Raw genomic sequence first — 55,244 nt, forward strand, 5'->3', positions numbered from 1 at the left:
CTGGCCGCGTTTTTGCGCCCTGTGTGCCGCCATCAGGGCAGAGCGCGCGCCGTGGATCAGCAGGGTGCGCAGGTACACATCGCCGCGCTTGCTGATGCGCCCGAGCTTTCGACTGCCGCCGCTGGAATACTCGCGCGGGGTCAGGCCCAGCGCGCTGGCGAAGTGGCGACCGGAAGGAAAGCGGGCGAAGTCGCCGATGCCCGCGCTCATCGCCGTGGCGGTGATCAGGCCGACGCCGCTGGCGGTCATCAGCCGCTGGCTGCGGGTATCGCCTTGGACGATCTCGGCCAGTTGCTTCTCAATGCCGGCCATGGCGTCCTGGCAGGCAGTGATGCGATCAAGCATGCCGGCCAGCGCGTGACGCAGGGCCATCGGAATATCGTTGTCGGCATCCTCCAGTGCCGCCAGCACGGCCGGGCGTACCTTGTCCGCCCCGGCGGGAATGGCGAAGCCGAACTCGCGCAGCAGGCCACGCACGGTGTTGATCGCGGCGGTGCGCTCGGCCTTGTGGTGTTCGCGGACACGATGCAGCCCTTGCGTGCCCTGCTGCTCGGGCGTCTTCACCGGCACCGGACGGATATCGCCGCAGCGCGCCGCTTCCAGCAAGCCGGCGGCGTCGGCGCGATCGGTCTTGTTGCGACGCACATACGGGCGCACATGCTGCGCCGGCAGCAACCGGACATCATGGCCCTGGCGGGCAAAGCGCCGCGCCCATGCATGGGCAGAGCCGCAGGCTTCCATCACGATGCGCAACGGTGTGCGGTTCTCCAGGCACTGCGCAAACGCCCCGCGCCTGAGCCGCTTGCGCGCGACGATGCGACCGGACCCATCGGCAAAGGCCAGCTCGAACACGTCATTGGCCAGGTCGACCGCCAGCATGACGGCGGAAGATTCAACAGCGGGGGATTTGCTGGTAGCGTGCATGGCGGACTCCTCTCGTGATCCTGTGTCCGGAGACTATGCTCCTGTCTGGCTCTTCGAAGCCGTGTGGCGACGCGGGGGGAGTCCATTCGATCATTCAAGCCGACGCCGCTTCGTTACGCAAAGCACATGGCAGGAAAAGCTTGCCATGTGCTTTGCTCCACTACGCGTCTCGGCTTAACTTAGGCGTTAGATGCCGGAAGATTTTCTTTTCTTGGGTTGAAGAGCCTGTTCAGTATGCTATCGGCACTAAGGACTCATCTCACTTCTTGCCAGATGCTCAGCTTACGGACACCATGCCGGCCGGGCCTGCTCAGCCCCTCGCTCGACCTGTGAAGGCGTGCGGTGGAACGGCATGGGCGCCCGGCCAACGCGGGTGCGCCCTCCGATGATTTCCATCACCAGCACCGACTTCCCGTGCGCTGTCCAACGCTTGGTTTCGCCGTCCATACTTGGCTCACCGGTGTCTCCTTTGGCAAGTCACACCTGAGCAGGAAACCAGTGGGTGATTACAGACCACCCCATATGAACCGCGCGCCCATCGACGGTCCACCGCGGAAACTTCATGTCCATGGCTGTCAACGCCATCAGGTCCTGCGGTACCATCGGCAAAGGGCACCGTGAGATCGACTGGATCGACAGGCAGGGCGTCGCGGTGATGGGGAAGCGGGGTGAGTACGTGACGCGGGCCATTGCGTTCAGGCAATCGGTTGACGATCTGCGCGCATCGGCGAGCGGGGTGCAGGGCATCGGCAAGGTTGCGGCAATGGCGAACGACCTGGTCGCCGGTCCGGCCGTCACCAGGCAGATCTTTCGCGCCATGGTCGCCGCCTTCATCGAGGCCACCCGCCGACCGGACTGTCGGCCCACCCTCCACCGGCCCTGGTGCCCTCGTCGGACCGGGCATCGGGGGACGGCGGCAATGAATCATTCTTCAGCATCGGATCCGGGAAGGTTGGCACAATGAATTCCGCAACAGCGTCATCTCGATTGGAAAGACCGGCCCTCGCCGTGGTGTGGGCCGGGGCCGGCCTCGGCCTGGCCGCGTGGGTGGCGATGAGCGGCTGGCGGCTGCGTGCGCTGCTGGTTCTACAAGGGGTCGACTGGCTCGCGCTGGCCGCACTGGTAGGGACCCTGTCAGTCGGCGCGCTGGCGCTGTCGGCGGCGCTGGCCAGCCAATGGCGGCATGTGTCTACGCTCGCGCAGATCGTGACCTGGCCCTTTACCGCATTTTCCGCGTGGGCACTGGTCTGGTTCGGCCTCGCATTCATGTCCACGCCCGGCGGTCCGTCGCTGGTGCCGGTGTCCATCGCTGTCGCGGGCCTCTACGTCGCCCACCGGACACGGCGGATATCCGGCGCGATATCGATGCGTGGTCGCTCCCGGACCGAAGCGGAAACAGGGTGACCGCCTCAGGTCATCGTTTTCCTGGCGCCAGTCCGGACGCGCCGGTTTCCGGGACTCTCCCGTCGACGATCACGAAGCGATGGGGCTGACCTGGAGAATCAGGCCTCAATCCAGGCGTTAGACGAATCACAAACCGGACCAGCGTCCCCTGATAGTCTGCAAATGCGTTACATGAAAGGGTTTCATGTGGCGCATTCAAAACAAACATGGGGACATTCGAGTATGGTCAAGTCACTGCTTGCTTCGACGCTGCTGACCCTGGCGGTCGCGACAGTCGCTGTTTTTCCGGCCTCCACGCACGCTGCGCCACGCATCAACATCGTGACCGAATGCGTGCCATTCCAGCCGTATCCCGGTACAACGCACCAGATGTGTACGCAGTACATCTACGACGACAACGGTGTACTGGTGAACACGATGGTGTACTACATCGACGAATCGGGGATGTGGTACCTGCTGCCCTGACGGTCCGTCTGTCTTCCCGCTGTTGAACACAGGCCAGGCCGGTAGCCTTCCGGGGCACGGCCTGGCTCGCTGGTCGAGACACGATCCGGGGTACCCTGTCGACCACGCAGCCGGTGTCAGATTGCGCGCTTCCCACGCACCGTCGGGCGCACGGGTCCTACGCCCCGACGAGTGGACGGGGCACGACTGCAGGCAATCCACGGTCAGTCCCGATGCGCTGAGGGTGGCTTGTTCGGTTCAAAGTCGACTTCCCCGGCAGTCGTGCTGGAGGAAGCGCATGAAGCAGTCACTTGGTCTGGTCTCGCTGGTCGTTCGCGACTATGACGAAGCCATCGACTTTTCGTCGGCACTCTCGGTTTCACACTCGCCGAGGACGCCGAAGTGCCGGAGCAATCCAAACGCTGGGTAGTCGTGGCGCCTCCGGGCTCGTCGGAAGCGCGGCTTTTGCTGGCGCGTTCCGACTCGCCGCAACAGTTGCCGCACATCGGCAATCAGGCCGGTGGCCCTGTGTTCCTGTTCCTTTACACCGACGATTTCTGGCGCGACTACGCGGCCTACCGTTCCAGGGGTGTGCGCTTCGCGCGGGCGCCGCGGGAAGAGCCCTACGGGACCGTCGCCGTGTTTGTCGATCTCTACGGCAACCTGTGGGACCTGCTGCAGCCGGTAAAGTGACCCATGCACGAGCAGGCCAGCCGTTTTCTGTTCCAACCGGCGCTTTCAGGACCGTGCCCGTGCGACTGCCCGTTTCCTCCGGAATCCAGCGACTGACCCTGACAGCTTGGCCCCACCGACATCGGGCGTGCGACGCCTCGCGGCGTCCCTATCCGGCCAGCCATCCGCAATCCGAACCGGAGGTATCCGTCAATGCGAAAGCAGTACCACTTCCGCCGGGGCGAAGCCGGCCTGATGGCCTGGGATGTACATCGGCTCATCGAACTTTGCAGAGGCCTGCCGAAGGAAGACGTGCCCCTGTCCGCCATCCGGGAGCTGGACGAGCCTTATTGGTTCGGCATGGGACAGGCCGGGCCGACTTGCCGGGAGCTGGTGGAACACATGCGCCTGGTCGAAGCAGCAGACCTGGCCTATCCGGTCATTCTTTCACCCGATGGCCAGGTCATGGACGGAATGCATCGAATCGCCAGGGCGCTGCTGCTCGGACACAGCCATGTCCGCGCCTTCCGTCTCAAGGCGATGCCGGAGCCGGACCACGTTGGGATCGATCCGGACGAGCTGCCGTATGACCGCTGAGGCGGCGACCGCCCGTCCTTGCCGTGGGCGTCGTTGATGCCGGGCTGGTTCCCGGTACAACGCGGACAGGCCCTGCCGTCCGGCTCTGGCTGGCCGTGGCCTCACGGCGACACACGGCAAGGGCAGGCGCCGATCGCTGTCCCCAGTTTGACTGGCCATTCCGGTCGCTTCCGTGGCAAGGTGAAGGCGGTCGGAAAAGGAGTTCACCGTGAACATGTGGGTTGCGCTGCTGGCCGCGGTCTCGAGCTTCGTCATCGGTGGGCTGTGGTACTCGCCGATGCTGTTCGGCAAGGCGTGGAATGCCGAAAACGGAAGTCCGGCCGCACCGGGTCACCCGGGAAAGGTTTTCGGCGTCAGTTTCGTATTCTCGCTGGCCGCCGCCGCTTGCTTCGGATACCTCGCCGGTCCTGCACCTGGCCTGGCGCGGGCTATGGAGCTGGGGGTGATCGCCGGCCTCGGTCTGGTCGCCACCAGTTTCGGAATCAATTACCAGTTTGCCCAGCGTACCTTCAGGCTCTGGATGATCGATGGCGGCTACCACGTCGCGCAGTTCCTGCTGTTCGGACTGATCTTCGGCCTCTGGGGCTGACCGTGCGATGCGGGTGCCGACGGCATTGGCGGGCGGCTGCATGGCGGCCTTTGGCTTGCCACGACGCTGACGCCCCCTGTGGGTGATCCTGGCGAATTGCAGCGCGTCGTCGTGGTCGGTACGAGTTGCGCGGGCAAGAGCACCTTTTCCAGCAAGCTGGCGATTCTCCTGGAATGCCCACGTATCGAACTGGACGCGCTGTACTGGGGGCCCGACTGGCGGGCGAAGCCCGCCGCCGAGTTCCGCGGGCTGGCTCTCGAGGCGACGTCCGGCGGGCGTTGGATTGCCGACGGCAACTACGGATCCATCCGCGATCTGCTGTGGCCGCGTGCGACCGCGGTGATCTGGCTCGACTATTCGTTCCCACGCGTCTTCTGGCGCGCGCTCAAGAGGACGATAACCCGCTGCCTGTCCGGCCAGCCGCTATGGCACGGCAACCGCGAGAGCTTCCGTAAAGCCTTCCTGTCCCGCGATTCCATACTGCTCTGGGTGATCTCCACCCATCGCCGGCGGCGGCGCGAGCTTGCGGCACTGCGCCAGAATGGCGCCTATCCGCAGCTGCGCTGGATCGAGTTCCGGCATCCGCGCGAGGCCGAGCGATGGCTTGGGGACGTCCACACCGGTGGTCCAGCGGCAGGACCGGTAAGCGGCGCAAGCGCCCGACGACAGGGGCGTCGAGGTGGGTGCGCTGGTCAGGCCGGCCCGTGACGGCGAACATGCGCCCGGGCCCGGCAAGTCCTTTCCGGAAAGGGTGCAACGGGCGCCTTGCATCGCACAGGCGGATGGAACTCGAGCCGAAGCGCGGACATTCCCCCCCGCGAGTTCATGCGCAATTCGGGCCCGGCAATTCCCGCGGGCCGGACGACACCGTGCTCAACCCGTCATGCGCAAGCAGGTGTGTCATGTCTGCCCGGTGCTGTCACCGGGCCTGGATGCGGGCGCCGGACTGCGGGAGGCGCGCGGACTTCACGCCCCCACCGCCGCCCGCGGGCTACGGTCGGCAAGCGGGTGATGGAGGCGACACAGGAGTGGTATGGGCGGCCGTGCATCGGCGAACAAACCGTTTAGCTGCCGGTGCGACAATGAAGTCCACGAAACCTGCGTGGAGCTGGCCATGGCGAAATACCTGATTTCCTTCCCGTCGGCGGCAATGAGGATCGATGCCGAGGACATGGACGCAGTCGTCGCCGACTCCCATGCAGTAATCCGTGAAGCCAAATGGGCGGGCGTCTATGTCTTCGCCGGCGGCCTTGACGACGCCGTGGCGCCTGTGACCATCCATCCCGATGGCCACCACAGCCCGGACACGCATCCGCACTCCCGTCATCTGAACGGCGGCTTCTGCATCCTCGAGCTGCCGACGCGGGACGCGGCCCTCGAGTGGGCGGCGAAGCTTGCCAAAGCCTGCCGTTGCCCGCAGGAACTTCGGGTCTTCATGTACGACGAGGAAAGCTGACGGCGGTCTCTGACCCGCATCGGCCGCCGGCATACGCGCCAGGGCCGGCGATCGCGTCGAATCCATTGCCGCGACGAGAGCCGCAGGAGGTCAGGGCGGAACTGGCCGCCGACCGCGTGCCGTATCCGCTTAGGCCAGTGGGTGCCGATGCACCACGGTTGCGGCCCTGCCGCGCGCGGCCGCGTACGCGCATGCCGCGCCTTTGTTGTGGTCCTCCGCGGGCCGCGGCCAGCATCTCCCTTGCAGCGGGGCGTGCGTCGGGCGCATGCTGCCGGCAATACGACCCGGCATGGCACCGCGCTGACGGGCGAGCGGCAGCACACGCCAGCAGCCCGTCTGGATTTTCGGAGACCGTCATGACGCCAGCGAAATCGCCGACCCTGGAGGAAGTGCTCTCTCGCCTTGAGGCCGAGCGTGATGAACGCGGCATGGCCAGGTGGGGCGACGGCGGGATCCGGACTGGCGGGCTGCGCAGCTTCGGCATCGGCCTGACGCGGCTGCGCGCCATCGGCAAATCGATCGGCCGCGACCGCGCGCTGGCCCAGGCGCTCTGGCACACGGACCTGCACGAAGCACGCGTGCTGTCGTTGCTGATCGACGATCCGGCGCAGATCACGCGCGAACAGGCGGAGCAGCAGGTCGAACAGGTCGATGCCGGCCAGCTGGCGCACGTCTTCGTCTCCTGCGACGCCACGCTGGCGCGTACGCCCTTCGTCGTCGAGCTGGCCGATGCCTGGACACGCAGCAACGATCCGGTGCGGCGCGACTGTGGCTATGGCCTGCTTTACGAGGTATCCAAGTCCAGCGGTCGCAAGGCCCCGGCCGACGACTGGTTCCTTGGTCACATCGATCGGATTGCCGCCAGCATCGACGACGAGCCGGAACGTGTCCGGCTGGCGATGGCCACCGCACTGATGGGTATCGGCAAGCGCAACGCGGCGCTGAACCGACGCGCGTTGGCGGTCGCGCGCGCAGCCGGACCCATCGAGTTCACCTCGGCCAGCGGCAAGTGCGAGCCTTTCGATGTCAGCAAGCACCTGGACAACGAGCGCCTGCGCGCCAAACTGGGCATTGTCGACCGCTGACGCAACCGGCCATGGCAGATCAGGAACAGATCCGGTTCGAGGCATTGCTGTGCCGTGCCTTGGCGGCGGAGAAAGGCGCCGCCTTCGCTTTCGCGGTCCTTCCCATGGAAGCCAGTGCGCTTCTTCCGCGCCGTGGACGAATGACTGTCGATGTCACGCTGGCGGCACATGCATTCCGCGTGACCCTAGAACCGGATGGCCGTGGCAGCCACTGGTTGCGCCTTCCCGAATCCGTGCTGGAGGCATCGGGCAACCAGGCGGGAGAGACCGCCAGCTTCCGGCTGCAGCCGGTTGATCCCGAACCCGATCCCGAGTTGCCTGCCGATTTCGCGGCGGCGCTTGTCGAGATTCCGGAGGCGCGTGCGACATGGGCGGCGGCGACCCCGATTGCGCGTGTCGACTGGATCCACTGGATCACGACCGCGAAGCTGGAAAAAACGCGGGCGAAGCGTATCCGGGACGCCTGCGGAATGCTGGCCAGCGGCAAGAAGCGCGTCTGCTGCTTCGACGCCTCCGGCATCTACAGCAAGGCCTTTTCGGCGCCCGTCCCTGGGCCGCTGCCGCCGAAAAAGCGGGCGTGACACGCCCGGCGCGGGCCGCACCCGCGTGGCGTGGCGCACACGGGCCCGGGGCAAGCCATGGATTCCCTCGCAGGCCTTGCCGCACCGGTGCATACTCGGCGCCGCGCTGCCGGTGCCACGACATGCCTGGGTCGGCGGTCGGCCGGGAATTTCGCGAGCCGGTTTCGAGCGGTTCGCCTGTTGAAGGGGTGACCCATGCACGCTGTCCTGCTTGTCGGATCCGGAGGCTTTCTCGGCGCTGTCGCGCGCTATGCCCTTGCCGCCTGGATCGTCCAGGTGGCGGGCACTGACCGCTTTCCCTGGGGCACGCTTGTCGTCAATGTTGCGGGCTGCCTGGCCGTCAGTGTGCTGGCCGGTGCCGCCGAGCGTTTCAACGCCCTCGGCCCGGACGCGCGACTGTTCCTGGTCACCGGCGTGCTGGGCGGCTTCACGACCTTCTCCGCCTTTGGCCTGGAGACGGTGCAGATGCTTCGACGAGGCGACGCGGTCAATGCGGCGCTCTACGCCGGGGCCAGTATGGGGCTCGGCGTGTTCGCCGTATGGCTGGGTCTGCGCCTGCTCACGGTGCATCGCTGACGGGACGCGGACGCCACTCGGCTGCACAGTTCAGCTTCCGGTGGCGGAGCGGAACGTAACGTGTCGGCGACGACCGGACCAGGCCGTTGCACGGGTCCGTGGCATGTCGACCTTCCCGAAGGCGCGATGTCTGGTACGGACGGCGGGCGACATCCATCCAGGCACGACCGCGATCGTGCATGACGAGGAGCGAGCGATGACGATGCCAGGCAGGAAACAGATGCTCGGGCTGGCCGGCTGGCTGGCGCTGTGCTTCGCGGCAGCGGCGATAGGAAGCGTCGCTTCGATCCGCGCCAGCACCTTCTACACAACGCTGGCGCGGCCGGACTGGGCGCCGCCGGGCGACGTCTTCGGTCCGGTCTGGACGGTGCTGTATGCATTGATGGCGATCGCCGCCTGGCTGGTCTGGCGCGAACGCGGCTGGCGCGACGCATCGACGGCGCTGACGCTGTTCCTGGTCCAGCTGGCCGTGAACGCACTGTGGAGCTGGCTGTTCTTCGCCTGGCGGTTGGGTGGCGCCGCCTTTGCGGACATCGTCGTCCTCATCGTGCTGGTGGTGCTCACGATCATCGCGTTCTGGCGGCTCCGGCCGCTGGCGGCGGCGCTGCTGCTGCCCTACCTGGCATGGATCAGCTTTGCCTCCGCCCTGAACTGGACGGTGTGGCGGATGAACCCGCAGCTGCTGTAACAGGCACCATCCGGCAGCGCCGACGCCTTGCCTGTCGTTGGCGCTTTCACGATCCAGCTCATTGCACCGGCGGTTGCTCGAAGCCATCGGCGAAGAGCACGTCGTTGATCGCGGCATAGGCGACGATCACGCCGCTGCCCCATTCCACCTGGTTGTCGCCCTCCGGATGCAGGCCGGCAACCGCGACAACATCGCCGTGGTCGTTGATGGCCGGCGCGCCGCCAAACACCGGTGAGGCGTCATGCTGCCCGACCTGGGCGCTGCCCAGGTCCGTCGGTACGACGTCGCCCTTTCCGATCGCGCGCACGAGCCCGCTGCCGTCGCCGACATAGACGGCCTGGCCGACTGCATCGGTGGCGCGGAAGGCCACCAGACCGGCATTGTTGATGGCTGGCGCGAACGATTCGATGCTGACGATGCCATCGGCGCCAACGCGGGCGATCTCCGTGGCGCCGTTTTCGTCGAAGCGGTACACGGCGCGGACATTGCCGGCCGCGAGACGTGCTGTGACAGCCACCGCGCCGGCGTCGTTGACCGCGAGGCTGTTGTCGAAGCCGCTGAACGGCGACGAAGGGTCCAGGCCCACGTCGGCGACGACACGCTCGCTGCTGCCGTCCGGCGCAAACAGGCGGATTTCCGCTTTCGTGAAGTCCGAGCCGGTGCCGACATTCACCTTACCCGCGATCAGGCGATGGTTGTTCATCGACGGCGAATAAAGGTAGTTGTACGGGCTGGTGGGATCGACGGTGCTGTCGTAGACGTGGGCAACCGAGTCGCCCGGCACCGCCTGTGCGCGTGTCGAGGCGAAGCCGCGGCCACCGCCGAACATGCCCTGGTAACCGAACACGTCGTCGTCGCCGAGCGAGACATTGCTCAGCGTGGAGGGCGTCAGCGGCAGCAGCCCGACCTGTGTCGAGATCCCGGAGGCCGGGTCGTACAGCCACATGCCGTAGCCGGTGCCGCCCTGGTGGATGACATAGCCGACCTTGCCCGCCTCGTTGAGGCCGATGCGATCACTGATCCAGTCGTTCGGCGGATCGTGGCGACGGACGATGCCGCCGGCGCCATCCCGGCCCAGCCAGATGCCGGCGCCGATGTCGGCGGGATTGCCGGGCGCGGTGACCACCTGGACCGGAAACGCCACCCAGCCGTCGTTGTTGATCGAAGCGGTAATGCTGTTGAACGACGAGCCCGGAGGCAGGTTGAAACCGTTGTCGTTCACCAGCAGGTTCGTGCGCGCCTGCAACTGGAACGCCTTGTAAGCCGGCAGTTCCGCCAATGCAGGCATCGAGGCCGCCAGCGCCAGGCCAACGGCCAGTGATGTGCATCTGACCCTGATCCTGTTCATCAATGTTTCCCCGCTGTGCTGAGACTGCCCGAGTGTAGCGACCGGCATGTTGTCATTTCGTTCACGCGATGATGCGCCGCAACGGCGGGTGTGCTCCAAGTGTGAGCCGCAGCACGTTGCCGTGTCTTGGGTGTCCGAACTGGTGCAGGTTGCCTATACTGGCGTTGGATACAAAATGAGTCTGCCCATGCGCGGCTGGATCCTCACCCTCGCGCTGCTCGCGGTTTTTCCGGCCAGCGCGGATGTCTATCGCGTGGCGAAGCTCGCGACGGTCGATGTCGATGCAGCCGGCAGCGTTACTTGGGTGGAGCTGCTGGACGAGCTGCCACCCCACATCGCCGCGGCGATGCGGAAGGAAATCGCGGGCTGGCAATTCGAGCCCGCGCGCAGGGCAGGTGAAGCCGTGACCAGCCGCACCCATGTCGGTGACAGGTTGAATGCGCGGGAAGCCGAAGATGGCAGCTTCGTGCTCGAACTCGCCAATGTCAGCAACGGCCCCCGCCTTGTTACGTGGAAGGCCCTGCATTCCGCGGCATGCCGTGTCGCGTGGCATTGAAGGCGTGGTCCACATGTGCCTGTGGATCGCTCCGGATGGCAGCGTGTCCCGCGCGGAACCGGCCGAATCGAGCCAGGCGCACAGGTCGCTGGTGAACGCCGCCACCAGATCGGTGCTCGAATGGAAGTTCGAGCCCGAGCAGGTGGACGGACAGCCGGTGGAAGGCAGTACCCTGACGTCGGTGGGCTTCTGCATCCTGCCGCGTTCCAGTGCCTGTTTTCCGACGGAAACAGCCGCCAGCGATGTCCTGGCCGCGGATGGCGATTCCATCGTCATGCAGACCGCCATGGTCGTCCGGCTGCTGACCGAGGTCAACGGTCGCGTACTTCGCGGCGACTGAACCCGGTCAGGACGGTGGCCTGGCCTCGTGCAGGGCCGCCGCCGCTTCGCGGACGTCGTAGCCGGCGGGCGCCTGGAACGGACGCAGTCCGAACTCCGGCAGGATCGCGATCAGGTGGTCGAAGATGTCGGCCTGGACATTTTCATAAGCGGCCCAGGCCGTGCTCGCGGTGAAACAGTAGAGTTCCAGCGGTAGGCCTTCCGGCCCCGGGTCGAGTTGGCGCACGATCAGCGTCAGGTCGTGGTTGATGCCCGGGTGTGCCTTCAGGTAGGCGAACACGTAGGCCCGCAGCGTTCCCAGGTTGGTCAGCCGCCTGGCATTGACCGGCAATCCGCTGTCATCGCCGAGCCTGCGGTTGTGCTCGGCCAGTTCGGCGGCCTTTTCATCCAGGTAAGGCCGCAGCAGCCGGAATCGGCGAAGGGACTCGACTTCGCCCGATTCCAGGAAGCGCACCGACTGCATGTCGATGCGCAGCGCGCGCTTGATGCGACGCCCGCCGGACTCCTGCATGCCGCGCCAGTTCTTGAACGGTTCGGAGATCAGCTTGCGCGTCGGCAGCGTGGTGATGGTCTTGTCCCAGTTGCGCACCTTGACGGTGTGCAGCGCGATGTCGATGACGTCGCCGTCGGCGTTGAGCTGCGGCATTTCGATCCAGTCGCCGAGGCGGACGATGTCCTGCGACGAAATCTGCACGCTGGCGACCATCGACAGCAGCGTGTCCTGGAAGACCAGCATCAGCACCGCCGCCATGGCGCCCATGCCCGACAGCAGGATCAGCGGCGAGCGGTCGATCAGTACGGCGAGAATCGCGACCGACCCCAGTACGTACAGTGCCAGCTTGAGCAGCTGCACGAAGCCCTTGATGGTGCCCTTGCGCTGCGCGTGCCGGCGCTCATAGGTGGCGTTGACCGCGTTCAGCACGCCGCCACCGGCCAGCATGGCCATCAGCAGCGTAAAGGCGAACGCCACATTGCGGACGACCACCACGACCGCTTCGGGCAGGTCGGGAATCAGCACCACGCCGAACTGGATGATCGCCGAAGGGATGATCTGCGCCAGCCGCTTCGGCACCTGGTATTCGATCAGCGCATCGTCGAACTGCCCGCTCGTGCGTTCGGCGACACGCCTGAAGGCCCGCAGGATGACGCCGCGGCCAAGCTGGCTGGCCAGCCAGGCGACCAGCACCAGTCCAAGCAGGGCCACCGCCGCAGCGGTGGAAGGGTGGTTCTGTACGAGTCCGTTCCAGTAGTCGGTCATGGTCCCAGTCGATTCAAGGCGAAGCGGGCGGGCCGCTGTCTGGCGTTTCGGGCAGGTCGGGCGCAACCTCGAGGTCGCGCGGGCCGGTGTACCCGGCCCACAGTTGCGCCAGCCCCACGCCCTGCAGGGGATGGCGGACATCCGGTGCGATGTCGGCCATCGGTTTCAGCACGAAGGCATGCTGGACGAGATCGGGTCGCGGCAGGCGCAGATGGCCCGGTCCTTCGCGGACTTCGTCGCCGAACAGCACCAGGTCCACGTCCAGCGTGCGCGAGGAAAAGCGCGGTCCGTCGCGGCGACGGCCGTGGCGGTCCTCAAGCGCGTGCAGCCAGCGGTCCAGCTCGACGGCGTCGAGATCACTGTCGAGGCCGACCGCGAGGTTGAGGAAGTCCGGGCCGTCGAAGCCGACGGCGCGCGTGCGGTACACCGGTGAAACCACCAGTTCGCCGAAGCGTTCGCGCAGTTCGCGCAGGGCCGCCGCGAGATGGCATTGCGGCGACTGGTTGCTGCCCAGGCTGAGCCAGGCGCGCGTGGTCGCCTTCGTCTCAGTCATGCGTGGCACGACGCCCGCGCTCGATGCACACGCCGACCGCATCGGCGCCGCGGACGGCGCCGGGTTTGCGCAGGCGCAGGCGCAGCCAGGCGACGCCGAATTCCCTGCGGATGATTTCCGCGCAGCGTTCGGCCAGCGTTTCCACCAGTCCGAAGTCGGAGGCACCGACGAATTCGATCAGCCGCTTCGACACCGCCTTGTAGTCCAGCGTGTCGGCAATGTCGTCGCTGCCGGCCGGCACGGTGTTGTCGAAGGCCATTTCGATGTCGAAACGCAGCGGCTGGCGGATGCGCCGCTCCCAGTCATAGATGCCGATCGTCGTTTCGATCTGCAGGCCTTCGATGAATACCGTGTCCATGCCTCATCCATGTTGCCGATGCCGGCATTGTCCCGCGCCGTCGCCGGCAAGGGAAACCCCGGGGACTCAGGCCGCCGCCGCGGGCGGGCGAAGTTCCGACAGCGGCCAGCGCGGCCGCACCCCAATGTCGACGCCGGCGAGGTCACCGGCCTGGAAGCGACGCAGGCCGGCCAGCGCGATCATGGCGCCGTTGTCGGTGCAGAACGCCGGCCGCGGGAAATAGACGCGCGCGCCGCACGACGCAGCCAGCTCGGCCAGCTGCGCGCGCAGGCGCCGATTGGCGCCGACGCCGCCCGCCACGACCAGTGCCTTGCTGCCGGTGGCATCCAGCGCCCGGCCGCATTTGATCGCCAGCGTCTCGACCACGGCGTCCTCGAAGCCGCGGGCGATGTCGGCGCGCACCTGCCCGTCCTGCTGATCCTGTTTCTGCCAGGCGAGCAGGACCTGTGTCTTCAGGCCGGAGAAGCTGAAATCCAGTCCGGGCCGATCGGTCATCGGCCGCGAGAAGCGGAAGCGTCCGGGCCGGCCGGTTTCGGCCAGCTTCGCCAGGTGCGGGCCGCCCGGGTAGGGCAGGCCGAGCAGCTTGGCGGTCTTGTCGAAGGCTTCGCCGGCTGCATCGTCCAGCGTTTCGCCCAGCAGGTGGTAGTCGCCCAGGGCGCGCACCTCGATCAGCATGCTGTGTCCACCCGACACCAGCAGCGCCACGTACGGCGGTTCCGGATGCTCGGCTTCCAGCGCCGGCGCCAGCAGGTGGCCTTCCATGTGGTGGACACCGATGGCCGGAATGCCCAGGCCGAAGGCGAAGGCACGGGCAGTGGCCGCACCCACCAGCAGCGCCCCGACCAGCCCCGGGCCGGCGGTGTAGGCGACGGCGCTGAGCTGGCCGGCATCGACGCCGGCCTCGTCCAGGACGGCGTGGACCAGTGGCAGCAGCTTGCGAACATGGTCGCGGCTGGCCAGTTCGGGCACCACCCCGCCGTAGTCGGCATGCAGGGCGATCTGGCTGTGCAGGGCGTGCGCCAGCAGGCCGTTGCGGCCATCGATCAGGGCCACGCCGGTCTCGTCGCAGGACGTCTCGATACCCAGCACCAGGGGATTGCCCGGGTCGGGGGTTTTGCGTTCGCTCATCGGTGCCTGTACAATTCTGCGCCCCCGGTCCCGGCCGGGGTTTCGTTGTGGTCACTGTAGCCGATTCCGCCGCCGAAAGGCCGTGGCGCCGCAGTGGGAAACCCGCACTGCCCATTTTCTGGAGTTTTCATGCCTTCCGTAAAAGTTCGCGAGAACGAGCCGTTCGAGTACGCGCTGCGCCGCTTCAAGCGCACCTGTGAAAAGGCCGGCGTCCTGGCCGAAACCCGCAAGCGCGAGTTCTACGAGAAGCCGACTGCCGAGCGCAAGCGCAAGATGGCTGCTGCCGTCAAGCGCAACCTGCGCCGCATGTCGCGCGACGTCACCAAGCGCCAGCGGATGTACTGAGCGCGCCGACGCGCCCGTACCGGCCGGCAGCTTTGCGCCGCCGGTTCACCAGCCCGAGGGCTGGTTGATTCGAGGACGTTGACGACAGACCGCCGCCCGATGCATCGGAGCCGGCGGTTTCGTCGTGTCCGTCGTTTGCTGTTCCTGTCCTGAACTGGAGTTCGCCATGAGCCTGAAATCCCGGATCACAGAAGACATGAAGGCGGCCATGAAGGGCGGCGACAAGTCGCGCCTGGCCACCATCCGCCTCATCCAGGCGGCGATCAAGCAGCGCGAGGTCGATGAGCGCATCGAACTGGACGACAGCCAGGTGCTGGTCGTGCTCGAGCGCATGCTCAAGCAGCGCCGCGATTCGCTGGGCCAGTTCGAAAGCGCCGGCCGCGAGGACCTGGCCGCGCAGGAACGCAGCGAGATCCTGGTGCTGCAGGACTACATGCCGGCGCAGCTCGGCGATGCCGAGATCGATGCGGCCATCGCCGAAGCCATCGCCGAGTCCGGCGCCACCAGCGCCCGCGACATGGGCAAGGTCATGGCGGCACTGAAGGCCAAGGTCGCCGGTCGCGCCGACATGCAGGTGCTGTCGGGCAAGGTCAAGGCGGCGCTCCGCGCCTGAACGCGGCATCGCAGACGGGGCGGGCGCAGGCCTGCCTGTCCTGCCTGCGCCACTCCGCGCCTGCGTGTCACATGACCGTGCGCTGTCCAGCCATGCCGCCGCCGGGGGCGCGGGCATGTGTAGCCGGCTGCTAAGCTTGCCGCCATGAGCGAATACGACAAGGCCAGTACCCACTTCGGCTATCGCGAAGTGCCGGTGGCCGAAAAGCAGCGTCTGGTCGGCAAGGTCTTCTCCTCGGTGGCCGCCGAGTACGACCGCATGAACGACTTGATGTCGGCCGGCCTGCACCGCTGGTGGAAGCGGCATTTCGTCGCCACGAGTGGCGCGCGTCCCGGCCAGCGCGTCCTCGACCTGGCCGGTGGCACGGGCGACATCAGTGCGCTGCTCGGCGAGCGGGTCGGCGATGCCGGCCTGGTCGTGCTCGGCGACATCAATGCTCAGATGATCGGCGTCGGTCGTGACCGGCTGCTCGACCGCGGCGTGTTCGCCAACATCCGTTTCGCGCAGTTGAACGCCGAGGCGCTGCCTTTCCCGGATGGCAGCTTCGACCTGGTGACCATGGCCTTCGGCCTGCGCAACGTCACTGACAAGCCGGCGGCGCTGCGCGAAATGCAGCGCGTGCTCCGGCCCGGCGGCAAGGCGCTGGTGCTGGAGTTCTCGAAGCTGCGCGCCGAGCCGCTGAAGCCGCTCTACGACCTATACTCCTTCAAGGTGCTGCCCTGGCTGGGCCAGCGCGTCGCCGGCGATGCCGACAGCTACCGTTACCTCGCCGAGTCCATCCGCAAGCATCCCGACCAGGAGACGCTGGCGCAGATGATGCGTGACGCCGGCCTGCACCAGGTCGCCTACCGCAACCTGAGCGCGGGCATCGTCGCCATCCACAGCGGCCTGCGCCTGTAACAGGCGACGCTTCCATGCGCGTTCTCGTCACCGGAGCGTATGGATTCATCGGATCGCAGGTGGTCGCGGCCCTGCTCGCCGCGGAACACCGGCCCGTCTGCGCCGTGCGCGGTGGGCGCAGCGACAGTCGCTTCCAGGGCGTCGAAAGCATCGCCTGCGATTTCGCACGCGATGACGATCCTGCGCTGTGGCGCGACCGGCTGGCGGGCATCGATGCCGTCGTGAACTGCGCCGGCATCCTGCGCGAACGGGGGCGCGACACCCACGCGCAGGTCAACGAGCGCACGCCGGTGGCGCTGTTCCGGGCCTGCGAAAGCGCCGGCGTAGGCCGCGTCGTACAGGTTTCCGCACTGGGGGATCCGGCCGACGGCGAGTTCATCGCCGCCAAGCACCGAGCCGATGCCGCGTTGATGGGCATGGACCTCGACTGGGTGGTGTTGCGACCCAGCCTGGTCTATTCCGTCGATGGGTCGTATGGCGGCAGCAGCCTGCTGCGGGCCCTCGCCGCCGCACCGGTCATTCCCCTGCCTGCAGGCGGCGACGCGAAGATCCAGCCGCTGGCCTTGCCGGACCTGGCGGCGGCTGTCGTGGCGGCGGTCGAACGCGACACCGCGGCACGGCAGTGCATCGAGATCGTCGGACCGGAAACGCTTGCGCTGAAAGACTATCTGGCCGCATGGCGGACATGGCTGGATGCCGGTTCCTTCCGCAGCGTGCGCTTGCCGCGTGCGCTGTCGACCGTGGGCGCCCACCTCGGCGAATGGCTCGGCCGCGGCCCGGCCGGCCTGACGATGTGGCGCATGCTCGAGCGCGGCCGCCTCGCCACACCGGATTCGGCCGAGCGCTTGAGGCAGACGCTGGATCTCGCACCGCGAACGCTTGCTTCGGCATTGAACGCACGACCCGCCAGCAGTGCCGACCACTGGCACGCGCGCCTGTATCCGCTCGCACCGGTGCTGCGCTGGGTCCTGGCGCTGACCTGGATAGCATCGGGACTAGTGGGTTTCACACTGGATCGCGAAACCGTCGCGGCCCTGTTCGCGCCGGCCGGTCTGGCGCCTTCGGCGGCGCATGCGATCGGCCTGGCCGCCAGCGTGGTCGACATGGTCCTGGGCCTGCTGCTCGTCCTTGACCGCTGGCGCGGCCCCGTCCTCGCCGCCATGGCGCTGTCGGTGCTGGCCTACACGATCTATATCGGCCTCTGGTTGCCGCAGTGGTGGCTCGATCCTTTCGGCGGGCTGCTGAAGAACTTCGTCATCCTGGCCGCCATTGCGATGGCGGCCGCGACAGGCAGGCGCAGCTGATGGAGCCTTACCACCTCCTCAAACTCGTCCACATCCTCTCGGCCACGCTGCTGTTCGGGACCGGGCTGGGCACCGCCTTCTTCATGTGGATGGCGCATCGGCGTGGCGAGGTGGCCGCCATCGCGGTCACCGCGCGCCATGTGGTGCTCGCGGACTGGCTGTTTACTTCCCCTGCCGTGGTCGCGCAGTTCGTCAGTGGTGCGTTGCTGGTCCGGCTGGTCGGCTGGCCCTGGACGCAGCCATGGCTGCAACTCGCCATCGCCCTGTTCGTCATGGTCGGGCTGTGCTGGCTGCCGGTCGTGGCGATCCAGCTGCGCGTTCGCGCGCTGGCGGAGGCGGCCTGGCGGCGTGGCGAGCCGCTGCCACCGCAGTACCACCGCCTGATGCGCTGGTGGTTCGCGCTCGGCTGGCCCGCGTTCATCGGCGTGGTCGTGATCTTCGTATTGATGGTGTCGCGCCCGCCCTTGTGGGGATCTTGAGACCGCTGTCTGGAGCCGGTAGCGCTGCGCACGCGGGACCGCCCGTCGTGGTTGTGTCCGGGTCAGCGGGCGTGGCGACCCCGCATTCGGGGGATGGTCGGCGAGAACGTGCCTGCCTACCTTGGCGGTATTGCCATATCAAGGAAGAAGGCCATGTTCCGCCGACTGCTGTCCGGCCTGCCGATCCTGCTGCCCGTTGCGGTTGCACAGGCCGAGCCGACGCCGTTCCTCAACGCGCAACTGCGGCCGACGACCAGCGGCACGAATCTGGCCGGACCGTTCCTGCGCGGCACGCAGGCCGTCATCGACAGCGCCATCATAAAGTGCACTGAAAGCGTGCCCGGCTGTCCCATCGCGACCGATCGCAGCAGCCTGTATTACCGCCTCCCGCCGGGAATGACCTATGTCTCGCACTGGGCCGCCACTCCGCTGGCGCCGGCAACCTGCACGACAGCGGCGGCGCCGGATGGCGGCCAGCATGTCGCCTGTACTGGCGGCGGGCTCACCGGCTGGAGCTGGGCGATCAACCACCAGGCGCAGCTGCGCCTGACCGTGGCCGTGGCGGCCGATGCGCCGCTCGGACCGGTGCGCATCGTCATGGCCGTCGATGACAACCTGCCGGCGCAGTCGATCACGCTCGACGAATGCCTCGACGATGCCTTCCCGAACTACTGCGATGTGCTGGACCGGGACATCGAGGTCGCGCCTGCTCCCGGGCTGCGCATCGACCAGATGACGGCGTCACCGGCCGTCTTCGAACCCGATGACGAGAGCGCGCGCATCAACATCGTGTTCCGCAATACCGGCACGGCGCCAACGACCGGCACCCATCTCCAGGTCAGCCTGCCGCCGGGCTTCCAGTGGCAGCTCGCCACGACTGGCTTCACCGGACTGACGATGGGCTGCAGTGCCGCCGGCAACTGGCAGACAGGCCAGGTCGTGACCTGCAGCGGCGGCGCGCTGCCGTTCCCGACCGCCGCCAATCCGAACGTCGTCACGGCGCGCCTGGGCATCCGGCCGCGCGGCTCGATGGAGTTCCCGGGTCCGCTGCCGGTCGTCGCTTCACTCAACGACGGCGCCGCTGCAGATTCCGGCGTGCTGCTGGCCTGCACGCAGGATCCGTCGCCAGCGCATTGCGCGTGGCTGGATGTGCCGACCTGGATTCCGTGTGCCTACGCCCATGCCGACGGCATCTACTGCGACGGATTCGAACTGCCCGAGGCGACCGGCTGGGGTCACCTTCGAAGGCGAGGGTAGGCGGGCCCAGGCCGCATTGCGCTGATCCACTGCGCAGGGCGAAGTCGAGGCGAGCGATGAAGAGGTCCGAATGGCCATCGCTGTGAACAGCGGTGGCCACTTTGCGGCATCGCCGCCGACCACGACGTAGAGGGTGGGCACGCGCGCCTGGTCGTACAGGACTGCGGGCGGGCCACACTGGCATACCGCTTCGACGGTGACGGTGATGCGGTGGCACCGGAAGGATCGATCGCCCAGCGCCGTTTGTTGCCCGCGACCGGAGGCAGCGCAGCCGCAGGCAGCGGTGCGGTGATGGAAGCGGCGCTCACCGGCAACGGGTACGACCCGGCTACGGCCGGACAAGGCGTGGACCCGCACCGCATCTTGGTTGCCGGACATCCGCAGCCGTCCGGCGCCCGGAACACCTTCGACCGCGGACGGACCCAGCGGAGCGCGGCGGACCATTACGTATCCGCACGGAAGCGCGGCCGGTGTCCGCGTACAGCGAGGAGACTTGGCCGCCAATGCGTCCAAGCGCCTCGTCGGCCTGCACTCGAATCAATCGCAGCGGAGGGCTCGCCCGCACAGTGTCGGAGAGCTTGACCACGGTAAACAACGACCCGGGTGACGTCCGTCCCAGGCGTCGCAGGCCCCCGCCATACCGGAGCGCCGTCCCGCAAACCGAAGAAGACAAAGCGAGTGCGGGCGCGGGAGAAAAGCGACAGCGGCTAGAAGCGCAGTCCGACCAGCAGCATGGTTTCGCCGAGGTTGGGGCCCGGGAACACCTTGCCGTTGGAAATGTGGCGCAGCGTATAGACGACGCGGTCGCCTTCCCAGCCGATGCTGCTGAGGAACTGGCCGTGGCTGCTCAGCGCGTCATTGGTGTCGTGGCTGATGCCGAACTGGAAGCTGACGAACGCGCGTCGCCACCAGTCCACGAGGCGCGTGCCTGCGGCAACCACGAAGGCATCGTTTTCCAGGCGCGGACGGTCACGACCGTCTATCCATCCGGCGGACAGCATCGGCTGCCAGGTGAACCGGCCCGCCCGCCGGCGTGCACCATGGCCGTCAACGAACAGCGTGCCCGTCACGTAGTCGTGCGTGCTGGTCGTGCTGGCGCCGGCACTGGCCACGATGTCACGGGCATCGGCAGGTAGCGGCGCGAAGCCTGCGGCCAGGGCGAGCGTGGGAAACAGGAGGAACCTGGAAAGCATCGGCGAGGCGGTTCGCATCGGGCGTCGTCGGGCGGTGCGCCGGCCATCCGCCAGCGAGACGGACAAACATATCCAGCCTTGCCATAACGGCGCTTGTACGGCGCTGGACCGGTCAGCGGCCGGCGTCCAGCACGCTGCCCGGAGCGCGGCCTCTGCAGGCTGTGGTGCCGTCGAGTCGGCAACGCCGTGCACGCCGGTCTCGGTCGCCGCATGCCGGCCGTAGGGGCACGGCGTTACATTGCCTGCGATGCGAGGGCGATGCCCGCTGTCGGCGGCAGCAGTCCATCGCAACAGGCGACGGCCGTAGCCCTCGTCTGACGACGCAGCGCGGGTGCAGGTCGCGCGGCCATGGCCAGCATGCGGCGACTACCAGGGCAGCGTTGCGCCGTCATGCGTGAAGGTGCCGCTCGGCCCCTCGTCATCGAGCAGCGCCATGCGCACGCTGCTGCGTGCACCTTCCGCAATGGACAGCTGGCCTTCACCCCCATTCATGTCAGTGCGCACATAGCCGGGGTGGACGGCATTGACCTTGATCGGCGTATCGCGAAGCAGCCACGCCAGCTGCAGGGTCCAGGCGTTCACCGCCGATTTCGAGCTGTTGTAGGCCGGCACCTTGAAGTCGTAGATCGGCGACGCGGGATCGCTGTGGAGTGCCAGCGAACCGAGGATGCTCGACACGTTGACGATGCGGCCGGCCCGCGAACGTCGCAGCAGCGGCAGGAAGGCCTGCGTCACCGCGACCAGACCGAACACGTTGGTCTCGAACGTGCGTCGCCAGACCTGCAGTGAGGAACCGATCCCGGCTTCTTCGGGGCGGTCGAGCAGGACGCCGGCGTTGTTGACCAGGATGTCGAGGCGGCCGTGGCGTTGTTCCACTTCGCGCGCGGCGGCGGCGATGCCGTCCGCGTCTTCGACATCCAGCGCGATGGCACTGACGTCGAGGCCGTCGGCGGCGAGGGTGCCTGCGACCGCCTCCGCCCGGGCCCGGTCGCGACCGGCCAGCAGCGCCTGCACGCCCGCCTGCGCCAGTTGCCGGACCGTTTCAAGACCGATGCCCCGGGTGGCACCAGTGACCAGGGCGATTTTCGTGCTCATGTCGGGATCCTTGGGGTGGGTACGGAGAGGCATGTTTCGCGCAATCCGGATGGTGGAAATCCGCGGGAATGCCGGCTGCCAGCGCAGACGGCGAACCCGCCCGCGCCTCGTCGATCAACGCGGGCGGCAACAGTCCGGGGCCAGCGTGCGGCCAGCATGCCCGAAAAACAGTACGGCGCTGGTTATCCCGTACAGACGGCGGCCCGGCCCGAACATCCGCGCAGCCCCGCCCAGTCGGATCCGATCGGACCTGGCCACGGGGTCACCTGCGCCCTGCCGTCCCGCGCCCCGCAACGGCTGGGCGGGTGGCGCGACTGCAAGAGCCGGGCGCATCTGGCCGCAGCGGCCACGGCCCGCGCGAGCGGAAGAGGACGCCGACGCCCATGGCGATCGGCACATGGCGACGCCCGGGCGCGTGGCTAAGCTCGTCGCACCATTGATGGAGGAATGGACCATGCGCCGCCTGTCCACGCTGCTCGCCACGTCATTGCTGGCGCTGCCCGTATTCGCCATCGACCTGCAGGACACACGCATGGTCGACCAGCCCACCGCGCACGGCGCGCTGCTGGCTTTCACCTACGACAACGATCTCTGGCTGGCCGCACGCACCGGTGGTGGTGCGCGCAGGCTGACGCACGCGCCCGGCCGCGAGCGTGGTCCGCGGTTCTCACCGGATGGGCGCTGGCTGGCGTTTTCCGCCGACTACGGCGGCAATCTCGATGTCTATGTCATGCCGGCGACCGGAGGCGAGCCGCGTCGCCTGACCTGGCATCCCGGCAACGACATGCTGCGCGGGTTCACGCCTGACGGCACGTCGGTGATCTACGAGTCCGACGAAGGCACGGCCGTGCGCCGGCTGGGATCGCTGTACACGGTACCGGTCGCCGGCGGCGTGCCCACGCGGTTGCCGGTGCCGTCCGGCAGCAAGGCGGCGCTGTCGCCGGATGGCCGCACGCTGGCGTACACGCCGCAGCGCGATGCCTTCGGCCAATGGAAGAACTATCGTGGCGGCACGCAGACGCGCATCTGGCTGCTCGACATGGCCGACCTTTCGGTCCGCGAGATTCCGAAGCCGGCGGGCGGCAGCAACGATACCGATCCGCTGTGGATCGGCGACACGCTGTACTTCAATTCCGACCGCGCCGGCGAGTTCAACCTGTTCCGCCATGACGCCGCCACGGGCGGGGCGACGCAGCTGACGGCGCTGGCGGATTTCCCGGTACGTTCACCGTCGCCCGATCACGCCGGCGGCATCGTCTTCGAACACGGCGGTGCGCTGCATCGCCTGGATACCGGCAGCGGAGAAGTCGAGCGCATCCGCGTCTCGGCGGTGTCCGACCTGCTGGAAACGCGGCCGCGAATGGCCAGCGACGTGAAGTGGATCCGCCAGGCCGCGGCATCGCCTGATCTCAAGCGCATGGTCTTCAACTACCGCGGCGAGATCGTCACCGTGCCGGCGGACAAGGGCGATCCGCGACAGCTCACGCACACGCCGGCCGCCAACGAACATTCACCGGCCTGGTCGCCGGATGGCGCGTCCATCGCCTGGTTCTCGGATGTCTCCGGCGAGTACGAGTTGCTGGTGGGCGCCCAGGACGGACGCGGTGAGCCGCGTCGCTACAGGCTCGAAGGCGCCGGCGCCTATGCGCGTGCGCTGTGGTCGCCCGATGGACGCTACATCGCCTACCAGGACAACAGCCAGTCGCTGTGGGTGATCGAGCTGGCGAATGGCCGCAACCGCAAGATCGCATCCGAACCGGTTTACTCGCCACTGTTCCTGATGAGTGCCAACTGGTCGCCGGATTCGCGCTGGCTGGCCTATACGGTGCAGAACGCCGGCCTGCTGCAGACCGTGCATGCGTGGTCGGTTGAATCCGGCCAGTCGATCCAGATCACCGACGGCATGTCGGAAATGCTGGAGCCGGCGTTCGATCCGGGCGGCGAATTCCTCTACGTGCTCGCGTCCACCGATGCCGGTCCGCTGAAGGACTGGTTTTCGCAGATCAGCATCGACAATGCGATGACGTTCGGACTGTATGCGGTCACGCTGCGTGCGGACGGCCCGGATCCTGTGCCACCGCAGAGCGATGAAGTCGCCGTGGCGACGGCCGCGAATGCTGACGACGGCAAGGGCAAGGATGCACCGGCGACGCCGACCGTGCGCATCGACGCCGAGGGCCTGGGTGACCGCATCGTCTCGCTGCCCGCCGGCACCGGCACCCGCCACAGCCTCCGCGTTGGCGCTTCCGGAGAGATCTTCTTCATCGAGACGAAGGGCAATACCTCGTTCGCCGCCTTCGGCGGGCCGGGCGAGCTCAAGCGCTTCCGCCTCAGCGACCGCGAGGTGAAGACGCTGGCCTCCGCTGTCGAAGCCTTCCATCTGTCGCGTGACGGCAAGCGCATCGCCTGGCAGATCGGGCAGGACTGGTTCGTCAGCGATATCGCCGACGAGCTGCCCGCGGGCAAGGGCAAGCTGGCCCTCGGCCGCATCGGCGTGCGCGTCGATCCGCGCGCCGAATGGGCGCAGATCCTCGACGAGGCCTGGCGCATCAACCGCGACTGGTTCTATGCGGACAACTATCACGGTGCCGACTGGCCGGCGATGCGGGAAAAGTACCGCGCCTTCCTGCCGCACCTGGCAACCCGCAACGACCTCGACCGCGTCATCCAGATGATGCTCAGCGAGCTGGCGGTCGGACACAGCTACCTTTCGCCGGGTGACGAAGCGTTCAAGCCGGAACGCGTGAAGGTCGGCCTGCTCGGCGCCGATTACGAAGTGGTCGGTGACCGCTACCGCTTCAAGCGCGTGCTCGGCGGCCTGAACTGGAATCCGGCCTTGCGCGCGCCGCTGCGCACCCCCGGCGTGAATGTCGGTGAAGGCGAATTCCTGCTCGCGGTCGATGGTGTCGAACTGCGTGCGCCGACCAGCGTCCATGCTGCGTTCGAGCATCGCGCCGGCCGCCAGGTGCGGCTGACGGTCGGTCCGAACGCCGATGGCCGCGGCAGCCGAGAAGTGACCGTGGTGCCGATCGAGGACGAATCGCAGCTGCGCTACCTGGCCTGGGTCGAAGGCAACCAGCGCTATGTCACCGAAAAGAGTGGCGGCCGCCTGGCCTACGTGCATGTGCCGGACACCGCCGCCGGCGGGCACACGGCGTTCAAGCGCTACTTCTATCCGCAGTCCAACCGCGAAGGCCTGGTCATCGACGAGCGCTTCAACGGCGGCGGCCTGATCGCCGACTACTACATCGACATCCTGCGCCGGCCGTTCATCGCGCGCTGGGTGTTGCGCTACGGCGACGAACTGGTCAGCCCGCGCGGTGCCATCCACGGCCCGAAGGTGATGATCACCGACGAGCTGGCCGGCTCGGGTGGCGACCTGCTGCCGTGGATGTTCCGGCGCTTCGAACTGGGACCGATCGTCGGCAAGCGCACCTGGGGCGGACTGGTCGGCATCCTCGGGTTCCCGTCCCTGGTCGATGGTGGCCAGGTCACCGCGCCCAACCTGGCGATCCTGACCGAGGAGGGTTTCAACATCGAGAACGAGGGCGTGGCGCCGGACATCGAGGTCGAGCAGTGGCCGGCCGATGTCGCCGCCGGCCGGGATCCGCAGCTGGACCGCGCCATCGCCGTCGCCCTGGAGCTGCTGGAGCGCACGCCGAGGACGACGCCGCCGCGTCCGCCATTCCCGGTCCGCGCCGCCGGAACCCGCTGAGCATTCCCCGACCGCGGGCGCCTGTCGCCCGCGGTTCTTTTTGCGGCTCAGCAGGCATGCGGTCGCGCTCGTGCATACTCGCCAACCTTGTGACGTGATGCCGGTGTGACCCCGATGCGCCTGTTCTCCTTCTTCGAGCGGCTGGTCGATCCGTATCCGCCGGCCCCGCCGGTGGTGCCGCCGCGCGGTTTCCTGCCGTTCGTGATGCATTACTCGCGGCCGATGCTGCCGCTTCTGGTCGTGATCGCGGTGCTGACCGCGATGGTCTCGGTGGTCGAAATCGCCTTCTTCGATTTCATGGGCAGCCTCGTCGACTGGCTTGGCGCCACGGATCGCGAGTCGATGTGGGACCAGCACGGCCATCGCTTGCTGCTGATGGCGGCGCTGGTGGTGCTCGGCCACCCGCTGCTGGTGTTCACGCATTCGCTGCTGCTGCACCAGGGCCTGTTCGGCAACTACCCGATGCGCATCCGCTGGCTGGCGCACCGGCACCTGCTCGGCCAGAGCCTGGGCTTTTTCCAGGACGAGTTCGCCGGACGCGTCGGTGCCAAGGTGATGCAGAGCGCGCTGGCGATCCGCGAAACCGTCATCAAGCTGCTTGATGTCTTCGTCTACGTCGCCGTCTATTTCATCGGCACCGCGGTGCTCGTCGGTCGCGCCGACGGCTGGATGGTCCTGCCGCTGCTGGGCTGGCTGGCCGGCTACATCACGATCCTGGCCGTGTTCGTGCCGCGCCTGCAGCGCATCGGTGCCGCGCAGGCCGATGCGCGCGCCGAAATGACCGGCCGCATCGTCGACAGTTACACCAACATCCAGACCGTCAAGCTGTTCGCCCACAGCCGCCGCGAGGAAGCCTACGCGCGTGACGCGATGCAGGGATTCATGGACACCGTGCACCGGCAGATGCGCATGGTCACCTGGTTGAACCTGTGCCTGCATTCTCTCAACGGCCTGCTGCTGGGCGGCATCGGTGCACTGGCGATCTTCGCCTGGCAGGCCGGTTCGACGTCGCTGGGCGCCGTCGCGGTGGCGATTGCGCTGGTGCTGCGCATCCGCGGCATGTCGGAGTGGATCCTGTGGGAAGTGGCCGGCCTGTTCGAGAACATCGGCACCGTGCAGGACGGCATGAATACGCTGACCCAGCCGCCGGCCGTCGTCGACGTGCCCGGCGCACCCGCACTCGCCGTCAGCCGCGGCGGCATCCGCTTCGAGGCGGTGAAGTTCCATTACGGCGAGCGCGTGCAGGTTTTCGACGGACTGGACCTGCACATCCAGCCCGGCGAGAAGGTCGGCATCGTCGGCCGCTCCGGTGCCGGCAAGTCGACGCTGGTGAACCTGCTGTTGCGTTTCTACGACGTCAACGGCGGGCGCATCCTGATCGACGGCCAGGACATCGCCACGGTCAGCCAGGAATCGCTGCGGCAGGCGATCGGCATGGTCACGCAGGATACCTCGCTGCTGCACCGCTCGATCCGGGACAACATCGCCTACGGCCGACCCGATGCCGACCAGGCGGCGGTCGAGCGTGCCGCCCGCCAGGCCCATGCCGATGCCTTCATCCCGGATCTGGTCGATGCCAAGGGCCGGCGTGGCCATGACGCCCATGTCGGCGAGCGCGGCGTCAAGCTCAGCGGCGGCCAGCGCCAGCGCATCGCGATTGCGCGCGTACTGCTGAAAGATGCGCCGATCCTCGTGCTCGACGAGGCGACCTCGGCGCTGGATTCGGAAGTGGAGGCGGCGATCCAGGAGCAGCTGTACACGCTGATGGAAGGCAAGACGGTCATCGCCATCGCGCATCGCCTGTCCACCATCGCGGTGCTGGACCGCCTGGTCGTGATGGACGGGGGCCGCATCGTCGAATCCGGCAGCCACGAGGAACTGCTGCGTGCCAATGGCCTGTATGCGGCGCTGTGGCGTCGCCAGTCCGGCGGCTTCCTCGGCGTCGATCCGGAAGCCCCTCCGGCGCAAGCGCAGGACAGCGTGCAGGCGGGACCGGCCGTGCCGTGAAGTCGCCGGTCCTGTCAACGGGTCCATTGCGCCTGCGGGCGCTGGGGAGACGTGACCGGCGCTTCTATGCGCGCATCTACGCCGACCTGGCCTTGATGTCCCGTGTCGGTCCGCCCCTCGACCGGCGTGCCGGCCTGCGCAGCGCCGACGCCCTGCTCGCGTCCATGCACGGGCCCGCGCCGCGCGCGCATTGCTGGACCATCCTGCTGGGTCCGGCGCGACGGCGTATCGGCCTCGTCGGCTGGCGCGTGCAGGCGGCGGACATCGAACTGGGCGCAATGCTGTTGCCCGCGTGGCAGGGACAGGGATGGGCGGTCGCCGCATTGCGTCGCGTCTGCGCCGAGCTCATCGAAAACCAGGGCGCCCCACGCCTTTTGATGCGTTATCGTCCGGGACATGAAGCCGCCGCATCGGTATGCCGGCGATTGCGATTCACGGAGCGGCCGGAGTTGACGGACGAAGCAGGTCGCCGCGTCTGGACTTTGAGTGCGCAGGCATGGAGGGGCGCCACTTCGTCAGCCGATGAAGTATCGTAACGGTCCGGTTGATTGGGAGAGATCATGGCCGCCAACGGCAGACTGGCCTGCGTGGGACTCGGCATGTTGCTGGGTGGCCACCTGAGCCCGCGCGCCGAGGCCGAAATCCGGTCAGCCGACGTCGTGTTCGCCGCCGTGTCGGATCCGCTGGTCGAGCTGTGGGTCGAGGACATGCACGCCGACGTGCGCAGCCTTCAGTCCTGTTATGCCGAAGGCAAATCGCGCCACCGCACCTACGACGAGATGCTTGCCCTGATCATGGCCGAACTGCGTGCCGGCCGACGTGTGTGCGGCGTCTTCTATGGCCATCCCGGCGTGTTCGCACGCATGCCGCACCGCGCTGTCGCGCTGGCCCGCGCGGAAGGCTTCGCCGCCGTGATGGAGCCGGGAATTTCCGCCGAGGACTGCCTGTACGCGGACCTCGGCATCGATCCAGGCGAGGTCGGTTGCGCCCATTTCGAAGCCAGCCAGTTCCTGCTCTACCGCCGCAGGATCGACCCGTCCGCCTACCTGGTGCTGTGGCAGGTCTCGCTTGCGGGCGACCGCAGCCATCGGCGCTATGCCAGCGGCAGGGCGCACCGCGCGTTGCTGGTGGACCGGTTGTCGGAGGATTATCCGCTGGACCACGCGGTCACCCTCTACGAAGCGGCCACGCTGGCCATCCAGCGGCCGCGCGCCGACGTGCTGGCGCTACGTGACCTGCCCGACGCTGAATTGCGCTTGCAATCGACCCTGGTCTTGCCGCCCGTGCATGCACTGCGGCCCGATGCAGGCATGATGTCCCGCATTGCCAGGCTGGATGAAGTCGATCCGGCGCCGGCGGCGGGTTGATGTGTCGTGTCACCCCTATCAAACGAAGGAGTACCAGATGTCGAATGTCATCCGTTTACTTGAGTCGCTGGGTCGCGAAATCGGTGCCGGAGCGGTGGATTCCGCGGAATTCGCGAGCCGGATGGAAACCCTGGACCTGGCCCCCGCGTTGCGCGCGGCGTTGATGGGGGGCGACGTCGCCGCACTGTCGGCGGCCCTCGGCGGACGCACGACCATGATGATGGTGCTCGCTCCCGCCGAGCCCGATGGCGAGCAGCCGCAGGAGGACGAGAAGCCCGACAGCGAGGTGCGCGCTGCCGCCTGAGGGTGGATGTGATACCTGCAATGCCAACGCAACAGCGATGACGGCGCGATGAGGCATCGTGATCTTGCCGGTCGGCTCCTGCTGGAGCCGACGCGTCCTCCCGACGAGGCAGCCGGACCGGCCAGCACACAGGTTTGCCTGCGCTGGCCGGTTCCGCCGCGCGGCCCGTTGCTGACCCGGCTGCTGGCACTGCTGCTGGGTCTTTTCATTCCGGCCGCGCTGTCCGTTGCGGTCGTGCCGGATGAGTTCGATGCACTGCTGCGTCGTGCCGACGACGTCAAGTCGGCAGACCCCCGGGCGTTCCGTTCAATGCTTGAACGGATGGAACAGCTGACGTCCGCGGCTTCGCAGGTCCAGCTGGAGCAGCTGCGTTACCTGCAGATATACCGCATGTCGCTGGACGGACAGTTCCCGCAGGCGATTGCCGCGCTGCGGGAGCTGGCGACGGAAGCGACCGACGTATCGACGCGTTTCCGCGCCACGGCATTCCTCGCCAACAACTACGCGGGGACCCGGGATTTCGCGGCCGGGCTGGATGCATTGAACCAGGCACTGGCGATGCTTCCCGCCATCGAGGACACCAACATCCGGCACCAGGGTTACCTCGCCGCTGCCATCCTCTACAACCAGGCCGGCCAGTACGACCTTGCGCTTCGCTACGTCGATATCACCCTCGGCGAGCCGGCAAGCGGACGCAGCCGCTGCATTGCCGGCATCATGCGGCTGGAAGCCCTGTTCGCCCTGGGCCGGCTGCCCTCGGATGCCCGTGGCCTGGACGGCAGTGTCGAGGAGTGCGAGCGGCATGGCGAACAGCTGCTCTCGGAATTCGTCCGCGGCTTCCAGGCACGCGTCCTGTTCAACGGCGGCGATGCGGCCGCTGCGGCGCGGCTGCTCGAGAGCCGCCTAGACGCCGTCGCAAGCTCCGAATACCCGCGACTCATTGCCGAACACCACGCCTTGCTGGCGGAAGCCCGGCTGGCGCTCGGCGATGCCGCAGCCGCGCGGCGGCACGCCCAGCGCGCGATCGACGCCAGCGAGGGCGTGGAATTTTCGTTGCCGCTGGTGACCGCCTTTCGCGTCCTCTCGCGTGAGGCGGAGATGCGCGGGGATGCCGCCAGTGCGCTGGCGCACCACCGGCGCTGGGCCGCCGTCGATCGCGCCTATATCGACGATATCAAGGCGCGTGAACTGGCCTACCAGCTGGCCCAGCACGACAGCCTGCAGAAGACGCATACCATCGAGCTGCTCAACCAGCGCAACAAGCTGCTGGAGCTTGAAAGCGAGGTCAACAAGCAGGCCGCCAACAACAACCGGCTGGCGATCGCGATGCTGGTCGTGCTGCTGGCGTCCATCGCGCTGTGGGCCTACCTCACCAAGCGCGAGCAGTTGCGGTTCCGTCGCCTCGCGCAGACCGACGCGCTGACCGGCATCAGCAACCGCCTCTACTTCAGCGAGCGCGCACCGCAGATCCTCGAGGAATGCGCGCAACGCGGTCGCCCCGCGGCGCTGGTCATGTTCGACCTGGACGCTTTCAAGTCGATCAACGACCGCCACGGTCACGCCTGCGGCGACTGGGTGCTGGCCGAGGTGGCCCGCCGAGTGAGTGCGCTGTGCGGGGAGGGCGACCTGTTCGCCCGCCTGGGTGGCGAGGAATTCGCGATCCTCCGTGCCGGCGCCGACGTGGAAACCGCACTGGTGCTGGCCAACCGCTGCCGCGAGGCCATTTCATCGATCGATACGTCGCTCGCCGGCCCGCGCTTTTCCGTCAGTGCCAGCTTCGGCGTGGCGATGGCCGCGCCTTCGCCCGGCGGCAGCCTGGATGCGCTGCTGATCCACGCCGACATCGCGCTGTATTGCGCCAAGTCCGAAGGCCGCAACCGCGTCAGCGTGCATGGCGTGGCGGAGTGCCCGCGCTCGCCGGACGGGACGCCGGCGAACAGCCCGTCACCGCCGGCGAAGGCCTGACGGACTGTTGCGACCGGGTGGCGCTCAGGCCAGCACCGGGACGCCGGTCTTGGCCTGGACTTCCTCGAAAGACACGTCCGGTGCCAGCTCGACCAGCTTGAGTCCGTCCGGGGTCACGTCGAGCACGCACAGGTCGGTGATGATGCGGTGGACGCAGCCGACCCCGGTCAGCGGCAACGAGCACTCGGCGACGATCTTGTGCGCATCGCCCTTGGCGACGTGTTCCATCAGCACGACGACGCGCTTCACGCCGGCGACGAGGTCCATCGCGCCGCCCATGCCCTTGACCATCTTGCCGGGGATCATCCAGTTGGCGAGGTCGCCCTTGCCCGACACCTGCATGGCGCCGAGGATGGACAGGTTGATGTGGCCGCCGCGGATCATCGCGAAGGAGTCGGCGCTGGAGAAGAACGCCGCGCCCTTGCGCGCGGTGATGGTCTGCTTGCCGGCATTGATCAGGTCGGCATCGATTTCGTCCTCGTAGGGAAAACGGTCGATGCCGAGCAGTCCGTTCTCGCTCTGCAGCCACACGTCCATGCCTTCCGGGATGTAGTTCGCCACCAGCGTCGGCAGGCCGATGCCCAGGTTGACGTAAAAGCCGTCCTGCAGTTCCTTGGCGGCGCGCTGCGCCATTTCGTCACGATTCCAGGCCATGGTTACTTGCTCACCGTGCGTTGTTCGATGCGCTTCTCGGGCTGCGCGTTCAGGACGATGCGGTCGACGTAGATGCCGGGCAGGTGGACGTGGTCGGGATCGATGTCGCCGACCTCGACGATCTCCTCGACCTCGGCGACGCAGACCCTGCCGGCAGTGGCGGCCATCGGGTTGAAGTTGCGCGCGGTCTTTCGGAACACCAGGTTGCCGGCCTTGTCGGCCTTCCAGGCTTTGACCAGAGCGACGTCGACGCGGATGCCGCGTTCCATGACGTACCACTCGCCGTCGAACTCGCGGGTTTCCTTGCCATCGGCGACGATGGTGCCGAAGCCGGTCTTGGTGAAGAAGGCCGGGATGCCGGCGCCACCGGCGCGCAGGCGCTCGGCCAGCGTGCCCTGCGGCGTGAACTCCAGCTCCAGTTCGCCGGCGAGGAACTGGCGCTCGAACTCCTTGTTCTCGCCGACATAGGACGAAATCATCTTGCGGATCTGCCGCGTCTCCAGCAGCAGGCCGAGGCCGAAGCCGTCGACGCCGGCGTTGTTGGAGACGACCGTCAGTCCCGTCCTGCCGGTGTCACGCAGGGCGGCGATCAGCGCTTCGGGAATGCCGCAGAGGCCGAAGCCGCCAACGGCCAGTGTATGGCCATCCTGGATCAGGCCATCCAGGGCCGCCTGGGCGCTGGGATAGATTTTCTCGCTCATGGAACTCCTCATGCCATGCCGGGGGCGACGCGCGCGCCGGCGCATCAATCCGCGGCATTCTGCCACGAGCGGCGATGGCCCGACCCCGGACCTTGGGGCAATCCCGGCGCTACCCGCGGCCCGCCGCGGCGGCTGTCGCGCCGCCCCGGCTAGACCAGGCGCAGGATCTGGATGCCGGCGATGGCCAGGATCAGGACGCCCACACCCAGCAGCAGCCCCCGCTGCGGGACATGCCGGACCACCCAGGCGGCCAGCGGCGCGGCCAGCCCGCCGCCGAGCAGCAGGCCGAGCGTCACCATGCCGAAGTTGAAACCCATCTCGCTGACGAAGGCGATGGTGATGGCGGTGGTCACGAAAAATTCGGCGGCATTGACGCTGCCGACGGTATGCCGGGGCGGCGTGCCCTGGGCGAGCAGGGTCGAGGTCGCCATCGGGCCCCAGCCGCCGCCACCGATGGCGTCGAGGAAGCCGGCACCCACACCGATGGCGGGGACGAAGCGTGCATCGCGCCGGGCCGCGCGCTGCCGCCAGCCCCGCCAGAGCACGAACAGGCCCATCAGCACCAGATAGCCGAGCACCAGCGGCTTCAGCACGTCCGGCGACAGCCGCGACGCCAGCAGGGCGCCGGCGACGCCGCCGAGGCAGCCGGGCACCACCAGCCGCATGAACAGCTGCCGGTCGACATTGCCGAACCAGGCATGGGCGCCGCCGGAGATGCCGGTGGTGACCATTTCCGCCGCGTGCACGCTGGCGCTGGCCTGTGCCGGCGGCACGCCCAGCGCCAGCAGGACCGAAGTCGAGATCAGGCCATAGGCCATGCCCAGCGCGCCATCGATGATCTGGGCGCCGAACCCCACCGCGACGAACAGCAGCAGCGTCCAGCCGGTTTCCAGTTCCATTCCGATAGGGACTCCGGATAAGTGTCCGGTTCATTTTCCACGGCCGCGTCCCGCGCATGTGAAGCAGTCGTTACGGGACCGTCCCGAAGGTCGGCCCCCTTGTCAGCAGCAGGTTGGGGCGAGTGCTGGCTTGCCTTGCGTCCGGGTCCTGTCGATGCTCGTCCAGGCGACTTGCAATACGGAGTACACGGCCATGCAGATGACCACAGGCACGGCGGCCCAGGTCTGGCAGAGCGAGCTGCAGCAGGCACAGCAACGCCTGCATGTGCGGCTCAGCGAAAGCCAGGAAAGCTATCTGGTCTTCACCCTGATCCGGCACGCACGGGATGCGACGCTGTCCGGACGCATCATGGCCATCGAACTGTTCGATGCGCTCGGCGAACCCGGCCGTTGCGGCAGCGATCGCCTGCGCGATGTCGGCGACCGCTGCCTGCTGATCGCAGGACTGTTCCCTGGGCTGCGCGCGCGTCGCCGGGTCGATGCCGGCTACTACCAGGAAGTGGGACGCACCGCCTACGGCCTGCTCGGCGAGCGCGCGGGCAGCGCCCTGGCCACGCTGTATGCGGAGCTGGCGCGCAGTTATGGCGATCTCGTCCGCGTGCTGCTCGGCCTGCGCGTCGGCAGCGTGGATGGCCGGGGCTGCACCAAGGAAGCTCGGGTGGCCGTGCCCCTGCAGGAGGTCGTGGTCGCCGGCAACGCTTGACCGTCCGGCCGGCAAGGCCGGAAGCTGCCGGACATGCCCGAGTTGCCGGAAGTCGAAACCACGCGTCGCGGAATCGAGTCGCATGTACGCGGCCGGGTAGTCACCGGCGTCCAGTTGCGCGTGCCAGCCCTGCGTTGGCCGATTCCGCCGGAGATCTCCGGGGTACTCCCGGGCAATGCGATCGGCGCCGTGCACCGGCGCGCCAAGTACCTGCTGCTGGAAACCGCGCCCGGCGACGTGCTCGTCCACCTGGGCATGAGCGGCGTGCTGCGGGTCCTGCCGGCGGACACACCGGCGCTCAGGCACGACCATGCCGACCTGCTGCTCGACGACGGCCGCCTGCTGCGCCTGAGCGATCCGCGCCGCTTCGGCAGCCTGCTCTGGCAACCACGCGGCGAGATCCATCCGCTGCTGCAGGGCCTTGGGCCGGAACCGCTGTCCGACGGTTTCGACGGCGACCACCTCTGGCGCCTGTCGCGCGGCCGGCGCGCACCGGTCAAGGTCTTCCTGATGGACCAGGCGGTCGTCGTCGGCGTTGGCAACATCTATGCCGCCGAGGCCCTTTTCCGGGCCGGCATCCACCCGCTGCGCGCGGCTGGCCGGATTTCCCGCGAGCGATTCCATGCCCTCGCCGGTGCGGTGCGCGCGGTCCTCGCCCATGCCATCCGGCGCGGCGGCACGACGCTGCGTGATTTCCTCGACCCGGACGGCGCACCCGGCTACTTCGAGCAGGAGCTGTCCGTCTACGGCCGCGAAGGCGAGCCCTGCCGCCATTGCGGCACGCCGCTGCGTTCGCTGCGGCTGGCCGGCCGGGCCAGTTGCTACTGCCCGCGTTGCCAGCACTGAGAAGCGCGTCACGGCCTGCGGCGCTAACATAGGCCGCAAACGCTCAGGAACCCGACGTGTCCCAGGCCGACGACATTACCGTGCTCCTCGTCCGCGCCCGAGAGGGCGACGGCGACGCACTGGAAAAGCTGCTGCCGCAGGTCTATGACGAGCTGCGGACGCTGGCGCATCGCTACCTGATGCGCGAGAACGCCGGCCATACGCTGTCGACGACGGCGCTGGTGCACGAGGCCTACCTGCGGCTGTCCGCCGGTGCCAGCAACGACTGGCGCGACCGTGCGCATTTCTTCGGCTACGCCGCGACCATCATGCGCAACATCCTGGTCGACTACGCGCGTCGCCGTGGCGCCGCCAAGCGCGGTGGCGACAAGATCCCCGTCGACTGGGACAACTGCGAGGCCAGCGTCGAAGCGGTGGCCGCCGACATGCTGGCGCTGGACGAAGCGCTGACGCGGCTGGAACAGGCCGACCCCGCGCTGGCTCGCGTGGTCGAACTGCGTTTCTTCGCCGGGCTCTCGCTCGAGGAAACCGCCGAGGTCATCGGCCGCTCCACGCGCAGCGTCGATCGCGACTGGAACAAGGCGCGCGCCTTCCTCCACCACGCGATGAGCTGACGCGGTGCGCGACTTCATCCAGCAGCGCTGGGCGGAACTGTCGCCACTGCTCGACGACGCGCTCGACATGCCGGAAAAACTTCGCGATCCGTGGCTGCAGAGCCTCGACCTCGAGCCGGCCATGCGCGAGGCGCTGGCGCAGCTGATCGTCGACTCGACGCGTCCCGGCCTGCTGGACGCCGGCAGCACCCGCATCGCGCGCGTGCTGGTCGACAACGATGACGACGTGGCGGACGAGGACAGGGAGATGCTCGCCGACTGGTGCGGGCGCCTGTTGGGACCGTTCCGGCTGATCCGGATGATCGGCCAGGGTGGCATGGCCAGCGTGTTCCTGGCCGAGCGCGAAGGCGGCGATTTCGCACAGCAGGTCGCCGTGAAGGTCCTGCGCCACGGCATGCTCGACCGCTTCGAGCAGCAGCGCTTCCTGCGCGAACGGCAGATCCTCGCCCGCCTGGAGCATCCGCGCATCGCCCGGCTGATCGACGGCGGTGTCACCCGCGAAGGCGTGCCCTGGTTCGCCATGGAGTACGTCGAAGGCGTGCCGATCACGGAGTACTGCGATCGCGGGCGTCTGCCCGTGGAAGCGCGCCTTGGCTTGTTCCAGCAGGTCTGCGACGCCGTCGCGCACGCGCACCGCGCGCTGGTCGTGCATCGCGACCTGAAGCCGTCGAACATCCTGGTGTCCAGCGACGGCAAGCTGAAGCTGCTGGACTTCGGCATCGCGCGCCTGATCGAACATCCGGACGGGCGCAGCGCGCACACCGTCACGGAGACGTCGCGGCGCAGGCTGACGCCGGCCTATGCCGCACCCGAGCAGTGGCGCGGCGAGGCGACGACGACCGCGACCGATGTCTATGCGCTCGGCGTGCTGCTGCACGAGATGCTGGTCGGCGTGAAACCGGAGCGCCGCGACGACGACACCTTGCGGCTGCCATCGGCGGTGCTGCGCAGTCGCGAACATGCCGAGGCGCTGGCCCAGCGGCGGCGGTTGTCGCTGCCACAGCTGCGCCGACGCCTCAGCGGCGACATCGACATGATCCTGCGCCAGGCGCTGCATGCGCAGCCGCAGCGGCGCTATTCCTCGGTGGCCGCATTCGCCGAGGACATCGACCGCCACCTCGACAACCGCCCGGTGCGTGCGCGACCGGATTCGTTCTGGTACCGCAGCGAGCGCTTCCTGCTGCGCCACCGCATCAGCGTGGTCGCCGCGGTTCTGGTCCTGGCCAGCCTGGCCGCCGGCATCTGGGCGACGTGGCGGCAATCGCAGCAGACCGGCGAGGCGGCGCGACAGGCGCAGACGCAGGCGCTGCGGGCGGAAAGCGTCAAGCTCTTCCTGCTGGACCTGCTGCGCGGCGCCGCGCCCAACCAGGCCCAGGGCCGTGAAGTCACCGCCGTGGAACTCCTGGATCGCGGCGAGCGCCAGCTGCTGGAGGGCCTGGCCGACGAACCGGCCCTGCGCGCCGAACTGCTGCTGACGCTGGCCGGCGTGCAGCGCGAGCTCGGCCGGTACGACCGCGCCACGGTGCTGCTCGAACAGGCCGCTGCGATCGAAGGCGTGGACCCGGTCGTCCATGCCCTGGAAACCGGTCGCGTCGCCCACGCCGAAGGACGCTTCGACGATGCCGAGCAGGTCCTGCGTCCGGCGCTGGCCCGCATCGCCAATGACCGCGATGACGTCGCCGCCGACGTGCGCATCGTGCTCGCGCAGGTGCTGGCCGACCGCAACCGCAAGGACGAAGCCGGTGCACTGGTGCGCGAGGCCGTGGCGATCGCGCAGCAGGCCACCGGCAGCGAGCTGCAGCAGGCCGAAGCACTGGCCGCGCTGGCGCGCATCGAATACGCACGCGGCGAACTGGACAGCGCGGAAACAGCGATGACACAGGCGCTTGCCATCCAGCGCGGACGCCTTGGCGAGCACCACACCGACGTCGCGCGCAATCGCAACGATCTCGGCGTGATCCAGCTGCAGCGCGGCAACCTCGATGCCGCGGCGGAGAACCTCGCCGCCGCGCTCGATACACGGCGGCAGCTGCTTGGACCGCGCCATGTCGACATCGCCTCCAGCCTGACCAACCTGGGTGGCGTGCATCGCCGCCGCGGCCAGGTCGACATCGCGGAGCGCTACCTGGCGGAATCGCACGAGATGCTGTCGGCGCTGTTTCCCGACGGCCATCCAGAGCGCGCCACGGCCAGCAACACGCTCGCGGTCCTGGCGCTGGAACGGGGTGCCGCCGATCTGGCGCTGGCGCGCATGGAACAGGCGGTTGCGGAAGCACGCGCCGCCTACGGGCCGTCGCATCCGACCGTGGCGACGCTGCTGGGCAACTATGCCTCCATGCTGCGCCAGGGCGGCCAGCTGGAGCGTGCCGAAACCGTGCAGCGCGAAAGCCTGGTCCTGCTGCGCACGGCACTGGGCGAAAAGCACCACCTCTACGCGGTCGGCCTGAGCGGACTGGCCTTCATCGAACTGGAGCAGGGTCGTCTTGAGCCTGCACAGCGCGGCTTCGAGGAAGCGGCCGCGACGATCTCCGCGACACTGGGCGAGACCCATCCTGACCTGGCCGCGGTGGAGACCGGACTGGCGGAAGTGGAACTGGCGCGAGGTCGCTTCGCACAGGCCCTCGCGCATGCCCGCAAGGCCGACGGGATCGCCGCAGCCGCGTTCCCGGCCGGACATCCGCGCATCCGGCGCGGCCGGCTGGTACTGGCCCAGGCCCTGGCGCGGTCCGGTGACTGCGCGCAGGCACGCGCGCTGCATGCCGGGCTCGCCGACCGGGCATCGCCGGCCGAGCAGCCGCGGCTTTCAGATGTGGCCACCCACTGTCCGCGCTAGGGTCGGCGCCGGTCGAACGGGCCATCGCCGCCAGCGCGGCCACGGTCGCGGTCGCGCGGCTGCGAAGTGGATCAGGGCTGCGACAGCGGCAGGTCGATCGGCAACTGTGGCTGGCTGGCCGGGACACGGCTTTCGCCACGGGTCAGGCGTTTGAATTCGGCGCGGCTCACGGACACGTAACGTTCGTTGCCACCGATCTCGACCTGCGCGCCCTCGGTCATCGCGCGGCCACTGTCGTCCACGCGCACCACCATGGTCGCCTTGCTGCCGCTGTGGCAGATCGTCTTGATCTCACTGAGCTCGTCCGCCCATGCGAGCAGGTGGGCACTGCCTGGGAACAGGTCGCCGCGGAAATCGGTGCGCAGCCCGTAGGCGAGCACGGGAATGCGCAGGGCATCGACGACCTCGGTCAACTGCCAGACCTGGTCGCGGTTGAGGAACTGTGACTCGTCCACCAGCACGCAATGCAGCTCGCCGTGCTGCTCGATGTCTGCGCGCACCAGCGCCAGCAGGTCGTCGTCGGCACCGAAGGCCAGCGCCTGTGCCTTCAGGCCGATGCGTGAGCTGACCGTGCCGATACCGGCGCGGTCGTCCAGACGCGGCGTCAGGATCAGCGTGCGCATGCCGCGCTCGCGATAGTTGTAGGCGCTCTGCAGCAGCGTCGTGCTCTTGCCGGCGTTCATCGCCGAATAATAGAAATACAGCTTGGCCATGCCGCCAGTATACGGGGCCGCCTGTACCCTTCCGCACGCGGCATGACTTGGGGATGGCCAGGGCCGCCACTGACTGCCCGGAAAAGAAAACCCCGGCACACGGCCGGGGTTTCCGGTGCGGCTGACGCGCGGCCGTTACAGCAGCGGCACCAGCAGCAGGGCGACGATGTTGGTGACCTTGATCAGCGGGTTCACCGCCGGGCCGGCGGTGTCCTTGTACGGGTCACCGACGGTGTCGCCGGTCACCGCGGCCTTGTGGGCTTCACTGCCCTTGCCGCCGTGGTGGCCTTCCTCGATGTACTTCTTGGCGTTGTCCCAGGCGCCGCCACCCGTGCACATGGAGATGGCGACGAACAGGCCGGTGACGATGGTGCCGATCAGCAGGCCGCCGAGCGCGGCCGGTCCCAGCAGCAGGCCGACCAGCACCGGGATCACCAGCGGCAGCAGCGAAGGCACGATCATTTCCTTGATCGCCGCCTTGGTCAGCAGGTCCACGGCCTTGTCGTATTCCGGCTTGCCGGTCCCTTCCATGATGCCCTTGATGCTGCGGAACTGGCGGCGCACTTCCTCGACCACCGCGCCGGCGGCACGCCCCACGGCCTGCATCGCCATGGCGCCGAACAGGTAGGGAATCAGGCCGCCGATCAACAGGCCGATGATCACGTCCGGACGGTCGATGCGGAAATCCACCGCGGTGCCGGCCGAGTTGAGCTTGTGCGCGTAGTCGGCGAACAGCACCAGCGCAGCCAGGCCGGCCGAGCCGATGGCATAGCCCTTGGTGACCGCCTTGGTGGTATTGCCGACGGCGTCGAGCGCGTCGGTGGTGTCGCGGATCTCCGGCGGCAGCCCGCTCATCTCGGCGATGCCGCCGGCGTTGTCGGTGATCGGGCCGTAGGCGTCCAGCGCCACGATCATGCCGGCCATCGACAGCATGGCGGTGGCCGCGATGGCAATGCCGTAGAGGCCGTTGACGTAGCTGGTTTCGCCGCCGGCGAGCTGGAAGCAGCCCCAGATCGAGGCGACCACGGCGATCACCGGTGCCGCCGTGGACTTCATCGACACCGCAAGGCCGGCGATCACGTTGGTGCCGTGGCCGGTCACCGAAGCGCGGGCGACATCCTGCACCGGTTTGTACTCGGTCGCGGTGTAGTACTCGGTGATGATGACCAGCGCGGCCGTCAGCACCAGGCCGATGATGGCGCAGTAGAACAGGGGCATCGCCAGCGCGACCGGGAACATCTCGCGGGCGATGAAGAAGAACGCGATCGCCGCCAGCACGCCGGAGACGGCCAGGCCGCGGTAGAGCGCGTTCATGATCTTGCCGCCCGGCTTGACCTTCACGAAGAAGGTGCCGATCACCGAGGCGATGATCGCGGCCGCACCGAGCACCAGCGGGAAGATCACGCCGGCCCAGCCGAAGGTCGCGAAGGCGATGCCGGCGATCAGCATCGAGGCGATGATGGTCACCGCGTAGGTTTCGAACAGGTCGGCGGCCATGCCGGCGCAGTCGCCCACGTTGTCGCCGACGTTGTCGGCGATCACTGCCGGATTGCGCGGATCGTCTTCGGGGATGCCGGCTTCCACCTTGCCGACCAGGTCGGCACCGACGTCGGCACCCTTGGTGAAGATGCCGCCGCCCAGGCGCGCGAAGATCGAGATCAGCGAGGAACCGAAGGCCAGGCCGATCATCGGCTGCAGCGCCGATTCGACGGCATGGGCGTCACGGCCGCCACCGATCACGAACAGGAAATAACCGGCGACGCCGAGCAGACCCAGTCCCACGACCAGCAGGCCGGTGACGGCACCGCCGCGGAAGCTGACCGCCAGTGCCTCGTTGAGGCCGACCGTCGCCGCCTGCGTCGTGCGGACGTTCGCGCGCACCGAGACGAACATGCCGATGAAACCGGCAAGGCCGGAAAGAATGGCGCCGACCGCGAAGCCGATGGCCGTCGTCCATCCCAGCTGCGGAACGAACCCGATGAGCAGGAACAGCACGACGCCGACGATGCCGATGGTCGTGTACTGCCGTCGCAGGTAGGCGCTGGCACCTTCCTGGATCGCACCGGCGATCGCCTGCATGCGTTCATTGCCGGCGTTCTGCCTGAGGATCCATTGCGCCGAGAAAATGCCGTAGATAATGGCCAGTCCGGCACACCCGAGCGCCAGCCAGATCGCGTATTGCTCCAACATGTGGGTCTTTCCTCCCTGGGGTTCGACAACTTGGAATGCGAAGCCGCGCGCCAGTATAGCCATAGGGCGGAGCGGAGATGGTGACGTCTGCTGCAGCCGGAAATGCCGGGTTTTCCGGGCTTTTTCTTGCTGCATTGCAGTACGATGCTTTCACCTGCACACGGAGCCTCCGACATGAAGACCCTGCTCAACCTGCTGCTTGTCCTCTCTTCCGCAGTCAACTTCGCGCTGCCCGCGCGCGCGGCCGACGACGTCACACTGCAGGCCGCCGAGGCACTGCTGGAGTCGGTCAACCTCGAGCAGCTGCTGGCCGAGTCCATCGACACCGTGCTGTCCGCGCAGGTCCAGCAGGAGCCCATGCTGCGCCAGCACGAGGAAGGCATGCGCCGCTTCCTGCGCAAGCACATGAGCTATGCCAGCCTGAAACCGGACCTCGTGCGCATCTACGCCGAAGCCTTCACCGCTGATGAACTGCGTGAGCTGACCGCGTTCTACCGTACGCCGCTGGGCATCAAGACGGTGAGCCTGATGCCGCGACTGATGCAGCAGGGCGGTGAGCTGGGCATGCAGCGCGTGCAGGAGAACCTGCACGAGCTGGAGGCGATGATCGCCGAAAGCGCCAACGCCGCCGAGTGATCCGGCCGCGGCCACAGCGTCCGGCCCATGGCGTTACCCTGTGTGCAGTGAACTGCACGGGAGTGGAACGCCATGGGTGTACTTGTCGACGGTCAATGGCACGACAGCTGGTACGACACCGCCGGTGACGGTCGCTTCAAGCGCGAAGATGCGGCGTTCCGCGACTGGCTGAGTGCCGATGGCGGTCCCGGCCCGGACGGTCAGCGTGGACACCGTGCCGAGGCCGGACGCTACCGCCTCTATGTCAGTCTCGCCTGTCCCTGGGCACACCGCACGCTGATCGTGCGCGCCCTGAAGGGCCTGGAAGACTTGCTGCCGGTGTCGGTGGTGCACTGGCGCATGCTGGAGAATGGCTGGACCTTCGAGGAAGGACCCGGTGTCACCCCGGACCCGGTCATGGGCGCGCGTTTTCTGCACCAGCTGTACACCCGCGCCCGCCCCGGCATGAACGGGCGCGTCACTGTGCCGATGCTCTGGGACCAGGCGACGGACAGCATTGTCAGCAACGAATCCTCGGAGCTGATCCGCATGTTCAACAGCGCCTATGACGCGCTGGGCGCACGGCCGGGCGATTTCTGTCCCGAATCGCTGCGCGTGCAGATCGATGCCGTCAACGGGCGCGTCTACGACGCGGTCAACAACGGCGTCTATCGTGCCGGGTTCGCGACCACCCAGGATGCCTATGAAGAGGCGGTGCGGCCGTTGTTCTCTACCCTGGACTGGCTGGACGGTGAGCTGGCGCAGCGGTCATGGCTGGTTGGCGACCGGCTCACCGAGGCCGACATCCGGCTGTTCACCACCCTGGTGCGCTTCGACGCGGTGTATCACGGCCATTTCAAGTGCAACCTGCGGCGCATTGCCGACTACCCCGGGCTGCGTGCCTTCGTCGCACGCATGATGGCCATTCCCGGCATCGCCGCCACAGTGAACTTCGACCACATCAAGCGCCACTATTACGAGAGCCACCGCGGCATCAATCCGACCGGCATCGTCCCGCTGGGCCCGCTGCAGCCGTACTGACCCGCCTGTAGCGGCCTGGCGGCCGCAGCGGGCAGCAAGCTACCCGCCTACAGGAGCGCGGAGATGCCGACGATGCGACGGCGCTGGCCGCTCTTCGCTCTTGTAGGTGCATAGATTGCTGCGCACGCTCTCTGGTCGGGGGTTGCGGTGGATTTGGCAGCGGCCTGGCGGCCGCAGCGGGCAGCAAGCTACCCGCCTACAAGAGCGCGGCGACGGTGTGGGCAGGCGTGGAGGGTTGCTCCACGCCTGCCGTGCATGCCGATTGTGCCCGTTGCGGGTTTCAGTCGGTGGCGGGCGAGGGGTCTTCCGCGGCGCCGGCCCGCAGGCGCTGCAGGGCGGCGGCGACGCCGGCGCCGTAGGCCGGATCGGCCCGCGTGCAATTGTCGATATGCCGCTGCTTGATGAAGTCCGGTGCGTCGCCCAGGTTGCGGGCAGTGTTGTCGCACAGCACCTGCTGCTGCGCCGGCGTCATCAGGCGGAACAGGTCGCCGGGCTGCTTGTAGTAGTTGTCGTCGTCATCGCGGTAGTTCCACCAGTCGGCGTCGCCATTGATCTTCAGTGGCGGCTCGCGGTACTGCGGTTGCTCCTGCCACTGGTTGAAGCTGTTGGGCTCGTAGTGCGGCAGGCTGCCGTAGTTCCCATCCATGCGGCCGGCACCATCGCGATGGTTGCTGTTGACCGGGCAGCGCGCGGCGTTGACCGGGATCTGGTGGTAGTTCACGCCCAGCCGGTAGCGCTGCGCGTCGGCGTAGTTGAACAGGCGTGCCTGCAGCATCTTGTCCGGCGACACGCTGATGCCCGGCACCAGGTTTGAAGGCGCGAAGGCGCTCTGCTCGACGTCGGCGAAGAAGTTCTCCGGATTGCGGTTGAGCTCGAACTCGCCGACCTCGATCAGCGGGTAGTCGCCCTTCGGCCACACCTTGGTCAGGTCGAAGGGGTGGTAGGGCACCTTTTCGGCATCGGTTTCCGGCATCACCTGGATGTACATCTTCCAGCGCGGGAAGTCGCCGCGCTCGATGGCGTCGTAGAGGTCGCGCTGGTGGCTCTCGCGGTCGTTGCCGATCAGCTCGGCCGCTTCGGCATCGGTCAGGTTCCTGATGCCCTGCTGGGTGCGGAAGTGGAATTTCACCCAGAAGCGCTCGCCCTGTTCATTCCAGAAGCTGTAGGTGTGCGAGCCAAAGCCGTGCATGTGCCGATAGCTGGCAGGAATGCCGCGGTCGCTCATGACGATGGTGATCTGGTGCAGCGCTTCCGGCAGCAGGCTCCACCAGTCCCAGTTGTTGGTGGCCGAGCGCAGGTTGGTGCGCGGGTCGCGCTTGACCGCCTTGTTGAGGTCGGGGAACTTGCGCGGGTCGCGGATGAAGAACACGGGGGTGTTGTTGCCCACCATGTCCCAGTTGCCTTCCTCGGTGTAGAACTTCAGCGCGAAGCCGCGGATGTCGCGCTCGGCATCGGCGGCGCCGCGTTCGCCGGCGACGGTGGTGAAGCGGGCGAACATCTCGGTCTTCTTGCCCACTTGCGAGAAGATCGCCGCGCGCGTGTACTTCGTGATGTCATGGGTGACGGTGAAGGTGCCGAAGGCGCCGGAGCCCTTGGCGTGCATGCGCCGCTCCGGGATCACCTCGCGCACGAAGTTGGCCAGCTTCTCGTGCAGCCACACGTCCTGAGAGAGCAGCGGGCCCCGCGGGCCGGCGGTGAGGCTGTTCTGATTGTCCGGCACCGGGGCGCCGAACTGGGTGGTCAGATGGGTGACCGGGCATTTCGGACCGTTGTCGGTGGGCTTGCTCATGGCTGGCTCCTCTGGCGAAGGGTGTAGCAGACAGACTAGTGGCTGGTGACAACGGCGTTAAATCGATTGTTCGACCTGATCCGATAGCTTTTTGCTATCGGTCGGGCTGGAACGTGTTTCCCCGGCCAGGCGCGCGCCGACATGGCGCTGGCCGCGGCTCGCCGCCAGTGCGACCTGGCGCTGGCGTTCGGCCAGGCTGGCGCGGCGACCGGGGTCCAGGGTGTGGTGACAGCGCGCGCAGGCGATGCCTTCCTCGTACAGCGGCGAGGCACGGTCGTCCGCTGCCAGCGGATGCCGGCAGGACCGGCACAGCGTGTGCGGGCCCTGCGTCAGGCCATGACCGACCGAAACCCGCTCATCGAAGACGAAGCATTCGCCCTGCCAGCGGTTGTCCTGCGCCGGCACGGTTTCCAGGTATTTCAGGATGCCGCCGCGCAGGTGGTAGACCTCGTCGAAGCCGTGCAGGCGCAGCAACGCGGTGGACTTCTCGCAGCGGATGCCGCCGGTGCAGAACATGGCGATCTTCCTGCCGCGCAGTTCAGGATGTTGCTCGACCCAGGCGGGCAACTCGCTGAAGCTGCGTGTGCCCGGGTTCAGCGCACCGGGAAAGCTGCCGATGGCCACTTCGTAATCATTGCGGGTGTCGACCAGCACGACTTCCGGATCGTCGATCAGCGCATTCCAGTCGCCGGGGTCGACGTAGGTGCCGGCGTTGCCGGCGACATCGACGGGCACGCCGAGACTGACGATCTCGCGCTTCAAGCGCACCTTCATGCGATGGAACGGCGTGCGGCCGGCGGGTGACTCCTTGTGTTCCATGGCCGCCAGACGCGGATCGGTACGCAGCCAGTCGAGCACCGCGCGCACCGCGTCCGGCGCCCCTGCGATGGTGCCGTTGACGCCCTCGGCGGCAAGCAGGATGGTGCCGGTGACGGCGCGTTGCGCGCACAGCGCCTGCAGCGGCGCCCGCTTGTCGGCGTAATCGGGCAGGGTGGCGAAGTGGTAAAAGGCGGCGGCGATGGCGGCGGTGCAGTTCATGGTGCTGATACTACCGCGACGCCGTGCCGGCAGACTCGTGGCGGCGGGCATCGCCGGGAGCCGGCACGGTGCCTGAACGTCCATGCCACCGACTGGCGTGACGGGTCTATGATCGACAGCAATCGACGCGCGCCGTGCACCGCGGGGCACTGTGCCGTCCATGCACGCCGGGGGTCCGATACCGCGGACGATGCCTTCCCACCAAGCCTGGAGAACCACCATGAAAACCTACAACGTCGGTTACCTGATCGGCAGCCTGGCCACGGAGTCGATCAACCGCAAGCTCGCACACGCCCTGTTCAAGCTGGCACCGGAGCAGCTCCGGTTCAAGGAAATCTCCTACGCCGAACTGCCGCCCTACAGCTATGACTTCGACGCCGATTACCCGGAGGTCGGGCGCAACTTCAAGAAGGCGATCGAATCCTCCGATGCGCTGCTGATCGTCACCCCGGAATACAACCGCTCCATTCCAGGAGCGCTGAAGAACGCCATCGACTGGGCCAGCCGTCCCTGGGGCACCAACTCCTTCAAGCACATTCCCTCGGGCGTGATCGGCACCTCGCCGGGCGCCATCGGCACCGCGGTCGGGCAGCAGCACCTGCGCAGCATCCTGGGTTTCCTCAACTCACCGCAGATGAACTCGCCGGAGGCCTATATCCAGTTCAAGGACGGTTTCCTCAACGAGGCCGGCGAGATCGCCGACGCCGGCACCGCCAAGTTCCTCAAGGGTTACCTGGAGGAGTTCCATCAGTTCATTGCCCGCGTTCTGACGGTGCTGCCGCGCGGCGCCTGAGGTAGCGGGCGGGGCGCTGGCGCGGCGACGATCACCGCGCCCGGTCGCGCCTGGCCACATCCCGCGGTGGCTCAGGTGCGCACGACCAGCAGGTAGGCCATGTAGGACAGGTAACCGATCAGCAACGCCAGGCCTTCGAGGCGGCCGACGCGGCGGCCGCTGACGAATACCGGGATGCACACCAGCGCGGCGAGCACCATTACCGGGATGTCTACGCGCAACAGCTGCGAATCGATCGACAGGCCGGACGGCACCGAGAACACGGTGATGCCCAGGATGACCAGGATGTTGAGCACGCAGCTGCCGAGCAGGTTGCCGATGGCGATGTCGCGTTCCTGGCGCAGTGTCGACACCACGGTGGTGGCCAGTTCCGGCGACGAGGTCCCCAGCGCGACAATGGTCAGGCCGATCACCGCTTCGGGTACGCCGAACTGGCGGGCGATGGCGCTGGCGCCTTCGACCAGCCATTCGGCACCGATGACGACAATGGCGATGCCGCCGAGCAGCCACATCAGGTCGTTGAGCAGGGCGTAGCGTCCGCGCGCCTCGGGCAGGGTGCCGGCCAGCGCCTCGGCGCCGTATTCGGCCTCGAACTCGGCCTGCACGGCGCGGCTTTCATGGCGCGAGGTCTGCACCAGGACCGTCAGGTAGGTCGCACCCATCACCAGCATCACCAGTCCTTCGCTGCGGCTGAGCTGCAGGTCCCAGGCCATCACCAGCAGGACCAGTGCGGCGCAGGTCATCATCGGCAGGTCGAAGCGCAGGCTCTGCATCTGGATCGCCAGCGGCAGCAGCAGCGCGCTCAGGCCCAGTGTCAGCAGCAAGTTCATGATGTTGGCGCCGACGATGTTGCCGACCGCCAGCGAGCCGTCGCCGTCGGCCGCCGACCACAGGCCGACAGCCAGCTCGGGCATGCTGGTGCCCAGCGCCACCACGGTCAGGCCGATCAGCACCGGGCGAATGCCAAGGCGCGCCGCCAGGCGGGTGCCGCCGCGGGTCAGCAATTCGGCGCCGGCGATCAGCGCCGCCAGCCCGGTCAGCAACCAGAACAGGTGCGTGAGCAACTCAGCTGGCCCTGCGGCGCCGGCGCAGCAGGTGCCGCAGCAGCTTGCGCAGTTCGCCGTACCAGAGCACCAGGCTGGCCATGGCGAAGCAGGTCAGCCATTGCCCGGCATCCAGCGGCACGGTGCCGAAGGCGGCATTGAGTACGCCGATGTGCACCACTGCCACCTGCAACAACGCCGACAAGGCCACCGCCATCCACAGCCAGGCGTTGCTGAACGGCGCATGGAAGGCGCTGGCATGGTCGGAACGGGTGTTGAAGCAATTGAACAGCTGCGCGAACACCAGCGTGGTGAAGGCGGCGGTGCGCGCGTTGTCCAGGCTGCGCCCGCCCTCGATCAGGCCGCCGGGCAGGTACAGGTCCAGGGTCAGCAGCGTCACCAGCGCCATCACCAGACCGATCTGCAGCACCGCCCATAGCATGCGGCCGTCGATGACGCGCTGGTCCGGCCGCCGCGGCCGCCGCGCCATGACATCGTCCGGCGTGGGATCCAGGCCCATCGCCAGCGCCGGCCCGGAATCGGTGACCAGGTTGATCCACAGGATCTGCGTCGCCAGCAGCGGCAGCACCAGCGCACCGTCGCCGCCGCCCAGGCCGATCACCCCGGCCAGTACGACGCCCAGGAACACCGTCAGCACCTCGCCCATGTTCGATGACAGCAGGTAACGCAGGAACTTGCGGATGTTGTCGAAGATGCCGCGGCCTTCGCGCACGGCATCGACGATGGTGGCGAAGTTGTCGTCGGCGAGGATCATGTCCGCCGCCTCCTTGCTCACCTCGGTGCCGTTGATGCCCATGGCGACGCCGATGTCGGCGGACTTCAGCGCCGGCGCGTCGTTGACGCCATCGCCGGTCATCGCCACCACGTTGCCCTGCGCCCGCAAGGTGTCGACGATGCGCAGCTTGTGCGCCGGCGCTACCCGCGCGAACACCGGCGTGCGACGCACGGCGGCAGCGAAGGCATCGTCATCCAGTGCGTCCAGATCGCGCCCGGACAACGCGCCGGCTTCGTCGACGCCACGGATGCCCAGCTCCTGCGCGATGCGCGCGGCGGTGTCGGGATGGTCGCCGGTGATCATCACCACGCGGATACCGGCGCGCTGCGCCTGCGCGATCGCCACCGCCACCTCTTCCCGCGGCGGGTCGATGATGCCGACGCTGCCGACGTAGGCCAGGCCGCGCTCCAGCACGTCGTCGTCGGCATCCTCCTCGCCGTCGGCCAGGGTCCGGTAGGCCACGCCAAGGGTGCGCAGCGCATCGCCGGCCATCGCCGCGACATCGCCGAGGATGCGTTCACGCATCGGCGCGTCCAGCGGCACCACATTCATGCCGACACGGGCATGCGTGCAACGCTCCAGCAGCACGTCCGGCGCGCCCTTGGCGATCAGCACCCGTTCGTCATCGTGCTCGCGGTCGATGTTGACCGTCGACATCATCTTGCGCTCGGACGAAAAGGGAATCTCGCGCAGCTGCTCGAAACGCTGCCGGCGACGTTGATGCAGGCCGAGCTTGCGTTCGGCGACCAGGAACGCCGCCTCGGTCGGGTCGCCGAGGATTTCCCACTCGCCGGCAGCGTTGCGGCGCAGCTGCGCGTTGTTGGCCAGGCTGCCGCCGCTGAGCACGACGATGTCCTCGGCACGCTGCGCCGGTGCGGGCGGGACATCGCCGTTGGCCAGGATTTCGCCTTCCGGCACATAGCCGACGCCGGTGATGCGGGCGACGCCGGATGCCGTCGCCACGCGCTGGATGGTCATCTCCGAACGGGTCAGCGTGCCGGTCTTGTCGGTGCAGATCACCGATGCCGAACCCAGCGTCTCCACCGATGAAAGGTGCTTGACGATGGCGCGGCGCTTCGCCATGCGTTGCACGCCCAGAGCCAGCACCACCGACAGGATCGCCGGCAGGCCTTCCGGTACCGCCGCCACCGCCAGCGACACGCCCAGCAGCAGGATGGTGACCACATCGCCCATGCCGTCGATGTCGGCGACCAGCAGCAAGGTTGCCATCACCACCAGCGCCACCAGCACCACGGCGATGCCGAGCATGCGACCGACGCGGCCGACCTCGCGTTGCAGCGGTGTTGGCGCCTTCGCCGCGGCTTCAAGCATGCCGGCGATGTCGCCCATCTGCGTCGCCATGCCGGTGGCGACCACCAGCGCGCGGCCGCTGCCCTGGCCGACAGCGGTGCCCTTGAACACCATCGACGTGCGTTCGGCGAGGGCGCAGTCCGGCGGTACCGCCGCGCTGTCCTTTTCCACCGGCGCGCTCTCGCCGGTGAGCGAGGCTTCCTGCACATTCAGCGCTGCCGCCTGGAACAGCCGCGCGTCGGCGCCGACGGCATCGCCTTCGGCCAGCAGCAGCACGTCGCCGGGAACCAGCTCGCGACTGGGGATGCGCTGCACCTGGCCGTCGCGTAGCACCGACGACATCACCTGCGTCATCGTTGCCAGCGCCGCCACCGCACTGGAAGCCTTCGCCTCCTGCGCAAAGCCCAGCACCGCGTTAAGCAGCACGATCACCGCGATCACCAGCGCGTCGACCGGCCAGCCGTGCGCGCCTTCCACCGCCCAGGCGATCACCGAGATGGCGATGGCGACAATAAGCAGGTAGATCAACGGGTCACGGAACTGCGCCGCAAAGCGCTTCCACGCCGGCACCGGCGGTTCCACCGCCAGCTCGTTGGCGCCGTGTTGCTGCAGGCGCCGCGCCGCTTCGGCGGCGGACAGTCCGGTTTCGCGGTTGCTGGCCAGGGCGCGCGCCAGCTCGGCCGGCTCGGCAGCCCACGGCGCGGCGGGCAGGTGTTCGTGTGTGTGCATGCGCCGATGGTAACCGCGGACTGTGCCAGCAGTACGACGACGCACGTGGGGGCTCAGGTTGTCAGCACCAGCTTGCCATGGTGGCGCCCGCTTTCCAGCCAGGCGTGTGCATGCGCCGCCTGTTGCAGAGGAAAGCTGCGGTCGACGATGACGCGCAGGCGTCCGTCCTCGATCCACGGCCAGACCATGCGCTCCACCGCTTGCGCCAGTGCCGCCTTTTCGTCGCCGCTGCGCGGTCAATGCCGATGGCGGGCATCGTCGCGGTCATCAGGCGCCGCCCTTGTATTGCTTCTCTTCGACCAACGCCGAGCCGGACAGGCGGTTGATGCCGTTCTTGATCGCCACCCGTTCGCCGTTGCGCTGTGCCACCGCGCGTGCCAGCCGCACAAACGCGTCGTCGAAGGTCTGCCGGGCTTCGCGTTCGCGCAGGCCGTCCTGCACGTCCCACATCAGTTCGTTGACGGCTTTCAGGCGCAGGTATTCGCCGGCCAGTTCCGGGTTGCCGGCGACGACGCGGTCCCAGATCGGCCGCAGGACATCCATTTCAACCTGGATGTGCGCGCGTTTGCCGGCGTCGTCGATGCGCTCGGACTTGATGTGCAGGATCGACAGCTTGTCGGCCAGCTCGCCGACGGAGACCGGTACGAGGATGCTTTTCATGGTGTCCTCCGTATATGGCCGGCTCAGCCCTTCCACGCCGGCAGTTTGCGTCGTGCCCGCTTCAGCTTCAGCTGTGCCACCAGCGGCAGGCCGTCGCGCCATTTGCTCGCCGCCTCGCCCTCGATCAGCGGCGCCAGGTAACGCCGCGCCGCGGCGGTGATGCCGAAGCCGTCCTTGCTGATGAAGCTGGCCGGCATCATCTTTTCCCGATTGGCGATCTGCTCCAGCGGCGCCGGCACGATCTCCCAGCGGTACGGCGATGCCGACACGCGCTTGATCGCCGGCATCACCGCGTTGCGGCCGGCCAGCGCGTAGTCCACGGCGGCGCGGCCGACCGCCTGTGCCTGCGCCAGGTCGGTGGCCGAGGCGACGTGCCGGGCCGAGCGTTGCAGGTAGTCGGACACCGCCCAGTGGTGCTTGTAGCCGAGCCGATCGGTAATCAGCGCGGCCAGCTTCGGCGCCGCGCCGCCCAACTGGGCGTGGCCGAAGGCGTCGCGGGTGCTGGATTCGGCGAGGAAGCGCCCTTCGCCGTCGCGCACGCCTTCGGACACCACCACCGTGCACCAGCCGATCTTCTCGACAGTGGCCTCGACCCTGGCCAAAAAGCGCGTCTCGTCGAAGGCGACTTCCGGCATCAGGATGACGTGCGGCGCGTCGCCGGGCTTGCGCGCGGCCAACCCGGCCGAGGCGGCCAGCCAGCCGGCATGCCGGCCCATGGCCTCATAGACGAACACCTTGGTCGACGTTTCCGCCATGGAGGCGACATCCAGGCTGGCTTCGAGCACGGACACGGCGGTGTACTTGGCAGCCGAGCCGAAACCGGGCGAACAGTCGGTGACCGGCAGGTCGTTGTCGATGGTCTTGGGCACCGCCACGCAGGTCAGCGGGTAGCCCAGCTCGGCACCGATCTGCGACAGCTTGAGCGCCGTGTCGGCGCTGTCGCCGCCGCCGTTGTAGAGGAACCAGCGGATGTCGTGGGCGCGGAATACCTCGATCAGGCGTTCGTAGGGCGCGCGGTCGGCCTCCAGTGCCGGCAGCTTCCAGCGGCAGGAGCCGAAGACGCCGCCGGGGGTGTGCGCCAGGGCGCGGATCTGCGCCAGGTCCTCGCCGCCGAGGTCGTACAGTTCCTCGCGCAGTGCACCGAGGATGCCGTTGCGGGCGGCGAAGACGGTGCCGATGCGGCGCCGTTGCCGGCGCGCGGCTTCGATCACCGCGCCGGCACTGGCGTTGATGACGGCGGTGACGCCGCCGGACTGGGCGTACAGGAGGTTGCCGCGAGTGCTCATGTCGACAGGGTTTTCCGGGAGGTTCGATTTGACTTGATCGTGCCCGCGGCGCTAGCGTGCGGGGGCCTTTCAACCATTCTACGCGTGCCCCCGGTGCGCCGGCAGGACTTTGGAACACACATGCGAATCGTATTGTTCGGACCGCCGGGTTCCGGCAAGGGAACCCAGGCCGCCACGCTGAAGGATCGGCTGGCCGTTCCGCACATTTCCACCGGCGACCTGCTGCGCGCCGCCGTCAAGGCCGGCACGCCCCTGGGGCAGAAGGTGAAGTCGGTGATGGAAGCCGGGCAGCTGGTGTCCGACGACCTGGTCCTGGATCTGCTTGAAGACCGCGTCGCCCAGGACGATGCGCGTGCCGGATTCATCCTCGATGGCTACCCGCGCAACCTGGCCCAGGCCAATGCCCTGGATGCGATGCTCGAGCGCATCGGCCAGCCGCTGGACATGGCGCTGCTGCTGGAAGTGCCGCATGAACTGATCGTCGAGCGCCTGGCCGGTCGTGCCGCGGCGGAAGGCCGCAAGGACGACGACCCGGAAACGGTGCGCGCACGCCTGAAGGTGTATGCCGAACAGACCGCCCCGGTGGCGGACTTCTACCGCCAGCGCCGCCAGCTGTCGGAAGTGGATGGCACCGGTACGGTCGATGAGGTGCAGGCGCGCCTGATGGGCGCGATCGGTGCCGGCGACAGCGTTACCGCGGCCTGACGGCCGGCGGACCCGCCCGTGCGCCGCGCCCGCGCGGCGTTGACGGCGCGCAGACCCCTCCCTACCGCAGAGGCGAGCCGTGCCCCCGCGTGTCACTGTCAGCCTGATCGAACTGTGCCTTTTCCGGCGCGGCCCGCAGGATCTTCCCTACCGCCCGCCGCTGGCGCTGGCCTGCCTGCTGGCGACGGTGCTGGTCGAGCTGTACACCAACCTGCGCATCGGCGAGCCAATGGGGCTGGTCATCCCGACGGTGCTCGCCTCGGCCTTGTTCGCGCTGGTCGCGACGCGCCTGGTGCTGCGGCTGGCTGGCCACGAACCCCGGTACTGGCAGACGCTGCTGGCGCTGGCCGGATCCGGCCTGCTGTTCGCGGCGGTCGCCGCGCCGGTGCGCATCGCCATCGGGCCGATCGACCCGGCAATCCTGCAGGGCAGCGCGTCGCCACCCACCGCCTACATGATCGTCGCGCTGATGGGGCTGTGGCGGCTGGCCGTCATCGGCCACATCTGGCGCCATGCACTGCAGATCCGGCTGCCGGTGGGCATCCTCGTCGGCCTCGGCCTGTTCCTCCTCGAAATGGCACTGATCGTCGTCCTGTTCGCGCCGGTGGTGTCGCCTTCGCCGGCTTCCGGCGCCTGACAGCCACGCGGTCATGACCCTGCATATCCTCGGTATCTGCGGCACCTTCATGGCCGGCGTCGCGGCGCTGGCGCGCGAGCTCGGCATGGACGTCGAAGGCAGCGATGCCGGCGTCTATCCGCCGATGAGCGACCAGCTGCGCGCGCTGGGCATCCGCCTGCATGAAGGCTATGTGCCTGGGCACATCGCCGCCGGCACGCGGCAGGTGCTGATCGGCAACGCCCTCAGTCGCGGCAATCCGGCGGTCGAACATGTGCTCGATGCCGGCTTGCCCTACGACTCCGGGGCGCACTGGCTGGGCGATCGGGTGCTGACCGGGCGGCCTGTGCTGGCGGTGGCCGGCACGCATGGCAAGACCACCACGTCCAGCCTGCTGGCCTGGATCCTCGACCAGGCCGGCCTGCAGCCCGGCTTCCTTATCGGCGGCGTGCCGGAAAACTTCGGTGTCTCGGCGCGCCTGGGTGCGCCGGGGGCGCCGTTTGTCGTCGAGGCCGACGAGTACGACACCGCCTTCTTCGACAAGCGGGCGAAGTTCGTGCATTACCGGCCGCTGGTGGCGGTGCTCAACAATCTGGAGTTCGACCACGCGGACATCTACCCCGACCTCGCGGCGATCGAGCGGCAGTTCCACCATCTCGTGCGCACCGTGCCCGGGCGTGGACGGCTGGTCGTGAATGCGGCCGAGCCGGCGCTGGATCGCGTGCTGGCGCAGGGCTGCTGGACGCCTGTGGCACGCTTCGGCATCGACCGCGGCGACTGGCAGGTGCAGATGACGTCGGATGATGGCGCCGCGTTCCGCGTCCGCCACGAGGACCGCGAATTCGACGAGGTGCGCTGGTCGCTGCTGGGTCGACACAACGTGCTCAACGCGCTGGCCGCGGTCGCGGCGGCCGCGGCCATCGGCGTCGATCCGGCGCTGTCGTTGCGGGCGCTACCGGATTTCAGGGCGCCCAAGCGGCGCATGGAGCACCTGGGCACGGTCGACGGCGTCACCGTGTTCGACGATTTCGCGCACCATCCCACCGCCATTGCGACCACGCTGGCAGGGTTGCGCGCCAGTGTCGGCAACACACGGGTCATCGTCGCACTGGAGCCGCGCAGCAACTCCATGCGCCTGGGCGTGCATGCGGCACAGATCGCGCCGTCGCTGGCCGATGCCGACCGCGTCGTGTTCCTGGCCCGGCCGGGCCTGCCGTGGGATACGGCGCCCGTGCTGGCCGGCTTGTCCGGTCGTGGCCGCGTGGTATCCAGCGCCGACGCGTTGCTGTCCTCGTTGCTGGCCGAGGCGCGCCCGGGAGACACGGTGGTGTTCATGTCCAATGGTGGCTTCGACGCTGTGCAGCGCCGTTTCGTGCAGGCGCTTCGCGAACGTGACGGCTGACACACGCTGCGCCGCGCGCTGATCCTGGTTCGCGGCGGGGCTATGCTGCCGGCATGACGACGCCGGAAACCCTACTGCCGCTGTTTCCCCTGCGCACCGTGCTGTTCCCCGGTGGGCGCCTGCAGTTGCGCATCTTCGAGCGGCGCTACCTGGACCTGGTCCGCGAC

General features: G+C 67.9%; 56 protein-coding genes and 2 pseudogenes (1 of these 58 running past the window's edge). 37 read left to right on the forward strand and 21 right to left on the reverse strand.

Annotated elements, in window-relative coordinates; genetic code table 11:
* Positions 1 to 924, reverse strand: a 924-nt coding sequence (locus EDC25_RS10430; protein ID WP_132577485.1) for an IS110 family RNA-guided transposase, incomplete at its 3' end; no start/stop codon positions are given.
* Between the two features lie 562 nt (positions 925 to 1,486).
* Here EDC25_RS10430 and EDC25_RS10435 point away from each other — a divergent pair.
* The 12 genes and pseudogenes from EDC25_RS10435 to EDC25_RS10490 all read left to right on the forward strand — a co-directional run bounded on the left by EDC25_RS10435 (position 1,487) and on the right by EDC25_RS10490 (position 9,016).
* Complete coding sequence (locus tag EDC25_RS10435; RefSeq protein WP_123522412.1) at positions 1,487 to 1,888, forward strand: chorismate mutase family protein; 402 nt, start codon at positions 1,487 to 1,489, stop codon at positions 1,886 to 1,888.
* Between the two features lie 89 nt (positions 1,889 to 1,977).
* A complete protein-coding gene (locus EDC25_RS10440; protein ID WP_165910897.1) occupies positions 1,978 to 2,328 on the forward strand; it encodes a hypothetical protein in 351 nt (116 codons plus the stop codon).
* Positions 2,329 to 2,550: 222 nt separating this feature from the next.
* Entirely contained in the window at positions 2,551 to 2,793 is a 243-nt protein-coding gene (locus tag EDC25_RS10445; protein WP_123522410.1) for a hypothetical protein, read from the forward strand.
* Positions 2,794 to 3,070: 277 nt separating this feature from the next.
* Positions 3,071 to 3,465, forward strand: a pseudogene (locus EDC25_RS10450) (VOC family protein).
* Between the two features lie 192 nt (positions 3,466 to 3,657).
* Positions 3,658 to 4,041: a hypothetical protein gene (locus tag EDC25_RS10455; RefSeq protein ID WP_123522409.1), complete on the forward strand. Its 384-nt coding sequence runs from the start codon at positions 3,658 to 3,660 to the stop codon at positions 4,039 to 4,041.
* A gap of 214 nt (positions 4,042 to 4,255) precedes the next feature.
* Complete coding sequence (locus EDC25_RS10460) at positions 4,256 to 4,630, forward strand: DUF1761 domain-containing protein (protein WP_123522408.1); 375 nt, start codon at positions 4,256 to 4,258, stop codon at positions 4,628 to 4,630.
* A gap of 96 nt (positions 4,631 to 4,726) precedes the next feature.
* Positions 4,727 to 5,338 (forward strand): P-loop NTPase family protein, encoded by a 612-nt coding sequence (locus EDC25_RS10465; RefSeq protein WP_207905712.1) that lies wholly within the window; start codon positions 4,727 to 4,729, stop codon positions 5,336 to 5,338.
* A gap of 406 nt (positions 5,339 to 5,744) precedes the next feature.
* The gene (locus EDC25_RS10470; RefSeq protein ID WP_123522416.1) at positions 5,745 to 6,086 is read left to right on the forward strand and encodes a YciI family protein; all 342 of its coding nucleotides are present in this window, start codon (positions 5,745 to 5,747) and stop codon (positions 6,084 to 6,086) included.
* A gap of 356 nt (positions 6,087 to 6,442) precedes the next feature.
* Positions 6,443 to 7,171, forward strand: a complete 729-nt coding sequence (locus tag EDC25_RS10475) for a DNA alkylation repair protein (protein ID WP_123522407.1) — start codon at positions 6,443 to 6,445, stop codon at positions 7,169 to 7,171.
* An 11-nt stretch (positions 7,172 to 7,182) separates the two neighbouring features.
* On the forward strand, positions 7,183 to 7,752 hold the full coding sequence (locus EDC25_RS10480) for a YdeI/OmpD-associated family protein (protein WP_123522406.1): 570 nt from the start codon (positions 7,183 to 7,185) through the stop codon (positions 7,750 to 7,752).
* Positions 7,753 to 7,947: 195 nt separating this feature from the next.
* Positions 7,948 to 8,328: a fluoride efflux transporter CrcB gene (gene crcB / locus EDC25_RS10485; RefSeq protein WP_123522405.1), complete on the forward strand. Its 381-nt coding sequence runs from the start codon at positions 7,948 to 7,950 to the stop codon at positions 8,326 to 8,328.
* Between the two features lie 202 nt (positions 8,329 to 8,530).
* Positions 8,531 to 9,016 carry a TspO/MBR family protein gene (locus EDC25_RS10490; RefSeq protein ID WP_123522415.1) on the forward strand — a complete coding sequence of 162 codons (486 nt, stop codon included), beginning with the start codon at positions 8,531 to 8,533 and terminating at the stop codon, positions 9,014 to 9,016.
* Between the two features lie 58 nt (positions 9,017 to 9,074).
* Here the strand turns inward: EDC25_RS10490 and EDC25_RS10495 are convergent, their stop codons facing one another.
* Positions 9,075 to 10,364 (reverse strand): choice-of-anchor tandem repeat NxxGxxAF-containing protein, encoded by a 1,290-nt coding sequence (locus EDC25_RS10495; RefSeq protein WP_132577488.1) that lies wholly within the window; start codon positions 10,362 to 10,364, stop codon positions 9,075 to 9,077.
* A 175-nt stretch (positions 10,365 to 10,539) separates the two neighbouring features.
* Here EDC25_RS10495 and EDC25_RS10500 point away from each other — a divergent pair, with 175 nt between their 5' ends.
* A complete protein-coding gene (locus tag EDC25_RS10500; protein ID WP_165910898.1) occupies positions 10,540 to 10,920 on the forward strand; it encodes an energy transducer TonB in 381 nt (126 codons plus the stop codon).
* A gap of 13 nt (positions 10,921 to 10,933) precedes the next feature.
* Positions 10,934 to 11,260, forward strand: coding sequence for an energy transducer TonB (locus EDC25_RS10505; RefSeq protein WP_240639667.1), 327 nt, complete (start codon positions 10,934 to 10,936; stop codon positions 11,258 to 11,260).
* Positions 11,261 to 11,266: 6 nt separating this feature from the next.
* Here EDC25_RS10505 and EDC25_RS10510 read toward each other — a convergent pair whose 3' ends face one another.
* From EDC25_RS10510 to tsaD, 4 genes are all read right to left on the reverse strand, one after another.
* The gene (locus tag EDC25_RS10510) at positions 11,267 to 12,517 is read right to left on the reverse strand and encodes a mechanosensitive ion channel family protein (protein WP_123522402.1); all 1,251 of its coding nucleotides are present in this window, start codon (positions 12,515 to 12,517) and stop codon (positions 11,267 to 11,269) included.
* A 13-nt stretch (positions 12,518 to 12,530) separates the two neighbouring features.
* The gene (gene folK, locus EDC25_RS10515; protein WP_123522401.1) at positions 12,531 to 13,070 is read right to left on the reverse strand and encodes a 2-amino-4-hydroxy-6-hydroxymethyldihydropteridine diphosphokinase; all 540 of its coding nucleotides are present in this window, start codon (positions 13,068 to 13,070) and stop codon (positions 12,531 to 12,533) included.
* Positions 13,063 to 13,428 carry a dihydroneopterin aldolase gene (gene folB, locus EDC25_RS10520; RefSeq protein WP_123522400.1) on the reverse strand — a complete coding sequence of 122 codons (366 nt, stop codon included), beginning with the start codon at positions 13,426 to 13,428 and terminating at the stop codon, positions 13,063 to 13,065. The genes folK and folB overlap by 8 nt, the downstream gene beginning before the upstream one ends.
* Before the next feature lie 66 nt (positions 13,429 to 13,494).
* Positions 13,495 to 14,556 carry a tRNA (adenosine(37)-N6)-threonylcarbamoyltransferase complex transferase subunit TsaD gene (gene tsaD / locus EDC25_RS10525; RefSeq protein ID WP_123522399.1) on the reverse strand — a complete coding sequence of 354 codons (1,062 nt, stop codon included), beginning with the start codon at positions 14,554 to 14,556 and terminating at the stop codon, positions 13,495 to 13,497.
* A 129-nt stretch (positions 14,557 to 14,685) separates the two neighbouring features.
* On the opposite strand from tsaD, the gene rpsU reads away from it, so the two are divergent.
* From rpsU to EDC25_RS10555, 6 genes are all read left to right on the forward strand, one after another.
* A complete protein-coding gene (rpsU, locus tag EDC25_RS10530; protein WP_123522398.1) occupies positions 14,686 to 14,901 on the forward strand; it encodes a 30S ribosomal protein S21 in 216 nt (71 codons plus the stop codon).
* Between the two features lie 166 nt (positions 14,902 to 15,067).
* Complete coding sequence (locus tag EDC25_RS10535) at positions 15,068 to 15,514, forward strand: GatB/YqeY domain-containing protein (RefSeq protein WP_123522397.1); 447 nt, start codon at positions 15,068 to 15,070, stop codon at positions 15,512 to 15,514.
* A gap of 144 nt (positions 15,515 to 15,658) precedes the next feature.
* Positions 15,659 to 16,414: a bifunctional demethylmenaquinone methyltransferase/2-methoxy-6-polyprenyl-1,4-benzoquinol methylase UbiE gene (gene ubiE, locus EDC25_RS10540; protein ID WP_123522396.1), complete on the forward strand. Its 756-nt coding sequence runs from the start codon at positions 15,659 to 15,661 to the stop codon at positions 16,412 to 16,414.
* A 14-nt stretch (positions 16,415 to 16,428) separates the two neighbouring features.
* Complete coding sequence (locus EDC25_RS10545) at positions 16,429 to 17,718, forward strand: SDR family oxidoreductase (protein ID WP_123522395.1); 1,290 nt, start codon at positions 16,429 to 16,431, stop codon at positions 17,716 to 17,718.
* Positions 17,718 to 18,197 (forward strand): DUF2269 family protein, encoded by a 480-nt coding sequence (locus tag EDC25_RS10550; protein ID WP_123522394.1) that lies wholly within the window; start codon positions 17,718 to 17,720, stop codon positions 18,195 to 18,197. Before EDC25_RS10545 ends, EDC25_RS10550 begins: the two co-directional genes overlap by 1 nt.
* 153 nt (positions 18,198 to 18,350) lie before the next feature.
* Positions 18,351 to 19,454, forward strand: coding sequence for a hypothetical protein (locus EDC25_RS10555; RefSeq protein ID WP_132577490.1), 1,104 nt, complete (start codon positions 18,351 to 18,353; stop codon positions 19,452 to 19,454).
* A 454-nt stretch (positions 19,455 to 19,908) separates the two neighbouring features.
* On the opposite strand, the pseudogene EDC25_RS15035 reads toward EDC25_RS10555, so the two are convergent.
* From EDC25_RS15035 to EDC25_RS10565, 3 genes and pseudogenes are all read right to left on the reverse strand, one after another.
* Positions 19,909 to 20,073: pseudogene (locus tag EDC25_RS15035) on the reverse strand (IS5/IS1182 family transposase); the annotation flags it as partial.
* Between the two features lie 88 nt (positions 20,074 to 20,161).
* On the reverse strand, positions 20,162 to 20,647 hold the full coding sequence (locus EDC25_RS10560; protein WP_132577491.1) for a lipid A 3-O-deacylase: 486 nt from the start codon (positions 20,645 to 20,647) through the stop codon (positions 20,162 to 20,164).
* 366 nt (positions 20,648 to 21,013) lie between these two features.
* A complete protein-coding gene (locus EDC25_RS10565; protein ID WP_132577492.1) occupies positions 21,014 to 21,742 on the reverse strand; it encodes an SDR family oxidoreductase in 729 nt (242 codons plus the stop codon).
* Between the two features lie 454 nt (positions 21,743 to 22,196).
* On the opposite strand from EDC25_RS10565, the gene EDC25_RS10570 reads away from it, so the two are divergent.
* The 6 genes from EDC25_RS10570 to EDC25_RS10595 all read left to right on the forward strand — a co-directional run bounded on the left by EDC25_RS10570 (position 22,197) and on the right by EDC25_RS10595 (position 31,100).
* The gene (locus tag EDC25_RS10570) at positions 22,197 to 25,457 is read left to right on the forward strand and encodes a S41 family peptidase (RefSeq protein WP_123522414.1); all 3,261 of its coding nucleotides are present in this window, start codon (positions 22,197 to 22,199) and stop codon (positions 25,455 to 25,457) included.
* 120 nt (positions 25,458 to 25,577) lie between these two features.
* Entirely contained in the window at positions 25,578 to 27,464 is a 1,887-nt protein-coding gene (locus EDC25_RS10575) for an ATP-binding cassette domain-containing protein (protein WP_205985000.1), read from the forward strand.
* Entirely contained in the window at positions 27,461 to 28,000 is a 540-nt protein-coding gene (locus tag EDC25_RS10580) for a GNAT family N-acetyltransferase (protein WP_164484072.1), read from the forward strand. Before EDC25_RS10575 ends, EDC25_RS10580 begins: the two co-directional genes overlap by 4 nt.
* 24 nt (positions 28,001 to 28,024) lie before the next feature.
* Complete coding sequence (locus EDC25_RS10585) at positions 28,025 to 28,831, forward strand: SAM-dependent methyltransferase (protein WP_205984996.1); 807 nt, start codon at positions 28,025 to 28,027, stop codon at positions 28,829 to 28,831.
* Positions 28,832 to 28,868: 37 nt separating this feature from the next.
* Positions 28,869 to 29,135, forward strand: coding sequence for a hypothetical protein (locus EDC25_RS10590; protein WP_132577493.1), 267 nt, complete (start codon positions 28,869 to 28,871; stop codon positions 29,133 to 29,135).
* 48 nt (positions 29,136 to 29,183) lie between these two features.
* Positions 29,184 to 31,100 (forward strand): GGDEF domain-containing protein, encoded by a 1,917-nt coding sequence (locus EDC25_RS10595; RefSeq protein WP_132577494.1) that lies wholly within the window; start codon positions 29,184 to 29,186, stop codon positions 31,098 to 31,100.
* Between the two features lie 24 nt (positions 31,101 to 31,124).
* Here EDC25_RS10595 and EDC25_RS10600 read toward each other — a convergent pair whose 3' ends face one another.
* From EDC25_RS10600 to EDC25_RS10610, 3 genes are all read right to left on the reverse strand, one after another.
* Positions 31,125 to 31,754: a CoA transferase subunit B gene (locus EDC25_RS10600; RefSeq protein WP_123522386.1), complete on the reverse strand. Its 630-nt coding sequence runs from the start codon at positions 31,752 to 31,754 to the stop codon at positions 31,125 to 31,127.
* 2 nt (positions 31,755 to 31,756) lie between these two features.
* Complete coding sequence (locus tag EDC25_RS10605; RefSeq protein ID WP_377600047.1) at positions 31,757 to 32,455, reverse strand: CoA transferase subunit A; 699 nt, start codon at positions 32,453 to 32,455, stop codon at positions 31,757 to 31,759.
* A 149-nt stretch (positions 32,456 to 32,604) separates the two neighbouring features.
* Positions 32,605 to 33,354, reverse strand: coding sequence for a sulfite exporter TauE/SafE family protein (locus EDC25_RS10610; protein WP_123522384.1), 750 nt, complete (start codon positions 33,352 to 33,354; stop codon positions 32,605 to 32,607).
* 193 nt (positions 33,355 to 33,547) lie between these two features.
* On the opposite strand from EDC25_RS10610, the gene EDC25_RS10615 reads away from it, so the two are divergent.
* From EDC25_RS10615 to EDC25_RS10630, 4 genes are read left to right on the forward strand one after another with little or no spacing between them, the layout of a single operon-like run.
* Positions 33,548 to 34,057 carry a hypothetical protein gene (locus tag EDC25_RS10615; RefSeq protein WP_132577495.1) on the forward strand — a complete coding sequence of 170 codons (510 nt, stop codon included), beginning with the start codon at positions 33,548 to 33,550 and terminating at the stop codon, positions 34,055 to 34,057.
* A 33-nt stretch (positions 34,058 to 34,090) separates the two neighbouring features.
* The gene (mutM, locus tag EDC25_RS10620; protein ID WP_123522382.1) at positions 34,091 to 34,903 is read left to right on the forward strand and encodes a bifunctional DNA-formamidopyrimidine glycosylase/DNA-(apurinic or apyrimidinic site) lyase; all 813 of its coding nucleotides are present in this window, start codon (positions 34,091 to 34,093) and stop codon (positions 34,901 to 34,903) included.
* Between the two features lie 56 nt (positions 34,904 to 34,959).
* Positions 34,960 to 35,517: a sigma-70 family RNA polymerase sigma factor gene (locus EDC25_RS10625; RefSeq protein ID WP_123522381.1), complete on the forward strand. Its 558-nt coding sequence runs from the start codon at positions 34,960 to 34,962 to the stop codon at positions 35,515 to 35,517.
* Between the two features lie 4 nt (positions 35,518 to 35,521).
* A complete protein-coding gene (locus EDC25_RS10630; RefSeq protein WP_123522380.1) occupies positions 35,522 to 38,350 on the forward strand; it encodes a serine/threonine-protein kinase in 2,829 nt (942 codons plus the stop codon).
* A 71-nt stretch (positions 38,351 to 38,421) separates the two neighbouring features.
* Here EDC25_RS10630 and EDC25_RS10635 read toward each other — a convergent pair whose 3' ends face one another.
* Together EDC25_RS10635 and EDC25_RS10640 are read right to left on the reverse strand one after the other, a co-directional pair.
* Positions 38,422 to 39,063, reverse strand: a complete 642-nt coding sequence (locus EDC25_RS10635; protein ID WP_123522379.1) for a thymidine kinase — start codon at positions 39,061 to 39,063, stop codon at positions 38,422 to 38,424.
* A gap of 135 nt (positions 39,064 to 39,198) precedes the next feature.
* Positions 39,199 to 41,253 carry a sodium-translocating pyrophosphatase gene (locus tag EDC25_RS10640; protein ID WP_123522378.1) on the reverse strand — a complete coding sequence of 685 codons (2,055 nt, stop codon included), beginning with the start codon at positions 41,251 to 41,253 and terminating at the stop codon, positions 39,199 to 39,201.
* Positions 41,254 to 41,427: 174 nt separating this feature from the next.
* On the opposite strand from EDC25_RS10640, the gene EDC25_RS10645 reads away from it, so the two are divergent.
* Both EDC25_RS10645 and EDC25_RS10650 read left to right on the forward strand, forming a co-directional pair.
* On the forward strand, positions 41,428 to 41,889 hold the full coding sequence (locus EDC25_RS10645) for a DUF2059 domain-containing protein (protein WP_164484071.1): 462 nt from the start codon (positions 41,428 to 41,430) through the stop codon (positions 41,887 to 41,889).
* Between the two features lie 72 nt (positions 41,890 to 41,961).
* Positions 41,962 to 42,909: a glutathione S-transferase family protein gene (locus EDC25_RS10650; RefSeq protein ID WP_123522376.1), complete on the forward strand. Its 948-nt coding sequence runs from the start codon at positions 41,962 to 41,964 to the stop codon at positions 42,907 to 42,909.
* Positions 42,910 to 43,189: 280 nt separating this feature from the next.
* On the opposite strand, the gene EDC25_RS10655 is transcribed toward EDC25_RS10650, so the two are convergent.
* Together EDC25_RS10655 and trhO are read right to left on the reverse strand one after the other, a co-directional pair.
* On the reverse strand, positions 43,190 to 44,698 hold the full coding sequence (locus tag EDC25_RS10655) for a catalase (RefSeq protein WP_132577496.1): 1,509 nt from the start codon (positions 44,696 to 44,698) through the stop codon (positions 43,190 to 43,192).
* 57 nt (positions 44,699 to 44,755) lie between these two features.
* Positions 44,756 to 45,736: an oxygen-dependent tRNA uridine(34) hydroxylase TrhO gene (gene trhO / locus EDC25_RS10660; protein ID WP_123522375.1), complete on the reverse strand. Its 981-nt coding sequence runs from the start codon at positions 45,734 to 45,736 to the stop codon at positions 44,756 to 44,758.
* Positions 45,737 to 45,956: 220 nt separating this feature from the next.
* Here trhO and EDC25_RS10665 point away from each other — a divergent pair, with 220 nt between their 5' ends.
* Positions 45,957 to 46,529 carry an NADPH-dependent FMN reductase gene (locus EDC25_RS10665; RefSeq protein WP_123522374.1) on the forward strand — a complete coding sequence of 191 codons (573 nt, stop codon included), beginning with the start codon at positions 45,957 to 45,959 and terminating at the stop codon, positions 46,527 to 46,529.
* 71 nt (positions 46,530 to 46,600) lie between these two features.
* Here the strand turns inward: EDC25_RS10665 and EDC25_RS10670 are convergent, their stop codons facing one another.
* The 5 genes from EDC25_RS10670 to EDC25_RS10690 form a co-directional block, all read right to left on the reverse strand.
* A complete protein-coding gene (locus EDC25_RS10670; protein WP_123522373.1) occupies positions 46,601 to 47,593 on the reverse strand; it encodes a calcium/sodium antiporter in 993 nt (330 codons plus the stop codon).
* A 1-nt stretch (position 47,594) separates the two neighbouring features.
* Positions 47,595 to 50,408 (reverse strand): cation-translocating P-type ATPase, encoded by a 2,814-nt coding sequence (locus EDC25_RS10675; protein WP_123522372.1) that lies wholly within the window; start codon positions 50,406 to 50,408, stop codon positions 47,595 to 47,597.
* Positions 50,409 to 50,461: 53 nt separating this feature from the next.
* On the reverse strand, positions 50,462 to 50,596 hold the full coding sequence (locus tag EDC25_RS10680) for a zinc-binding dehydrogenase (RefSeq protein WP_123522371.1): 135 nt from the start codon (positions 50,594 to 50,596) through the stop codon (positions 50,462 to 50,464).
* Positions 50,597 to 50,675: 79 nt separating this feature from the next.
* Positions 50,676 to 51,068 carry a DUF6165 family protein gene (locus EDC25_RS10685; RefSeq protein WP_123522370.1) on the reverse strand — a complete coding sequence of 131 codons (393 nt, stop codon included), beginning with the start codon at positions 51,066 to 51,068 and terminating at the stop codon, positions 50,676 to 50,678.
* A 23-nt stretch (positions 51,069 to 51,091) separates the two neighbouring features.
* Positions 51,092 to 52,354 carry a 6-phosphofructokinase gene (locus EDC25_RS10690; RefSeq protein WP_123522369.1) on the reverse strand — a complete coding sequence of 421 codons (1,263 nt, stop codon included), beginning with the start codon at positions 52,352 to 52,354 and terminating at the stop codon, positions 51,092 to 51,094.
* Between the two features lie 120 nt (positions 52,355 to 52,474).
* On the opposite strand from EDC25_RS10690, the gene EDC25_RS10695 reads away from it, so the two are divergent.
* The 4 genes from EDC25_RS10695 to EDC25_RS10710 form a co-directional block, all read left to right on the forward strand.
* A complete protein-coding gene (locus tag EDC25_RS10695) occupies positions 52,475 to 53,059 on the forward strand; it encodes an adenylate kinase (RefSeq protein ID WP_123522368.1) in 585 nt (194 codons plus the stop codon).
* A gap of 79 nt (positions 53,060 to 53,138) precedes the next feature.
* Positions 53,139 to 53,696 (forward strand): hypothetical protein, encoded by a 558-nt coding sequence (locus EDC25_RS10700; protein ID WP_123522367.1) that lies wholly within the window; start codon positions 53,139 to 53,141, stop codon positions 53,694 to 53,696.
* 13 nt (positions 53,697 to 53,709) lie between these two features.
* The gene (gene mpl / locus EDC25_RS10705) at positions 53,710 to 55,077 is read left to right on the forward strand and encodes a UDP-N-acetylmuramate:L-alanyl-gamma-D-glutamyl-meso-diaminopimelate ligase (RefSeq protein ID WP_123522366.1); all 1,368 of its coding nucleotides are present in this window, start codon (positions 53,710 to 53,712) and stop codon (positions 55,075 to 55,077) included.
* Between the two features lie 53 nt (positions 55,078 to 55,130).
* Positions 55,131 to 55,244: the 5' portion of an LON peptidase substrate-binding domain-containing protein gene (locus tag EDC25_RS10710; RefSeq protein ID WP_132577497.1), read on the forward strand. Its footprint extends 480 nt past the window's final position; the window shows 114 of its 594 coding nt (coding positions 1–114); it begins with the start codon at positions 55,131 to 55,133; the stop codon falls past the right edge of the window.

The organism is Pseudofulvimonas gallinarii (assembly GCF_004343305.1).
Classification (GTDB): Bacteria; Pseudomonadota; Gammaproteobacteria; order Xanthomonadales; family UBA2363; genus Pseudofulvimonas; species Pseudofulvimonas gallinarii.

Coding starts and splice junctions, on each gene's coding strand:
- EDC25_RS10535 (WP_123522397.1), top strand. CDS start 15,068: ATGAGCCTGAAATCCCGGATCACAGAAGACATGAAGGCGGCCATGAAG.
- EDC25_RS10555 (WP_132577490.1), top strand. CDS start 18,351: ATGTTCCGCCGACTGCTGTCCGGCCTGCCGATCCTGCTGCCCGTTGCG.
- EDC25_RS10610 (WP_123522384.1), bottom strand. CDS start 33,354: ATGGAACTGGAAACCGGCTGGACGCTGCTGCTGTTCGTCGCGGTGGGG.
- EDC25_RS10690 (WP_123522369.1), bottom strand. CDS start 52,354: ATGAGCACTCGCGGCAACCTCCTGTACGCCCAGTCCGGCGGCGTCACC.
- EDC25_RS10460 (WP_123522408.1), top strand. CDS start 4,256: ATGTGGGTTGCGCTGCTGGCCGCGGTCTCGAGCTTCGTCATCGGTGGG.
- rpsU (WP_123522398.1), top strand. CDS start 14,686: ATGCCTTCCGTAAAAGTTCGCGAGAACGAGCCGTTCGAGTACGCGCTG.
- EDC25_RS10495 (WP_132577488.1), bottom strand. CDS start 10,364: ATGAACAGGATCAGGGTCAGATGCACATCACTGGCCGTTGGCCTGGCG.
- EDC25_RS10615 (WP_132577495.1), top strand. CDS start 33,548: ATGCAGATGACCACAGGCACGGCGGCCCAGGTCTGGCAGAGCGAGCTG.
- EDC25_RS10470 (WP_123522416.1), top strand. CDS start 5,745: ATGGCGAAATACCTGATTTCCTTCCCGTCGGCGGCAATGAGGATCGAT.
- EDC25_RS10565 (WP_132577492.1), bottom strand. CDS start 21,742: ATGAGCACGAAAATCGCCCTGGTCACTGGTGCCACCCGGGGCATCGGT.
- EDC25_RS10440 (WP_165910897.1), top strand. CDS start 1,978: ATGAGCGGCTGGCGGCTGCGTGCGCTGCTGGTTCTACAAGGGGTCGAC.
- EDC25_RS10675 (WP_123522372.1), bottom strand. CDS start 50,408: ATGCACACACACGAACACCTGCCCGCCGCGCCGTGGGCTGCCGAGCCG.
- EDC25_RS10665 (WP_123522374.1), top strand. CDS start 45,957: ATGAAAACCTACAACGTCGGTTACCTGATCGGCAGCCTGGCCACGGAG.
- EDC25_RS10510 (WP_123522402.1), bottom strand. CDS start 12,517: ATGACCGACTACTGGAACGGACTCGTACAGAACCACCCTTCCACCGCT.
- EDC25_RS10685 (WP_123522370.1), bottom strand. CDS start 51,068: ATGAAAAGCATCCTCGTACCGGTCTCCGTCGGCGAGCTGGCCGACAAG.
- EDC25_RS10680 (WP_123522371.1), bottom strand. CDS start 50,596: ATGGTCTGGCCGTGGATCGAGGACGGACGCCTGCGCGTCATCGTCGAC.
- EDC25_RS10600 (WP_123522386.1), bottom strand. CDS start 31,754: ATGGCCTGGAATCGTGACGAAATGGCGCAGCGCGCCGCCAAGGAACTG.
- EDC25_RS10595 (WP_132577494.1), top strand. CDS start 29,184: ATGAGGCATCGTGATCTTGCCGGTCGGCTCCTGCTGGAGCCGACGCGT.
- EDC25_RS10645 (WP_164484071.1), top strand. CDS start 41,428: ATGAAGACCCTGCTCAACCTGCTGCTTGTCCTCTCTTCCGCAGTCAAC.
- folK (WP_123522401.1), bottom strand. CDS start 13,070: ATGACTGAGACGAAGGCGACCACGCGCGCCTGGCTCAGCCTGGGCAGC.
- EDC25_RS10655 (WP_132577496.1), bottom strand. CDS start 44,698: ATGAGCAAGCCCACCGACAACGGTCCGAAATGCCCGGTCACCCATCTG.
- EDC25_RS10500 (WP_165910898.1), top strand. CDS start 10,540: ATGAGTCTGCCCATGCGCGGCTGGATCCTCACCCTCGCGCTGCTCGCG.
- EDC25_RS10490 (WP_123522415.1), top strand. CDS start 8,531: ATGCCAGGCAGGAAACAGATGCTCGGGCTGGCCGGCTGGCTGGCGCTG.
- EDC25_RS10640 (WP_123522378.1), bottom strand. CDS start 41,253: ATGTTGGAGCAATACGCGATCTGGCTGGCGCTCGGGTGTGCCGGACTG.
- folB (WP_123522400.1), bottom strand. CDS start 13,428: ATGGACACGGTATTCATCGAAGGCCTGCAGATCGAAACGACGATCGGC.
- EDC25_RS10475 (WP_123522407.1), top strand. CDS start 6,443: ATGACGCCAGCGAAATCGCCGACCCTGGAGGAAGTGCTCTCTCGCCTT.
- EDC25_RS10570 (WP_123522414.1), top strand. CDS start 22,197: ATGCGCCGCCTGTCCACGCTGCTCGCCACGTCATTGCTGGCGCTGCCC.
- EDC25_RS10585 (WP_205984996.1), top strand. CDS start 28,025: ATGGCCGCCAACGGCAGACTGGCCTGCGTGGGACTCGGCATGTTGCTG.
- mutM (WP_123522382.1), top strand. CDS start 34,091: ATGCCCGAGTTGCCGGAAGTCGAAACCACGCGTCGCGGAATCGAGTCG.
- EDC25_RS10560 (WP_132577491.1), bottom strand. CDS start 20,647: ATGCTTTCCAGGTTCCTCCTGTTTCCCACGCTCGCCCTGGCCGCAGGC.
- EDC25_RS10605 (WP_377600047.1), bottom strand. CDS start 32,455: ATGAGCGAGAAAATCTATCCCAGCGCCCAGGCGGCCCTGGATGGCCTG.
- ubiE (WP_123522396.1), top strand. CDS start 15,659: ATGAGCGAATACGACAAGGCCAGTACCCACTTCGGCTATCGCGAAGTG.
- EDC25_RS10545 (WP_123522395.1), top strand. CDS start 16,429: ATGCGCGTTCTCGTCACCGGAGCGTATGGATTCATCGGATCGCAGGTG.
- EDC25_RS10635 (WP_123522379.1), bottom strand. CDS start 39,063: ATGGCCAAGCTGTATTTCTATTATTCGGCGATGAACGCCGGCAAGAGC.
- tsaD (WP_123522399.1), bottom strand. CDS start 14,556: ATGAGCGAACGCAAAACCCCCGACCCGGGCAATCCCCTGGTGCTGGGT.
- trhO (WP_123522375.1), bottom strand. CDS start 45,736: ATGAACTGCACCGCCGCCATCGCCGCCGCCTTTTACCACTTCGCCACC.
- EDC25_RS10455 (WP_123522409.1), top strand. CDS start 3,658: ATGCGAAAGCAGTACCACTTCCGCCGGGGCGAAGCCGGCCTGATGGCC.
- EDC25_RS10590 (WP_132577493.1), top strand. CDS start 28,869: ATGTCGAATGTCATCCGTTTACTTGAGTCGCTGGGTCGCGAAATCGGT.
- EDC25_RS10435 (WP_123522412.1), top strand. CDS start 1,487: ATGTCCATGGCTGTCAACGCCATCAGGTCCTGCGGTACCATCGGCAAA.
- EDC25_RS10505 (WP_240639667.1), top strand. CDS start 10,934: ATGTGCCTGTGGATCGCTCCGGATGGCAGCGTGTCCCGCGCGGAACCG.
- mpl (WP_123522366.1), top strand. CDS start 53,710: ATGACCCTGCATATCCTCGGTATCTGCGGCACCTTCATGGCCGGCGTC.
- crcB (WP_123522405.1), top strand. CDS start 7,948: ATGCACGCTGTCCTGCTTGTCGGATCCGGAGGCTTTCTCGGCGCTGTC.
- EDC25_RS10480 (WP_123522406.1), top strand. CDS start 7,183: ATGGCAGATCAGGAACAGATCCGGTTCGAGGCATTGCTGTGCCGTGCC.
- EDC25_RS10695 (WP_123522368.1), top strand. CDS start 52,475: ATGCGAATCGTATTGTTCGGACCGCCGGGTTCCGGCAAGGGAACCCAG.
- EDC25_RS10550 (WP_123522394.1), top strand. CDS start 17,718: ATGGAGCCTTACCACCTCCTCAAACTCGTCCACATCCTCTCGGCCACG.
- EDC25_RS10650 (WP_123522376.1), top strand. CDS start 41,962: ATGGGTGTACTTGTCGACGGTCAATGGCACGACAGCTGGTACGACACC.
- EDC25_RS10445 (WP_123522410.1), top strand. CDS start 2,551: ATGGTCAAGTCACTGCTTGCTTCGACGCTGCTGACCCTGGCGGTCGCG.